A 57,671-nucleotide genomic window follows, 5' to 3' on the forward strand; every position below is an offset into this window, starting at 1 on the left:
AAAAATTGAAAGTAAAACAAATGGAAGTTATGAATTTGAAACAACAGATCCAGTAGGGAACAAACATTTGTTAAGAGGAGTTATTCATGAAATTATTCCTCAGAACAAAATTGTTAGAACTTTTGAAATGGTAAGCATGTCTTTCGGTGTACAATTAGAAACGTTGGTGTTTGAAAAGTTAACAAACAATAGTAGTAAGTTAACTAAGAAAGTAGTTTATCAATCTGTTAAAGATAGAGATGAAAACCTAAAACTTCCGTTTAAACAAGGTATTAACTGGGCACATCAACGATTAGAAGAAGTTGTAATTAAATTATTAAAAGTATGAAAGTAAAAACTACCATATATTGGATACTGACAATATTTCTCTCGATAGGTATGCTTGCAGGAGGTATTCAGCAGATGTTGCAAATTGGTGGATATAATGACATCATTAAAGCATTAGGATATCCGTTATATGTACTAAGTATTTTAGGCGTATGGAAAATACTAGGGGTGATTGTTATTCTAGCTCCAAAATTAACCTTGTTAAAAGAATGGGCATATGCAGGCTTTTTCTTTGCTATGTCAGGAGCTGTAATTTCTCATATCTCGGTAGGACAAAATTTTATTGAAGCAATGCCTGCTTCAATATTATTAGTGATTGTCGCTTTATCTTGGTATTTAAGACCAGATAGTAGAAAAATTAAAAGAATTATAAAGTAAGTTTGAAATGGAAAAAGTAGATAAGTATATAGAAAATATAAAAAATTGGAAAGAAGAAACAAAACTGTTACGACAAATTTGTTTGGATTGTGGTCTAGAGGAAGACTTTAAATGGATGCACCCTTGTTATACTTTTCAAGGAAAAAATATTGTGTTAATTCATGGTTTTAAAGATTATTGTGCATTACTTTTCTATAAAGGAGCTTTGTTAAAAGATACAGAAAGGGTTTTAATTCAACAGACAGAAAATGTACAATCTGCTCGTCAAATTAGGTTTAATAAACCTGAAGAGGTTTTAGATTTTACACCAACAATCAAAAGATATATTTTCGAAGCAATAGAAGTTGAAAAAGCAGGCTTAAAAGTAAAAACTAAGAAAACTTCAGAATTTGAAATGGTAAGTGAATTTAAAGAAGTTTTGGAAGAAAATTCAGATGTAAAAAAAGTTTTCGAAGCACTAACACCAGGAAGACAAAGAAGTTATTTATTGTATTTTTCTCAAGCTAAACAATCAAAAACACGCTTATCAAGAATAGAAAAATCGATACCTAAAATGATTGAAGGTAAAGGACATAATGAAAGATAATAAAGCTACCTAAATTTAGGTAGCTTTATAGAAACTTAGATGAAAACTAGATAAATTAATATTATTACATATTAATAAATCTTGGAAGTAGTGTGAAACATTTGTGTAGAAACCGCAATACGATTCCAAATATTAATTTCTCCTATTTGCATAATAATTTGTGCTATTTCGTTATCGGTAAAGTACTCCTTAAGTTTCTGAAAGGTACCTTCTGTTAATCCATTATCACTTATCAGTGTTATTTCATCAGTAGCGGCCAATAAGGCTTTTTCTTTTTCGGAAAATAAAGGAGATTCCTTCCATGCACTCAAAGCAAAAATTCTGTTTTGTTCTTCTCCATTTTTTAGAGCCTCTGCGGTATGCATCTCGATACAATAAGCGCATATGTTAATTTGAGAAGCTCTTATTTTTATAAGATTTTTACTTTTTTTTGAAAGAGTTGATGTTTCAAGATATTTAAAAATTCCTAAGATAGCATTATAAGCGTTGGGTTCTAGTTCTTGAATGTTTAGTCTTTGTTTCATAATTTTAAATTTTATAAACCAAAGGTATTACTCCTCGTAAAGTTAAAACTTAAGCCAGTTTAAGAAAGGTTAAGCAGTATTAAGAATCAGAAAAAAGATTAGTTAAATATAAACCGCCTTACGATATTTGTTAGCGTATTCAGAAGGAGTCATATTGGTAACCTTTTTAAAAACCTCTCTAAAACCTTTTGGGTCATTATAACCAACTTCGTACATTATTTCATTAATTGTTTTATTTCCTCTCTCAAATTCTTTTTTAGCAGCTTCTATTTTAACACGTTGTACATATTCAATCACGGTGTTGGCTGTAGCCTTTTTAAAACGTCTTTCAAAAGTTCTACGGCTTACAGCTATTTTTTCAGAAAGCTCATCAACACTTATTTTATGCTGATAATTTTGCTCAATATATTCTTGAATTTTTAAAATTTCTTTATCGTTATGAGATTTCTGACCTTTAAAAATAATGAAAGGAGATTGACTGTTACGACTGATATCTATTTCAAAAATTTTAGAAGAAAGCACAGCGATTTCACGACCTGCAAACTTTTCTACCAAATAAAGGTTTAAATTTAAAGAAGAATAAGCTCCACCACTTGTATATAAGCCATTTTCATCAGTAATAATCCTATCATCAACAAGATTAACATCAGGAAACATTTTTCTAAATTCATCAGCAGCCAACCAATGTGTAGCACAATCTTGATCGTTAAGCAAACCTGTACTAGCTAATAAAAAAGCACCTATACAAAGACTCGCAACTTCTGCACCGTTTGCATGTTGTTTCTTTATCCAAGGAATAAAAGCACTGTTTTTTGAAATTACTTGGTCATAATCACCGTGAATAGCAGGAATGATAATCAAATCTGTTTTTTGTACATCAACAATTGTGGTGTTAGGAATAATACTAAATAGTCCATTGCTTAATCTGGCTTTTTTATGTGTACCAACAAGATGTGTTGTAAACATTGGTTGTTTGCCTGCTTTTAATAAGGCGTCATTAGCCATGGTAAACATCTTATAAGTTGCCTCTAAGTTACTTAAACTAGAGTCTCCTTCTGGTACAAGAATAGAAATATGTTTCATGAGTTGTTTTTCAAGAGGTTAGACCATTTCAAATATAAGATAAGCAATTGTCGCAATCAACCCTTTGGATTGTCGGAAATGTACCTTTGAAGTATGGATTAGACTCTTTAACTTTGGTTATCAAATAATTAGGTTATGGAAATATGGGCAAACTTAGGAGTAGAGGATATAGAACGCACACAAAAATTCTATCAAACATTAGGTTTTAAACTTAATGGAGTTCCAACGGATGAAATAGTAAGTTTTTTATTTGGTGAAGATAAGTTTGTAATCCACTTTTTTAAAAAGGGAAAGTTAAAAGAAAGCTTTGAAGGAGAAATAGCAAATCTGAATAACAGTAATGAAATAATGTTTACACTTTCAGCAAAAAGTAAAGAGGAAATTAATGTGCTAATAGAAAGAATAGTAAAAGCAGGAGGATATATCCGTTTTGACCCTAGAAAAGACAAGAAAAAGTTTTATGATGATAATGGCTATTATGTTTGTGTGTTTGAAGACTTAGATGGGCATTTGTTTAATCTGTTTTGTAATTTGAATAAATAATCAAAAAAATAAAAGAAAATGAAAACTATTTGGCTAAACCTTCCTGTAAAGAATATGAAAAAATCAAAAGTTTTTTTTAAAACAATTGGTTTTGAGGAAAATCCAATGCATAAAAATGCAGAGTATATTGGTAGTTTCTTTATTGGAGAAAACAATTTTGTACTCATGCTTTTTCCTGAAAAAGAGTTTAAAGGCTTCACAAAAAATGAAGTTAGCAATACTCAAAAAGGAACAGAAATGCTTATCAATGTTGATGCACAGAGTAGAGAAGAAGTAGATAAAATGGCTATGACTGTTAGTAAAGCTGGTGGTGTAATATTTTCGGAGCCTAGTGAGTCTCAAGGTTGGATGTATGGCTTTGGGTTTACAGATTTAGACGGACATCGCTGGAGTATGTTGTATATGGATATGGAAAAAATACCACAATAAAAACTTTAAAAATGGAACAGCAAAAATTTACAAAAGTTATAAATGCTAGCAATGAAAAGGTATGGAAGGTTCTTTGGGATGATGAAACGTATCCTCAGTGGACAGCAATTTTTTCAAAAGGGTCTTATGCAAAAACAGATTGGAAAGAAGGGAGTAAAGTATTATTTCTTACACCAGATGGTAGAGGGATGGTAAGTAAAATAAAAAAGAAGATACCTAATGAGTATATGCTCTTTGAACATTTGGGAATAATTGAAAATGAGATAGAGAACCATGAAAGTAAAGAAGCTAAAGAATGGGCTGGAGCTACAGAGGCATATATGTTAGAGTCTGTTAAGAACAATAAAACGCAATTAACAGTTAAAATGGATGTAGTTGAAGAGTATAAAGACTTCTTTTTAAATACATGGCCCAAGGCAATGAGTAAAATAAAAGATTTAGCAGAAAAGAAAAATTAGAATAAAAATAACCTTAAAAACAAGAAAAATGAAAGTAAATCCTTATTTAAATTTTGATGGAGATGCAGAACAAGCATTCAATTTTTACAAATCAGTATTTGGTGGTGAATTCATTGCAAATATGAAAATGAGTGACGCTCCTGATGTAGAAAAATTACCTGAAAATGAGAGAAACCGTACAATGCATATTTCGCTACCATTATCAAAAGATACTATTTTAATGGCGTCAGATACCGTGCCATCAATGGGACATAAGCTTAACAAAGGGAACAATAATTACATTTCAATTCACCCTAATAGTCGTGAAGAAGCAGATCGTTTATTTAATGGGCTTTCTGTAGATGGAAAAATTGAAATGCCCATGGAAGATCAGTTTTGGGGAGATTATTATGGAAGTTTTGTAGATAAGTTTGGAGTTCATTGGATGATTAATTATAACGAGCAATACAGTTAATATTAATGCTGTTATTTAATGGTAGAAGTTTTTAAAACGTCAGTAGCATTAATTGAAGATGAAGAATATCTTTTAAGAGAACTTCAAAAGAAGTTCCCAGATTATCTAATTAATTTTGATCTGGAGGATTGTGATAATATTCTTCGAATAGAAATTGCTAACGAAAAAATTGACGTTGCTAGAATTATCAAATTAGTGAGGTCTTATAATTTTGATATAGAAGTATTGGAAGATGTAGTAGGTTAAATATAACTTCAACTATTTAAAAATAAAACCCTGTTAGAAAACTAACAGGGTTTTTTGTGACCTCGGCAGGATTCAAACCTGCAACCTCTTGAGCCGTAATCAAGTGCACTATTCAGTTATGCTACGAGGCCTTTTTGCGGGTGCAAATATAAGAATGTTTTTTAAAAACTAAAGCAAAAAAATAATTTTTTTTTAAGCTTTTTCAATTATTTATCAGCTTCTATTTCTTGTTTAAAATCGTCAATAGTGCGTTGAGCTTTTTCAAGATCTGATTCATAGATAAATACGTCAATAGAGTTACCTAAAGTTCCAAAACCAGCAACCCTTCCAGCTTCTTTATTATCTTTTACTAAATACGGAACTTCAATTTCATTAAGTAACTGACTTAATCTGTTCACAAAGATTTGAGAACCTGAGAAAACTTTAATATGCTTGTTCATAATGGTAAATTTTAATCCAACGAATTTATTGTAATATAAGCACGCCATCCAATAATAGCCAATTGAAATTTTGATGCTTTCGATATATCCAATTCCTTTTTAGTAAAGGAAGGTAGTAGAGCCTTGTTTAGTTTGGCTAAAAACTTAAAAAAACTTTTTTTCATTAGTAGTTGATTCTACTATCAAAAATAACGAAAAATAATTTGTTATAATAAGAAAGTATAAACTTTACTTGACTTAAAATGAAAAGTATAGGTTTTAACAAGCCAACTTCTTAAAATATCAATTCCAGTAATAAATAAGCAATTTTAATGGTTATTAGAATTAGTTTTAAAGCAAGTATAATCATGTTTGATTTATGTGTTTTTAGTTAGTAAATAATGATGAATTCCGGAATTGTTTTTTAAATATATGAGAAAGGAAATATTACAACCAAATTTTAAAACATCAATTAATCAAATTGAGTTTTAATTCAAGGTTAAAAAAGTGGTTTTAGTTTTAAAATAAAACTAAACTATCTATAATTTTGTTTTAATTATAAACAAAAAGAGGTTGTTTTTGTTTGTTTTATTAAGGTTTTAAAGGGCTTTTTTTGAGTAGATTTTAAAAGTAAAGGAAAAAGAGTTTTAAAAACAGGTGTTTTTAAGGAGTTCCATTTCTTCTGAGATAAAAAAATAAGTTTTTCTTAATAAATGTTTGGTACTAATTTGAGAGGAGATATATTTGCAATTTAAAATAAATCTAAATAAATATAATGAAATTTTACGTAATAGTAGCAGCTTTATTTTTAACCTTCGGAGTATCAGCTCAGTCTAGTTTAAAAGGAAAAATAAAGGATGAAAAAGGTCTACCAATTTATGGGGTTAATATTCATGTCTCTGAACTTCAAAAAGGTACTACCACTGATGAAAATGGAAGCTTTGTATTAAAAAATATAAGAGAAGGTATTTTCAAGGTGACTTTTAGTATGGTAGGGTTTCAAACCATAACAAAAGAAATAACATTTACTCAAAATAGTACAGTTGAGATAGTACAAGTACTAAAAGAAAATGAAGAGAGTTTAAAAGAAGTTGTTGTTTCAGCTAGTAGACGTTCAGAATATCTTTCAGAGATACCAGCATCAATAACTGTTGTCAACCAAAAACAATTAGCAGATTTATCAAACTCAACAACTAATATTAATGAAATATTAGAATTTACAGTTCCTGGTTTGGCAGTATCTACAGGAACTTTTTCTAACTGGGGGCAAACATTACGTGGTCGTTCTTTATTGGTGATGATTGATGGTGTTCCGCAATCTACTCCTTTACGTAACGGTCAATTAGGAATAAAATCGGTAAGCCCTAACGATATTAGTCGAGTAGAGGTTATTAAAGGAGCAACTTCTATTTTTGGAAATGGAGGAAATGGAGGTTTTATTAATTATATTACCAAAAAGCCAAATAGTAGTGAAAAAATTGAAGGGACTACCAATATTTGGGGAACTTCTAATTTGACAAAAACCAAAGATGCTCTTGGATTTGGAGCTTATCAATCACTGCGTGGAAAAATAGATAAATTAAACTATTATCTAAGTGGAAGTTATGAGGAAACAGGAAATAAGTATGATGCAGATGGTAAAGTTATACTTCCTACTTATGGGTTGGATAATACAAGAATCTATACTGCTTTAGCTAAATTAGAGTATGAAATATCTGATAAACAAAAAATAAGTATTGGAGGAAATTTATATAATTCTTTACAAGACACACCTTTTATACCTGTTCCAGGATCTTTTGAAGTGTATAATGAAGAAGGAGATTACACCTTAACACCTGGTTATGGTATTGAAGGATCTATTGAAGGACAAGAACCTACAGGATCTAAACTGTATAATGGAAACTTGAAATATGACTTAAATAATATTTTTGATGGTACAACAGATTTTACAGCTGATGTGTATTATCAAAAAACAAAAAATATATTCTTTTATTCAGACAAATTTGAAAACGGAGGTCAATCAGTAATTAATGCAGAAAAGTATGGCTTAAGACCAAACTTTAACACTACACTTACTCCAAATGAATCAACAGAAATCTCATTAACATATGGTTTGGATTTGTTAAAAGATAAAACTAATCAAGGGTTGTTAGATGGTAGATTATGGGTGCCAAATATTGAAATGTTTAGTTGGGCACAATACATACAATCTACAGTAAAGTTTAATGATGAGTGGGTTTTAAAAGCAGGGTTAAGATATGATGATATGAACCTTACCATAGATGATTATAATACCTTACCATATTCACCTTTAGGTGATGGTAATTTTAATCCTTCAGTAGCGGTAGAAGGAGGTAAACTTGGATTTGATAATTTAGCGTTTAATGCAGGTGTAAGATATATTAAACACCAAGAGTTTATTCCTTATGTAAGTTACTCACAAGGTTTTTCAATCGCTGATTTAGGCTCTGTTTTACGCTCAGCAAAAGCAGATAGTGTTGAGGATATTCAATTAGAACCAGCAGTAACCAAAAATTATGAGTTCGGATTTTTATCAAAGTTCAATAATTTTAGGTTAGAAGCCGTAGGGTATTACAGTGTTTCTAATTTAGGTACAGGAGTTGCATTTGATGAAAATATCAATTCTTTTGTGCCTTCTAAAAAACCGCAAAATATTTATGGAGGAGAAATAGCCATAGATTATACTGCTTTTGATGATAAATTACAAGTAGGAACATCATATTCTTACGTTGAAGGTGTTACTCATAATGTGGGGGATGAAAACAACTTAACTTATTTAGGAGGAGATGTTATTTCAGCACCTAAGTTAACGGCTTATGTAACATGGTTACCAACAAACAAAATAAGTACCTCTTTACGAATGACTAATTTAGGAAATAGAAGTCGTTTTAATCCGTATTTAGATGCAAACGATAATTATACGTTTAGACATACACAATTTCCAGTAGAAGGATACGCTTTACTTAATTGGTCTATGAACTATAAACTGCAAGAAAATATATCAGTTTCATTAGCGGTAAATAACTTGTTAAATGAATATTATTTACCAGCAAGGTCACAATGGGCAGCACCTTTAAGAACTTTTACTGGTACAGGTGAAGGAACAAACGCTAAATTAAGTGTATTGTATAACTTCTAAGAGAGTTAATAAGATCTTACATTTGCAAAAACTATAAACCCAGTGTCTATTTTATTTTAGGCTCTGGGTTTTAAAAATAAAAGATATCAATTGCAGCAGATACATAAAATAATTTGGAAAATACACCTATGGCTGGGTCTTAGCTGTGGGATTATTGCATCATTTTCAGGCTTAACGGGATCATTGTATGTTTGGCAGCCAGAAATAACTTCATTACTGAATTCCAAATTATTAAAGGTTGAAGATTTTTCTAAAATAAAAGAAAAAACAATTTTAAACTCTGCGTATTTTTTAGCTACGCAGAATGAAGGAGAAGTAAATAAAGTTTTTTTACCTTACAGAGAGCAGCAAACAATTTCAATAAATTATAAAAACGGAAAAACATTGTATTATCACCCGAAAACAAGAGTTTTTTTAGGTGAAAAAAAGGTGTCTATACAGTTTTTTGAAACACTTCTGAAGTTACACCGTACATTAGGAATACCTACAATAGGTAAGTATATTATAGGTACAAGTGCTTTGTTATTCTGTTTCTTCTTGTTAACAACAGGGTTTTATATGTGGTGGAAAGCATATAAAAATAACCTATCAAAAGGATTTACGATGAAGTGGAAACCTAAAAAGAAACGTTTTCATTTCAATTTACATAAAGTATTCGGAATTTATTTTTTGCTGCCATTAATGATAATTGCATTTACAGGAGGTTACTTTACGTATCATAAAACCTATAAATCAGCTTTGTCTATTTTTAATGGTTCAGATAAAATAACCTTGGATAATGAAGCAAAACAGGCTAAGGTTTTTTCCTTGGAAGAGGCAGTATTACAAACCGATGGAAAATATGTATTAAGAGCTATTTATTATCCGAAAGACAGTTTAGGAGTTTATAAACTAAGATATATAAAAGATCGATTTATCAAATCAGGATTTAGAAGAACAAAAGAAATGGAGCTAAATCAACAAGGTAAGTTGCGAACGTTATCAAGTTTTGATTTTGATTCAAATAATAATAGGATAGCAGCTCAGTTTTATCCAATACATATAGGAGAAATAGTTGGGGTATTAGGTAGGGTCTTAGTGTTCATATCAGGTTTGGTGCCTTTAATTTTATTAATCACAGGGTATAAGGTTTATAGTTCAAAAACTAAACGATTAAAAAAGACTATTAATTAACATTTTTCTTAGAGGTAGTAGCTGAATTTGTTTTCATATTTGCTTGCTAAAAATCTTATCTTCGCCCAAAAAATATTTTATGAGCATTCTATACATTATTATTGGTTTAACATTGTTGGTTTTAGGAGGGAATTGGCTGTTGAAAGCAGCGGTAGGTTTGTCGCTAAAACTAAATATACCAAAAATTGTAATAGGTATGACGGTAGTGTCTTTTGCTACTTCAGCACCAGAATTAATAGTAAGTATAAAGTCAGCTTTAGATGGAGCTACAGGATTAGCTGTAGGAAATGTAATTGGGTCTAATATAGCTAACCTAGGTTTAGTATTAGGTATAACAGTAATACTATCATCAATTGATGTAGAAAAAAGTTTTTACAAGACTGATTGGCCAGTAATGATGATTGCTTCTGTAATGTTGTATTTTTTTATAGTGAATGATAAAACCATCCAGTTTTACGAAGGAGCTATATTATTTGGAATGTTGGTGGTGTTTTTAATCTATTTATTACGTTTTCAAAAACAAGCTGTGGTTGATGAAATGCCTGAAGATGATGAAGAGCTACCATTATACAAAATAGCACTATTCTTAGCAGTTGGAGGAGTTGGTTTATGGGGAGGTTCAGAATTATTAATTAACGGCTCAGTAAGTTTAGCGAAGAATTTAGGTGTTAGTGACGCTATAATTGGAGTAACAGTAGTATCGGTAGGAACAAGTGTTCCTGAGTTAGCAGCATCAATTATTGCGGTGTTAAAGAAAGAAAAAGCCATTTCATTAGGAAACCTTGTAGGTTCTAATGTGTTTAATATTTTAGCAGTTTTAGGAATTACAGCAATGATTACTCCTGTTGAGGTGAAACCAGATGCATATAGTTTAATAAATAATGATATTTATTGGATGTTAGGAGTTTCGTTTGCTATACTACCCTTGGTGTTTATTCCAAAAGGTATGCGATTAGGATGGAGAGATGGAATCGTTTTACTAGGAACGTACGCAACTTTTATATATTTAACTATTTCATAAAAATAATTAGTCATAAATCAAAAAAAAGCCGCTATTAGCGGCTTTTTTAGTTGTGTTGTTGTGTTTGTTAACTATATGTCTGTACCTTTTACAGTTTCTATAATTCTACCAGCTACTTTGTAAGGATCAGCGTTTGAAGCAGGTCTTCTGTCTTCTAACCAACCTTTCCATCCTTTTTCTACAGTAATAATAGGAATACGGATTGAAGCACCTCTATCAGAAACTCCATAACTAAAGTCTGATACATGAGCAGTTTCGTGTAAACCAGTTAAGCGCTCATCATTGTTAGCTCCATATACATCCATGTGCTCTTCAGTAACAGGTCTGAATGCTTCACAAATTTTCTCGTAAGTTTCCTTAGAACCACAAGTTCTTAATGTAGTGTTAGAGAAGTTAGCATGCATACCAGAACCATTCCAGTCTCCTTTTATAGGTTTTGGATGATACTCAATATAGTAACCGTACTTTTCAGTTAAACGATCTAATAAATAACGAGCAACCCAAATTTCATCACCAGCTTTTTTAGCACCTTTAGCAAATAATTGGAATTCCCATTGTCCTGGAGCAACTTCTTGGTTAATTCCTTCAAAGTTTAAACCAGCTTCAATACATAAATCAGCGTGCTCTTCAACAAAATCTCTTCCCCAAGTGTATCTTCCACCTACAGAACAGTAGTATTTTCCTTGAGGTCCAGGAAATCCACCACGTGGGAATCCTAAAGGTAAATCAGTTTTAGTATCCATTAAGAAATACTCTTGCTCAAAACCAAACCAAAAATCATTATCGTTATCATCAATTTTAGCACGTGCATTAGATGCGTGCGGAGTACCGTCAGCATTTAAAACTTCAGACATTACTAAGAATCCATTTTTTCTAGTTGGGTCAGGATAAATAGCAACAGGCTTAAGTAAACAGTCAGAAGCACCTCCAGAAGCTTGTTCTGTTGAACTTCCATCAAAAGACCAAATAGCACAATCTTCTAATTTACCGCTAAAGTTTTCTTCAACTTTAGTTTTACTACGCATGTTTTGAGTTGGTTCATGACCATCTAACCAAATGTATTCTAATTTTGATTTACTCATGATTTTTGTTTTTGTGTTGTTTTCGAGTTAATTATGGGGCAAAATTGAGTATTTTTTATCAAAGGTCAAAATTTTTTGGGGTGTTTTTATTTAGAATTAACTTTAAATTAATTTAACCCCTATTTTTTTAGGGGTGTTTGTTTTAAAAATGTATTTTTGATTGTCTAATTTAATACTTTATTATATGTCAACTTTAAGATTAAATGCTTTACAAGAGGTTTTACATAGAGAAACTGTTGTAGTAGAAGAAAACGAACGTCGTTCAGAATTGTTTGGTAAAAACGTGTTTAATGAACAAGCAATGCGTCAATATATGACCAAAGAGGCATACCAAAGTGTAATGGATGCTATTGAATTTGGAACTAAGATTGATAGAAAAACTGCTGATCAGATTGCTGTGAGCATGAAAGATTGGGCATTATCTAAAGGAGCAACACATTATACACACTGGTTTCAACCTTTAACGGGGTCTACAGCAGAAAAGCACGATGCGTTTTTTGAAACTGTTGAAGGAGGAGGAGCAATGGAGAAGTTTGATGGAGGTCAGTTGGTGCAACAAGAGCCAGATGCGTCGAGTTTTCCTAACGGCGGAATTCGAAATACTTTTGAAGCACGTGGTTATACGGCATGGGATCCAACATCACCTGCGTTTATTTATGGTACCACCTTATGTATTCCAACAGTTTTTGTAGCATATACAGGTGAAGCGTTAGATAATAAAGCACCATTGCTAAGAGCATTACAAGCGGTTGATACAGCAGCTACAGCAGTTTGTAAGTATTTTGATAAGAATGTAAGTAAAGTAAATGCAACCTTAGGTTGGGAGCAAGAGTATTTTTTAATTGATACGGCATTAGCAGCGGCACGTCCTGATATTATGATGACAGGAAGAGCATTGTTAGGACATGCTCCAGCAAAAGGCCAACAATTAGATGATCATTACTTTGGATCAATACCTACAAGAGTATTGAACTTTATGCGTGATTTGGAGCATGAATGTATGCTGTTGGGAGTGCCAGTTAAAACACGTCATAATGAAGTAGCACCGAATCAGTTTGAATTAGCACCAATTTTTGAAGAAGCCAATTTAGCGGTAGACCATAATTCATTATTAATGGATGTGATGGAAAAAGTATCGCAACGTCATAAGTTTAAAGTGTTATTCCACGAAAAGCCATTTGCAGGAATTAATGGTTCAGGAAAGCATAACAACTGGAGTTTATCTACCAATACAGGAGTTAATTTATTAAGCCCGGGAAAAACTCCAATGAAGAATTTACAATTCTTAACCTTTTTTGTAAATACCATTAAAGCGGTTCATGATTATGAAGAATTAATAAGGGCGTCTATAGCAAGTGCAAGTAACGATCATCGTTTAGGGGCAAATGAAGCGCCACCAGCAATCATATCAGTTTTCATAGGTTCACAATTATCATCGGTATTAGATGAGCTAGAAAATGTAACGAAAGGAAAACTATCACCTGAAGAAAAAACAGATCTAAAACTAAATATTGTAGGTAAGATTCCTGAAATCTTATTAGATAATACAGATAGAAATAGAACTTCACCTTTTGCCTTTACAGGAAACAAGTTTGAGTTACGTGCTGTAGGTTCATGGTCTAACTGTGCAGGGCCTATGACAGTATTGAATACCATTATAGCCAGACAATTAAATGAATTTAAAGAAGAAGTAGATAAATTAATTGATAGCAAAAAACTTAAAAAAGATGAGGCAATATTTAATGTGTTAAGAGAGTATATTAAAGCATCAAAAAGTATTCGATTTGAGGGAGATGGGTATGGAGAAGCTTGGGAGAAAGAAGCAAAGAAAAGAGGTTTATCAAATAATAAAACAACCCCAGAAGCTTTAAAAGCAAAGATTTCAAAAAAAGCAATTTCTCTTTTCGAAGAAATGGGTGTAATGAATAAGGTAGAGGTAGAAGCACGCCATGAAATCGAGTTGGAAGAATATTCAAAGAAAATTCAAATTGAAAGTAGGGTGTTGGGCGATATTGCAAGAAATCATATTATACCAATCGCTATTCAATACCAAAACACCTTAATAGAAAATGTAAGAGGACTGAAAGAAATTTTTGGAAATAATTTTGAGAAGTATGCTAACGAACAAATTGATTTAATTCAAAAAATATCAAATCATATTGCTGAAATAAATTCAAAAGTTGAAGATATGATTGAAGAACGTAAAAAAGCCAATAAACTGGAAGGGCAGAAAAATGCAGATGCATATTGTAATAAAGTAAAACCTTATTTTGATGAAATTCGTTATCACTGTGATAAGTTAGAGTTAATGGTTGATGATAACCTTTGGCCTTTAACTAAGTATAGAGAGTTATTGTTTACTAGGTAATGAATGATAAAATAAGTTTAGAAAGATTAAATTCCACTCACGAGAGTTTTATTCGTCTAGTAAAAGAACTGGACGAATATCTCTCAGGAATTAACGGCGATCAAGATGCTTTTTTTAAGGGATTTAACACCATAGATAAACTACAGTATGTAGTGGTGTGTTACATAAACAAGGTAGCGGCAGGTTGTGGTGCTTTTAAACGAATTAACGACACAACTGTTGAGGTTAAACGTATGTACGTTAAACCAATATACCGAGGAAAAAATATAGCAACCTTGATTCTAAAAGAACTGGAAGAGTGGGCAAGAGAAGAGCGGTTTAGTTCTGTAGTTTTAGAAACGAGTAAAACCATGCAACCAGCGGTATATTTGTATAAGAAAAATGAATATGGTGTTATATCGAACTATGGTCCTTATAAAGGTGTAGAATCAAGTATATGCTTTAAAAAAACATTGAACTAAATAGTTTTAAGGTAAATAATATGATAGAGGTAGTTAAACTTACTCAAAATCATTGGAAAGAAGTAGCTGAAATTTATAAAGAAGGTATCGCTACAAAAAACGCTACGTTTAGAACAAAAGTTCCTAGTTGGGAGGAATGGAATACTTCACACCATCAACATACTCGATTTATAGCTATTGAGGATAATAAAATATTAGGTTGGTGTGCTATAGCCCCAGTATCAACAAGATTTGAATATAGAGGAGTAGCAGAAGTAAGTGTTTATGTGAAGGTAGGAGTATTAGGAAAAGGTGTAGGAAGCTTATTGATGAATGCTGTTGTAAAATCTTCAGAAGAGAATGGTATTTGGACGTTGTATTCAAGTTTATTTCCCGAAAACGAAGCAAGTGTTAAACTACATCTTAAATATGGCTTTCGAAAGATAGGTTATCGAGAAAAAATAGCTGAATTAGATGGGGTATGGAGAGATACCGTATTGTATGAAAGACGAAGTAAAAAACAATAATTACTTTGATAGTTTCCTGTTTTTAAAGTAATTTCGCGGCAACAACAACACAACACATGAGTAACGAAGTATCTAAACGCTACGCACAACGCGGAGTATCGGCATCTAAAGAGGATGTACACAACGCAATCAAGAATATTGATAAAGGATTGTTTCCAAAAGCTTTTTGTAAAATAGTTCCAGATTACTTAACAAATGATGAAGAGTACTGTTTAATCATGCATGCTGATGGTGCAGGAACAAAATCATCTTTAGCATACATGTACTGGAAAGAGACAGGAGATATTTCTGTATGGAAAGGTATTGCTCAAGATGCTTTAATCATGAATATTGATGATTTATTATGTGTAGGTGCTACAGATAACATTATGTTGTCTTCTACTATCGGACGTAATAAAAGTAATATTCCAGGAGAAGTTTTATCGGCAATTATTAACGGAACAGAAGAGTTAATTAATGAGTTGAAAGAATTTGGGGTTACCATTCATTCAACAGGAGGAGAAACTGCAGATGTAGGAGATTTAGTACGTACAATAATTGTTGATTCTACAGTAACTGCCCGTATGAAACGTGCTGATGTAATTGATAATGCAAATATCAAAGAAGGAGACGTAATTGTTGGTTTAGAGTCATTCGGACAAGCTACTTACGAGAAAGAATATAATGGAGGTATGGGAAGTAATGGATTAACTTCTGCACGTCATGATGTGTTCCATAAATATTTAGCAGAGAAATACCCAGAAAGTTTTGATGCTTCAGTACCGTCAGATTTAGTGTACTCAGGAAATACAAAATTAACAGATGAGGTAGCAGATTCACCAATTGATGCGGGTAAGTTAGTGTTGTCTCCAACAAGAACATATGCGCCTATTATTAAAGAAATCTTATCAAAATATACATCTAATGATGTACACGGAATGATTCACTGTTCTGGAGGGGCACAAACAAAAATTTTACACTTTGTAGATAACTTACATATTGTAAAAGATAATATGTTCCCAATTCCACCATTATTCAAACTAATACAAGAACAATCAAAAACTGACTGGAAAGAAATGTATCAAGTTTTTAATTGTGGTCACAGAATGGAATTATATGTATCTCCAGAAGTAGCAGAAGATATCATTGCTATTTCAAAATCATTCAATGTAAACGCACAAGTTGTTGGTAGAGTAGAGGCGTCTGATAAAAAGCAATTAACTATCAAAAGTGAATATGGAACTTTTGAATATTAGTTCAACAAAGTAAAAGTAATATAGAATCCTCAGAGAAATCTGAGGATTTTTTTTATTTCATTTTATCAAAAACAAAATCAATAGCTAACTCATCGTTAGCTACTGTAGCTTTTAGTTGACCGTTCTCTTTCCAGTAATGAATAGAAGTAGGGAATTCATTCAGTTTGTTTTCCGCAGTAAAAGAAGTATCTGTTTGTTGTGTAAAGGCAAATAAAGTAGGATTTTCATTTACACCGGTTACTTGTAAAAACAACGAATCGTTTTTAGTAATAATGTGTAAGATCTCTTTAAATACAGTATCGTTTTTTTGTAAGGAAAAACCAATTCCAGAAAAATCATTTTCCCAAAACTCGAAAGTCTTTTTATCAGTTTCGTTATAAACACGTTCCCATTTACCAAACAACCAAGTAGGTTTTGCGATTTTCTTTTCTTGCTGACAAGAAAAAAGTAGAGTACAAGTAAAAAATAAGATTAAAATTCGCATAACAAAAGCCTTAATGAACTAAAGATATGAATAAAATTCGATAAAAAATCGTAAATTCGCACCCCAAGAAAAGATACTATGCTAGATAAATTACAGATAGTTAAACAACGTTACGATGAGGTTTCAGACTTAATCATCCAACCAGATGTTATTTCTGATCAGAAACGTTATGTACAATTAAACAAAGAATATAAAGATTTAGGAAAGGTTGTAAAAAAAGCAGACGAGTACAAAACTTTATTAAATAATATAGAAGAAGCTAAGGAAATCATTGCTGACGGATCGGATGCAGAAATGGTTGAAATGGCGAAAATGGAAATGGACGAAGCAAAAACTCGTATTCCTGAATTGGAAGAAGAGATTAAGTTTTTGCTAATTCCAAAAGACCCTGAAGATGCTAAAAATGCGGTTGTTGAATTACGTGCAGGAACAGGAGGGGATGAAGCAAGTATTTTTGCAGGAGACTTATACCGTATGTATACCAAATATTGCGAAAGCAAAGGATGGAAAGTATCCACAGTAGATTTTTCTGAAGGAACTAACGGTGGATTTAAAGAAATTCAGTTTGAAGTAACTGGAGAGGATGTATACGGAACGTTAAAGTTTGAAGCGGGTGTACACCGTGTACAGCGTGTACCACAAACAGAAACACAAGGACGTGTACATACATCAGCAGCAACTTGTATGGTATTCCCAGAAGCAGAAGAATTTGATGTAGAGATTAATCCAAAAGATGTACGTATTGATTATTTCTGTTCATCAGGACCAGGAGGGCAGTCGGTAAACACTACGTATTCAGCAGTACGTTTAACGCATATTCCTACAGGATTAGTAGCACAATGTCAAGATCAAAAATCACAGCATAAAAACAAAGAGAAGGCATTTAAAGTATTACGTTCTCGTTTATACGATTTAGAATTGGCTAAAAAACAAGAAGCTGATGCAGCAAAACGTGGTTCAATGGTAACCTCAGGAGACCGTTCTGCAAAGATTAGAACGTATAACTATCCACAAGGACGTGTAACAGACCACAGAATTGGATTAACCTTATACGATTTATCAAACATTGTAAACGGAGATATTCAAAAAATTATAGACGAGTTAATGCTCGCAGAAAATACTTCTAAGCTAAAAGAACTAGGAGAAACTATTTAATTAAAAGGCGTTACTATTTTAGTAGCGCCTTTTTTAATGTCTCAAATCCTTGTAGAGCCGATAAATAAAACATACCTTTGCGCCGTATTAATGTTCTGTCCTTTTAGGAGAAAATCTACAAGTCTTTATACTATTTTCTGTTACCATCAGATTCCATAGTCTTCAGTTGCTTTACAAAGCGTTTTCAATAGAATTTTTAATCTAAAATAAATATCATTTAAATCATAGCATAGTTTATACTATGTTTAGTATTGTGCTGTAATTTATATGACTTTAAAGTATGTCAAACAATAAAACCTTATAGTATGTTAAGAATAGTTGTAAAAGAAGGTGAAAATATCGATAGAGCCTTAAAGCGTTACAAGCGTAAATTTAGAAACGTAAAAGTTTTACAAGAGTTAAGAGAAAGAAAGCAATACACTAAGCCTTCAGTAACAAGAAGAGCACAAGTTCAAAAAGCAGCTTATAAAGAGCAGTTATTTAAAGAAGAATAGTAGTATAGCTATATAAAATACAAAAGCGCAACCAATTTGGTTGCGCTTTTTGTTTGTGTAAGGTTAATAGTTATCTCGTCTTTTTTTTAAAAAGTTAGTTATGCTGATTGCTATAGCAAAAGCAGTTAATGTTATTATGATGGATTTTAACTCAGTCATAGGGCTATATAAATGGATAGCTATTCACTATAGTAGAGACCAAATAAAATATAGCAAAGATTATAGGATTGAAACGAAATAAAGGAGTTTCATTCGTTCGGATGGAGCGCTTTTTAGTTGGTGTACCTCTAATATTGTCTTTTCAAATCTAAAAAAAAATGTATTATGGAACAAACGCCTAAAAGTTCACTTGAAGCTTCACAATTGGCGCATTCGAGTAATGAATTATCAGCTTACGGATACTATGTTTTGGTAGAAGGGTTATTTTATACTATAGAATCATATACAATTAAAATGGAATTCGGATTTAATAAGTTGGGAAGCCTAAAGTATGCTCCAGCAGATAAAGAATTCAAAATTGTTGTATTTCGACCAGATTGGTACTATGAGCATACATCGTTTTTTGCTCAAGACCTTGATATAGTTAACCATGATTATACAAACCGTATAGAGCCAAGAATAACAAAGGTAGCAGAGCAAGTATATGAACTGGAGTTTCCAGTATTAAAAAGAGGGCAGTTATTAATTATAAGAGATTATAATAATTTATATGGTATAGGAATAGGAAGTGTTTCAGAAGCTTTGGTAGAGCTTTTCAATACAACTAAAGCACCAGCTTATGCTGTGATTGATAATATTAAAAAAGCTTTAAAATCTTTTCCAGATAATTTAGTTATTCAAGCCTTAAAAGGAGTTTGGGAACATAAAGAACTAGAAGAAAAAACGGAAAAAACGTGGAATACTGTTCGGGAAAAATTAGATAACTATAATCAACGTGATGATAGAGGAGGAAAATTAGTTCTAGCCGATGAAGCACTTCACGAAATTGCCTATTACCTTTCTTTAGATGATAACACTCCAAGAAAGGACGAAGCAAAAGCTTTAATTAAAGAAATAGAAGCTTTTAAAAATGAGAAGCCAGAAACAGTAAAAGAAGAACTTCCAGAGATGTCTTTACTGGCAGATAGTGTGAGGAATTATGTAGGAGATATGTTTACACTGACAATGGTTGAGATAGGAGATGACGTGTTACTTCGGTTTAAGGGAATTCCTAATGAATACGATGGAGTTGTGTTAAAGCATAAAAAACAAGTACAAAATGAAGCTACTGGAGCTTTTTTACTACAAACTAATGAAATAAATGGTGAAAACTGGAATACTTTCTGTTATGAAAACGATGGATGGGGCGGATTATATACTTATGTGTATCCTCCACAAATAAACAATAAGGTATATGTAAAAGAAGGAGGAGAAACAGAGGATAGTCCATTGAAACTATACAAAGACTATGCTAAGCAATAAAAATAACAAAATAATATAGGTTATAGTTATTAGTTTAAAATAAACCCTGCAAATACAATATTTGCAGGGTTGTTTTGTGGAGACGCCGAGACTACAATACTTTACTTTATTTAATTCTATCTTATTTTTACAAATCATTAATGCTAGTAAATACGGGACTTTTGATGCTTTTTGTTTGCTTCTTTATTAAATGAGATAAAATAGAATAAATGATTGGCTGACTAAATACTGACTAAATATTGTTATCTTTGTTGAAAAACGATATGGCAAAGATTAAGTTTATTCTACAAGGAAAATCTAGTAATTCTCAAATCTATTTAAGGTTGTCTTTGAGTAAGAGTATTTCTTTTAAGAGAAAGACAGGGTATTTTATTGACTCTAAAGAATGGAGTAAAGCAACAGGGTATCCAAAGACCAACAATCCTTTTAATAAGAACTTAAAAGTAGATCTTAAGAATTTGGAGGTTTATATAGAAAAAGAGCTTAACACGAGTAATACAAAAGGAATAAAGGTAACCTCTTTGTGGTTGCAAGAATCAATCGCTAAATTTTTAGGGAAATCAGAGATAAAGGAATTTGATTATTTAATTGCTTATACCGAGCAATATATTGAGAGGCTTAAATATAATGCTAATAAAGACGGTAAGAAAGGGGTTTCGGAATCTACTATAAAGAAGAGGACTACAATTCTTAATAAGTTGATTAAGTTTCAAGAAAAGAAGAAAATAAAGTTTAGAGTAAAAGATGTTGATTTAAGATTTAGGGAAGAGTTTATAGATTTCTTAGATGAAGAAGAGAAGTTATCGGAGGGAACAATAGGAAGATATTTAAAGGAAGTTAAGACGATTTGTACAGATGCTCAAAAGAATAATATTGAAGTAAGTCCTCAATTAATACATTTTAAAGGTTTTACTTCAAAATCTTACAAAGTAACATTGACCTTTGAAGAAATCGAAGAGATTCAGAAAGTAAAGTTTAAAGAAGATGTTTTATCTGTTACTAGAGATTGGCTAGTTATTGGTTGTTTTACTGGTCAAAGAGTTTCTGATTTAATGAAGATGAGTAAATCTATGATAGAAGAACATCATGGATTCGAATTCATTGTGTTAACACAAAAGAAAACGGGAAAAATTGTTCAGATACCTGTTCATAAAAAAGTGAAAGCTATTTTAGATTCTTACGGTGGTAATTTTCCTCCTGTATTTAGTAATAATGAAAGTAGTAATTCTGCTTTGTTTAATAGATATCTTAAATTAGTTTGCAAAGAAGCTAAATTAACGTTTCTAATAGAAGGGAAACTTAGGAATGAAGAGACTGGAAGATTAGAAGAGGGGAAATTTCCGAAGTACAAATTAGTTTCTTCTCACATTTGTAGGAGGTCATTTGCGACTAATTTCTATGCACAAAAGAAATATCCTACACCTTTATTAATGAATATTACTGCTCATGGAACGGAGAAAATGTTTTTGAGCTATATAGGGAAGAAGCCTATTGATTACGGAGTACAATTAGCCAAAATTTGGTCAGAAGAAGCTTAATGAGGATAATCGTAATCTATTCATTTTTAATTACAGATAGTTTAAACTTATTTTAAAGGCTTTGTTTTGCTTTTTGAGGCAATTTAACACTAAAGCTTTTAAAGTTGCTTAAAAACGCTTAAAATGACTTTTAGGAACAGGTACAGTATAGGTTCTATTTCTATGTATAATTTAACATTAAGTATGTTTGCTGATCAGTTTGGTGTATGGAATAATTATAGGAAATTTCTCAATTTAGGATTAGATAGAATAAGTAAGAACTTATCGTAAGAGTTGTCCCATAAGAGTATGATAACATGGGGTTACTGATTTATGAAGATATTAGAAGTAAAGTCAATAAAGGCTTTTCTTGTGGTGATCGATTTAAAATGATAACGTATTGGTTGTTTAAAAAGCATAGAAGAATCAATCATAATTTAAAAAACTCCAAACAGATTAGAGTTTCTGTTATTACTTATTGGTTGCAACACCACAATATTAGAGAAGTTCAATATATGGTGGGACATCGTTATATATCTTCTACTGAAAGCTATGTTCAAGATGACCTTGAAAATCTACAGGAGGTTATTGAGAGTTTGCATCCGATTTCTTAATACAGGAAAAACACCCTGAAACTTTTATGAAAAATACCTAACGCTAAGTATTTCATAAAGTATAGCTTTAAAGTAATTTTAAACTAACCAAAACTTAACCCCTATGAAAGCAATATACTTATTTGTTTTAGTATTGATGTTGACTTCTTTATCAATAATGTCCCAATCTTTAAAAAATATAGATAGTGACAAAGTTTATAAATTTAAATTTGGGAAAATAATAACTCGATGTTCAGCTGAAGGAGTAACAGAAAATGATACTGATGGTAAACCCATAAAAATACAAGTAGATAAGAATAGAGAAATAAATGTTGATAGAATTATAAATGATGAAGTGATATTTACTTTTTTATGGTGGAGTGGAGATTCAGAAAATGCAAAAAGTCTGAACGCAAAATACTATGAGAATACAGCTAAAAAGAGGATGTATTTTAAAATGCCAAGGCAAAAATTTTTAGAAAGTGTTAAGGTTGTTGAGCCTCGTGTTTTATTAGAATTTGGAACTGCGACAATACCAATTAAAATAAGACCTGGTGATGGAGAAGAGATTCCTTTAGATTTTTATGGAAACTTTAATGCAGGTATAGGAATGTCTATTAAGTTTAGAAATTTTATCAATTTATATGGAGGGATTAGTCTAACCTCAGTGCCTGTTGATAGTATTACAACAAAAGGAGTAATAACATCACCCACTAACGCTTCTGCTTTAACACCGACCATGGGGATTATAAAAGAAGTAGGAAATGTTCAAATAGGAGGTTTTGTAGGTTGGGATTTCCTTTCTAGAAACCTAGGTAAGAATTGGATTTATCAAGGAAGACCTTGGTATGGAGTTGGTATAGGATTTAATATATTTACTATAAGTAGAGAAAGTAAAGAAGAAGATACACAGTAACTTTGTATAATCATTTTTAGTTTGATAAATAATTTTAAAAAAATAATAGGACTGTTTTTTAAACATTTTGGATGATCAATATAAATGCTCAAGAAAAATGTTCAACAAAAAAGAGAAGAGATCCTTTAAAGGGAATTAAAACATTTAAGAAAAGTTCTTATCCAAAAGTCCAAGTCCCAGTTATATTTCATGTTGTATACAACAAAGATTATCAGAATGTTTCAGAAGAATTAATACATCATACATTAAAAAACTTAAATGAATATTTTTTGATGAAAAATATTGATGTATAGCTTGTTACAGACGAGTTTAAAGTAAGCATTGGAAATCCTAATATTGAGTTTGTATTAGCCAAAAGGCTTCCTGATGAAAGTCCAACAAGTGGAATATTGAGAGTATATACTAAAAAAAGAAAATTCAGGGATCAAAGAAGAAAGCTTTATAGAGTTAGTCTTATAGTTTAACCTAACAAGTATTTAAATGTGTATATCTGTAATTTAAATACAGGAGCATCAACACCTACAGGAGTTAGTTTAGTAAAGAATAGATATGATAATGGTGTTTCTATTGGTTATTCAAAGGTTACAAAGACAGGAAGAACAATTATCCATGAAGTAGGTCATTGGCTAAGTTTATTACACGCTTTTGAAGGAGGCTTTAGAAATAAAGATGGTGTTGAAGATACTCCTGCTCAAAAGAAGAGTTTTAAATGTTATGAAACTAGGATAATTGAGTGTAAAAATTCAATTATGCATACTAATTTCATGGGATATAGTAGTTGTAGATATTTTTTACTAAAGGACAGATTGATAGAATGAGAACGTATACGTCAACGTATAAAAATTTTAAAAAGTAAATTAATGTAATCCTGCATTAGAATTTAACGGAAAAATACATTTAAAATTACGGATATCCCTTTTTTTATTTACTTAAAAGGCTATATGTTTACAGTTATCACGAAAATTAAAACATACAATTCTGAATTAAAAAGATTTTGATTGAATTGTAAAATGACATAACTAAAAGAAAAAGAAAATGTGGTCAGATAATGAAACCTCTGAGGATTTACTCGGTTTTAAGGTACATGCGGATTTACTTATTGATGTTATTAAAGACGATACAGTACTACCAATTACCATTGGTGTTTTCGGAGACTGGGGAAGTGGTAAATCTAGTGTTCTGAAAATAATACAAGAAGAATTTGAAAAGGGAGGTTCAAAAGAGGAAGATACTTTGTGTATCTATTTTAATGGATGGACATTTGAGGGATATGATGATGCTAAGGCAGCTCTGCTTAATTCTATAATAAACGAAATAGAAAACAACAAAAAATTAAGCTCAGAAGTAAAAGAGACTGTAAAAAATAAAGCAAAGAAGTTATGGGAGTCTATTGATTGGATGAGAGGGGCAGGTATGGTTTTGAAAAATATAGCATTGCCTGCTGTTTCAGCTTATTTTACAGGAGGAGTTTCTTTAGCTCCTTTTGCTATGCAAAAGATGAAAGAATGGAGTATAGATACACCAGAGAGATTCATAGAGAAACTAGGTTCAGAAGAGGGTAAAGAACTTTTAAATTCTTTAAAGAAAGAAAATGTAACAAATGATAAAAGAATAAATCCAGTAGCTGAGTTTAGAAAGGATTTTAGTGATTTATTAGATGCAACTAATTACAAAAGATTAGTTGTAATAATTGATGACTTAGACAGATGTAAACCAGATAGAATAATTGAAAATCTAGAAGCTATTAAATTATTTGTTAATGTACCCAAAACTGCTTTTGTAATAGGTGCTGACCCAAGAATTGTTAGGCATGCTATAGAATATAAATATGGAAATACTAATTCTATTCAAGGTGATAATTCTAGAATAATTGATGACTATTTAGAAAAATTAATTCAATTGCCGTATTCTTTACCCAAACTATCGGAACCAGAAGTGGATACTTATATTTCAATGTTAATTTGTAAAAGAGAAATAGAAGTTGATAAATTCAAAGAAGTTTATTCTGATTTTCACGAGTTTAGAGTTAAAGATAAATATTCGAGTTATGGCTTGTTAAATATGCAAAACATACTTTCAATTCAGGAATTTGAAAAAGTTAAATCAAATATAATATCAATTCCTTCTCTTGTACCACTTATAACTCAAAGTTTATATGGAAACCCTAGACAAATAAAAAGATTTCTAAATACTTATATATTAAGAAAAAGACTTTCTGATGTAGCAAAATTGGATGGTTTTGATTCTTCAGTATTAGCTAAACTAATGCTTTTAGAGTACTCTGAAATTAGACTATTTAGACAATTATTTGAATGGCAATTAAATCAAAAAGGTGTTCCTAAAGAAATTCAAAAATTAGAAGAAATATGTAAAGAGGATGAAAAAACTGATAAATCCCATGAGATAGAAAATTTAGGGCTGAGTGAATGGAATAAACCTAAGATTATAAAGTGGCTTCAAATCGAACCTAAATTATCTGAAATTGACTTAAGAGATTATTTCTGGATTTCTAGGGATAAGATTGCTACATCAATATCTGCATCTAGTTTAATACCCCCAATTGTAAAAAGCTTATTTAAAGAATTAAGTTCCGAAATGCCAGCAAGAACTAGAAAAAGTCTCATAGAGTCTAAATTTAGTTCTTTAAACCCACTAGAAAAAGACTCTTTTTTAAGTTTACTATCTCGACATTTAAAGAAGGATCCAAAATTAAAAATAAGTTATGAAATATTTAATCAATTAATAAATAGCAATGTTGATAATTCAGTCGATTATTACATTGATTCATTAAAGGTAATAAGTACAAAAGATATACCTGCTTCAATTGGTGTGAGTCTAAGTCAGTTTAAAGGACATGAGGTGTTAGGAGTTTTTTTAAATAATTTCTTTAAAGATAATACTCGTGTAAGTAAATCATATAAACTAGATAACAATTAAATGGGAACTTCAAAATCATTTTCGGATACTAGAAAAGCAATGATTCCAAACTGGAATAATTTAAGTTCTATAGTAACCTCTTCATGTAGCTCATCAGTATCTACTGATGATAAAAAAAAGATATTAAAGAATTACGTTACAACTCTAGGAGGAGCTTCAAAAGCTGGTCGCGGAGGTTCAAAAATTGGAGGTAAAAGCGGAATAAAAAACGCTATTAAAATAGGTGCTTTTTTAAGTGCTTTTTCTAATTCAGGAAATGATATTAGAGAAGCCTTAAAAGAAGTAGGATTACCAGATTTAACTGGCAAATCTGTATCTGATATAATTAATCATTTAATTGAGTATTGTTCAGGAACAGCTTCAACTATAGACGAAGTTGCAGCAAAAGAAGCAACTAGACAAGTTTTAGAAGATCTTATTTCAGAAGCAAATGATTTTGATGAATTAGAAAAGGTTTTAGCTGCTAGATTTGATTCAGAAACTTATGAAGATATTATTATTAGATATTTTGGATATTATATATATGAGCATCTGGATAAGTGGTTTTATGAAAAATTGATAAAAGATAAAAACCAATCAGATTGCAATAATCTCTTTAAGGAAATAAAAGATTTCATTTTTGAAAAGATGAAAGGTATGCAAAGAAGAAACAATCTTCAGGACTTAGACTGGAGTTCTGAAAATGCAGATGTATTAGTGAAAAATATTCAACAAGATATATTAACCGTATTCGAATAGTTATGAAAATAGGAATTGAATTACATGAAGCAACTAACGGAAACTTCTCTGGTATAAATTTATCGTTTACAGATTTAGACAAAAAGGAACATAAAGTTCCTCTTATACTTAGAAGCTTTGTAAATATTTATGATTTAAAAAAAGCATCAAAATCTATTGAGTTTGATTTGTTTTTAATTTCAACTTTGGTTTATGGTGTTGATAATCTTATCGATAGAGAGTTTTATTCTGTTGATGGTTGGGCTAGAGAATTAGAAGTTGATTTTCCTGTTTATAATATAAAAGAATGGAAAGGTCAGGAAAAAGTTTTAGAAGATGCTTTAAAATTTTTAACTGGAGATTATTGGAAAATTAACTTTATTGAAAATAAAATTAAAAATTACTTTAAAGAAACTAAAAGAAGATGGAATGTAAATAAAAGAAGTTTTGATGTAGGTAAAATCAAAACTACAAGTCTTTTTTCTGGAGGACTTGATTCATTAATTGGAGTAATTGATGAGCTAGAAAAATTAAGTGTTGATGAAGAAATTTTACTAGTTTCCCATTTCGATTTCAAATCACCAGGACCTAATCAAGATCAAAACTCATTGTTCACAAAATTAAAAGCTAAATATCCTAAAAAAATTAAAGATAACTGGATACAAATTAAATTAGCTCTTAATAGGCATGATATTAATGAAGAAGAATTAAAGTTAGAATCAAATTATAGAAGTAGATCTTTCTTTTTTATAGGGTTAGGTTGTTTAGTTTCTCCATCGTCGAATCTTATTATTCCTGAAAACGGAACAATTTCTATTAATTATCCTTTGACTCCTTCAAGGGTTAGCTCTTTAAGTACAAGAACAACACACCCTTTTGTTATTGGTAAATTACAGGAACTTTTAAATAATTTGAATATAAATATCAAATTAGATAATCCATATAAGTTTGATACCAAGGGAGATATGGTCATAAACTGTTCTAATAAAAGCCTTCTTAAAGAAATATTAGAACTTTCAACTTCTTGTGGTAAGCCTGGTCGTAAACAAAATTGGAAAAATAAAAACACCAAGCACTGTGGAACATGTATGCCTTGTGTCTATCGTAGAGCTTCTTTAAATAAAGCAGGGGAAGATAATCAAGTTTATGGAAATGATATTACTTCTCCTTTATCAAGAGATAGTTTTGTAGATTTACCAGCTGTAATTAATTTTTTAACTAAAAATATTTCAGTTGAAAAAATGAAACAAGATATTTTGATTAACGGAAGTGTGCCAATGAGCGATTTAGATAAATATGCAACTTTAGTTTTAAATTCTAAAAAAGAGGTATTAAGTTTATTCAAAAGTAAAGGTAACCAATTTATAAAAGATGAATTAGAAATTTAATGATTATAGATACTCATTGTCATTTTGACCTATATGAAAACCCTAAAGAAATCATTGATGAATCAGAAAAAAAGGGAATTATAACTATTGGAATGACTAATTTACCAAGTCATTTTAAAATAGGTTATACTCATGTGAAGAATTATAAAAAAGTACGATTAGCTTTAGGAATGCACCCTTTGATGGCTTCAGAACATGAAAAAGAATTCAATCTTTTTAAAAAGTATTTGAACTATACATCTTATATAGGTGAAATTGGATTGGATTTTTCAAATGAAGGTATAACTACCAAACCTATACAATTATTAAGTTTTGAGAAAGTTCTAAAAGAATTAGAAGGAAGGTCTAAAATTTTAAGTATACATTCAAGAAAAGCAGAGAAAGAAGTCCTTGATTTGTTAAAGAAGTATAAAATAAAAAATGCAATTTTTCATTGGTATACAGGGAGTCTAGGAGTAATGGATGAAATAATATCTTCTGGATATTATTTTTCAATTAATCCAGCAATGATTAATTCTGTATCGGGAAGAAAGGTTATAGGTAGAATAGATAAAAATAGAATATTAACAGAAAGTGATGGACCCTTTATAAGGTTAAAAAATAGAGAGATAAAACCAAAAGATATAAAATTAGTAATAGAATATTTATCTAATATTTATTCTGAAACTCCAAATGCTATAGAAAGAATGATAAAAAAGAATTTTGATAGAGTTATTTTTAACTTAAAAAAAGGATAAAAACATTTATGAATAGAATATTCTTTTCAGTAAAAGAAATTTTAAATGAAGTCTTTTTTAATGGAATAGATGAAAGTATAGAGCTACTCAAAGAATATGACTTTTATGATATTATTGAACAACATCTTCTTTTTTTAAAAAATAAAAAAGAAGATGAAGTAAAAAAGAATTTTGAAACAGTAACTTTATTATTCATAGAGACAGTAAACTCAAAACTTTCACAAATAAATGACGATAAACTTAGATTAGATTTAAAATACATACTAACAGAAATTGGAAATTATATTATTGATAGTGTTTCTTTTGAAAATGAAGAATTAAAATCTTTAAGAGATGCTTTAATTAGTTTATCAGAAATAAAAGGCTACGATTATAAGGATATTGAAAGTAGATTACAAATTAGTAGATTAATTAGGAACTCTGAAAAAAACTCAATTAATACTTCAAGAATAGAAAAACAACCTTATTATGAGTGGCTTATAGAGGATTATAAAATGGATGAAATTTCCAATAATTTAAAATCAGAAGGCGTAATAAGATCTGTTAAATCTTTTAAAAAAATATTTACTCCAGAGCCAATACAATTTCAAGCTGATTCTGAGAAAGGAGATTTCTTATTTATTTTATTTGATATTCTTTATGATGAAAAGGTAATTAGACCTAAAGTTAAAAGAGGGAAGTTTTTAGCTTTACAAAGGTTTGGGGTTGACCTTCATAATGAAATTTTATACAAAAAAGAATCAAAATATATAAAACAAGAAATAAAAAAGAATAAGGAGAGACATGAAAAACTAAGGGAAAAGGTAGAGAAATGGATTAGATAAGAAAATGACTTCTAATTGACTTTTGTATAAGTCAATTAAAAAGAGAGCTTTTTCACTCTAAGTTTGTAGTGTAAAAAATTAAAAAAAATTACATGAATATTAATGATTTTGTTTTGAGCAATAATTTACAACCTGCGGATGCGGTTATATTGCATAAAAAGTTTATGGGAATGGTAGATCACTTTGTTATTTATCTTGGTAATGAAGAAAACGAACCTAAATTTGTTGCTAATTTTACTAAAGGGATCAAAGTCCTTCCTAATGAAGAAATTAATAAGCAACTAAAAAAATATGTTCCAAAAAAAATTGAACGATATCCTGGGAATAACTTCCACAGACAAGAAGCTGTAAATAGAGCTCTATCAAGGTTAGGGGAAAAAGCTTATGGTTTTTTCTCTAATAATTGTGAACATTTTAAAAATTGGGTTCACTATGGAAAGCAATATAGCAAGCAAGTAGATATTGCTGGAACAACTTTTACAACAACTGGTGGGTTAATGACTATTGGTGGAGTTTTAAGCTCTCATAAAAAAACACGTAATTGGGGTGCTGCTTTATTGTTGTTAGGTCTTGGTTTAAAATTTTTGGCTGAAAGAAATAATGATTCTGATAAGGTCTAATTTAAATAAAGAGTTTTTTTTCTAATTTAGAACTGATAATATTAAAAATCAATGTTTGCAAAATCATTGATTTTTTGTTTATTCATGAAGCCTGAAAACATACTTAAAAGATTGTTGTCAAGATATATTTTTAAAAAATCATTAATGATAATAACAATCTGTTAAGTTGTTTACAAACAGGTGGTTTGGGTGCTCAAATAAGATGCTAAGAAATCAAACAATTCTCTAAAAGAATGAATTGTTCGTTAAAAACATATTTTATTGATTTCCTACCATTATTTTGAGTGTTTTAAAAATGAATTTAGAAAAAAATATTTATATTTTGAAGAAAGTATTTTTTCAATTTCCTAAGGTCTTATTTATAGATGATTAGCCTTATAAGAAATCGAAAAGTATGTCTAAATTTAAAAAGAAAAATTTTTTAGAAAACTTCAGTTCCTTCCCTTATTTCCATATAAAACTTTTAGAACAAGGAAATGTTGAGTGGTCTTTATTAATAAATAACCCTGATGATTATTATTCTGCAAATAATGGTTCTATTCCTGGCTTAATTTATTATAGTGATACTGTATCTTTTGCAAAAAGATATCATTTATCCATTTTGCAAATTTTAGATGAATTTGAAGTAAATTGTGGGAAGATAAAAAATAAACCTAGCCCACATGATGAAACGCAATATTTTAATTGGCTTTCTTGGTTTGCTTGGGAGAATATGATGGGAGAAATTATATCATTTTCAGAATATTGAACGAGATTCAATGTATTAGAAATAATAAGCACTTACAATAATTGTAGGTGTTTATTTGTTTGCTCATAAGCTAAATAAAAAGACATTTAAATTTCAATATTGAAGAACTCCTTTAGGGGAACTTCCATAGCTATTGCTAATGCTGATATCGTTACTACGTTAGGTGTAACTACAGCTTTCTCTATTTTATATAGGTATTGTCTATCTTTTCCTACTAATTCAGCAAGTTGTGTCTGGGTTAAGCCTTTTTGTTTTCTAATTTCTTTAACACGGTTACCAATTTTTATTGGTATCTCAGACTTTAATACTTCTAACCTTTTCTCTGATAATTCTATCATATTGTAAATGTCCAATATGACAAATGATATTTTGTAACCTTAAATAACTACATTTTTGTATATTTGAGCGAATTAAAAATAAAATCTTATGAAAAAATATTTAGCAAGTATTATGATTGCTTTTCTAGTGTCGTGTGGAACAAGCACAAAAGAAGAAACCCCTAAGGATAACTCTAAAAATGATAACTCAACGGAGAAAGTTATTCAAGCTGAAAAAGAAGAAGAATTAGCAAAGGAAAAGAGAGAGGAAAAGAAGTTGGAAAAGCTTGACTATTACCTGAATAACTCTTTTGTAACAGATGAAAATGGGATTTCTTACAAGCTAAAGGTAGTTAAAACCATTATTGGTCAGGAAAATATGTATACTTCTAAAAAAATGTATGTTACTAAAGGGGATATAGGTTTTGATAAGTATGTTGTAGTAAGTTCTTATCGTATTAAAACTCTTTTTAAACTTAAATCTAATGGAAAAATTATTGAAAACATTGAACTAGAAGGTTTTTTAGTTAAATCTCAACTCAATGGAGATACTAAATACAATTTTTGGGATTCAAAATTGAATAAATGGGTTGTTAAAACTAAACAAGATGTAATAATGTTACGTAATATGAGCTGTAATGATAGTTTTATATATTACCCTCAACTCGATTCAAAAAAACACAGAAAAAATAGAATTACCGAATTTACAAGTGTTTGGTGTAATTTTGGTATTGGAGATGATGTAAAGAATGCAAAAATAGAAGCAATAAATAAATGCGGAATGCTTGAAGATAATCTTAAAAATATTCAATATACAACTGATAATCTTTTGGATATTAATAATGTTTTTAAAAGTAATTAGTTTAGATGAGTCTAATGAATAAGCTAAAGCAAAATCATTTAAATTAACAGTTGAGAATGTAAGTTTTAAGCTCTCTAATTATTTGCAAAAGTTGTCACTCTGTATTTTTATTATTATAAGTAAAAGAACACTATGACAACTTTTGTAATAAAAAAATTAACCTTTAAAAATCTTAAAATGATCTGAAAAGGGTCATTTTTTTATTTAGTGAGTTAATTCTAATTCTTTAAAAAGTTTTGCAAAAGTTGTCACTCTGTATTTTTATTATTATAAGTAAAAGAACACTATGACAACTTTTGCAATCAAAAAATTAACCTTTGAAACCTTAAAATGATCCGTTTGAGGTCTGATAATGTTTTTATATATTTAAGGTCATAAAAAATTGCACTACACAAAAAAACATCTATGAATATAAAAGCCAAACTCTTTGTATGTGGAGAGGAAAGAGAATTAATTTCTACCAGTTTAAATTATATCCGACTCACTGATTGGAATGGTAAACCAACCTCAGCTTTAATGGGAGGAACTTTTACAGTTACTTACGAATCTCAAATGTATGATGATACCTTTATCGAATGGGGTATTGCCGACAGAGCAGAAAATAAAAAAATAGATTACCCTGCTAACTTATATTTATTAAGAGATGGGAAAGTGGTTTTTTACGAAGACGATTTTGATGGAGTAGAATTATTCCAATATAATTTTCAAGATGGTACACTTATAAACTATCATGAGGTCTTTAATAATCAAGAAGGCATGTATGTTACGTTAACCATATCGCCTGCGATGCAAGATTATCGTTTTTTTAAAAACAGTACCGATTGGAGAAGAAAAAGCCGTACTCGTTATATAAAACCTTGGCAAGAGAGTTTTATACCTCCTATAAAAGATACTCCTTATAAAGCGAAAGAAGATGTTATGCCAAGATTTAAAAGGTATTTTTTTGAGAATAAGAACGGAGAACGAATACAACAGGATGATATTGAGATAAATGAAAAAGTTATCTTAGTTATAGAAACAGAAAATGCAGAGGGAGAAACAGTAACCATTGATTTAAAAGACGATAGCCTAAATTATAAATACCAAGATAAAGTATTAGAAAACGATATTTTGAAAAGAGTTTCAATCACAGGAAAACAAACAAAATTAGAATTAATAGCTACTGAAGAAAAGTAAATAAAAATGACTAAAGAAAAGGAAAGAACGTATAAAGGAATAGCTTCTTTTGATAGTGGTAAAGGAAATACAATGGAAATTACTTTTCCAAAAGTAAGACCAGCATTAAAGTTCACAGCAAATTTAAGAAGGTTAGACAATTACAAAGGAGAATTTGGTTTTGATTGGATGAGAGATGATTATCAAACTATATGTAAAGATTACGAAAAGTTAAAAAAAGAATATACTCCAACTAAAATTCATGATAAAGATTACTTTGTAACTTGGTTAAGTATGTTTCCTCTGCAAGAAAATGTAAAACTTAAATTAGAAGTTGAGATATTAGAAGGAGAGGCAATAGATGTTGATATAATTAAACTCCCATCAAAAGATGGTATACGTTTTGAACCTGAACAAATAAAAGTAAATGAAGCTGAGAGTAAGCAAATAAAAATTATTTGTAATTCGCCTTTAAGTAGTGATGTAATGATTGACCTGTTAGATAAGAATGATGAAAAGGTAGGTGCTATCAATGTAGTTAAGAATGATGAAGTATTGAGTTTACTGATAAATATTGTTTTAGTTTCTGAAAGCAGACATATTGAAAAGTTAAAAGAATTGTTTGGTAATAGAATAAATAGTCTTGAAGAATTTCTTCAAAAGAGGTCTTTTAATCAGGCTTTTATTAAGCCAGTTTTAACGAATAATTTAAATAATGCTCCTATTATTTCTTTAGATGATTTTGACGAAGATGATTATAGTGGAACAAATTTGTCTAAAAAAGGAAAAGACAGAATAATAAAAAGATTTGAAGATAATATAAATTTCGAAAAAGGTATTTCTGTTTTTCTAATAGCAAAAAATCATGAAAGGAATCAAGCAGGTGATTCAAGAGTAATACCTCTTGATTGGAGTTATGTGTTTATGTATGTTAATGCAGGTAATATTTCTGATTTCACACATGAGATTGGTCATGCATTAGGGCTTACACATTCTTTTATTGAAGATAAAAAATATGATAGAACAGAGAGCAAGGTAAATAAAGTTAAAAGTTACAAGGAACAATTAAAGAAGCAAGAGGAATATTTAAATAAAAAATTAAGTGAAGAGGGTAGAAAAACGGTAAACAACAATATACGTATATTAACAAAGAATATTAAAATTCTTGAAGATAATTTTTCAATAGGAGATAACAATCCTTATAAATTTACGCAAAGTAAGACAGATAATTTTATGGATTATTATAATGATGCAAAAAGTTTTTATAAGTGGCAATGGAATGTTATGTTTAAAGAAGTAAAAAAATATTATTCTAATTAAATGAAAAGGTATATATATATTATTTTATTCTTATTTTCTTGCTCTAATAAAGTAGCTCCAACCAAGGTTATATCAACTACAGAGAAACAACAAAACAGCAAGATAAAATTATTATCAGGTAAGATACTTCCTGTTCCACAACCAAAGGAGTATACTTCAGCAATTTTATTGTTGTATTATAATGATTCTACCAAAATTTACGCAGGTTCTGATTTTGATGGAAATTTTACTTTTTACGATTTTAAACCTAATAAAGTTGATGAAAAATCATACATATATGCTGTAAATAAAGGATGCATCTCTAAAAAAATAATGTTCGATAGTTTAAAGATACCTATACTTATTAAATTGAAGCAGGATTCTATAAATGGACTTTCGTATGATGAATATATTAAATTATTAAATAAAAGTAGACCTATTGATTAATCATGATTCAAATTCAAAAATAAATAGTAATGTAATACTTTGTTATAGGTCTAAAAAGTGTATTTATAAAGACTTTAGAGGGAAAGAATAATTATAATGTACTCTAGCTTATTACTAGTTGTGCTTATTGCTTGAAGAAAACATAGTTAATGAAAAAGAATATAGATAGATGAGTGGAGAAGCTTATCAATCCATCCGTAGTTTTGAGAATAGATGGTTTAAGTAAATCAAATCTATAATTTATACTTTATTACTTTGCGTTTTTTTTACTTAAAAGTCTCTTCAATCACCTTCTTAAAGTTGTTTTTTAGATGTTTTAAGAGGTTTTGATAAGTGATTCATTATATCTTGTTAGAAGGCTTTAAAACAGCTTAGAAGGCGTAAAAACACCTTCTATAAAAGACTGCAAAATCTGTCACTCTGTATTTTTATTATTATAAGTAAAAGAACACTATGACAATTTTTGCAATCAAAAAATAACCTTTGAAACCTTAAAATGATCTGAAAAGGGTCATTTTAATTTTTGAATACATTTCTTTTATACTAAAACTAACCACAGTGTTTAGATATAGAGATAGAAAAATTATAATTTTTCAAACTCTTTTAATTTTCCTTTTTGAAAAGCGTAGAAAATTTTCTTTAAATTTGATTCAAAAGATTGTAGATTAGTTATATTCATAGAACTACTTTTATGTGGGGTAATTTTAAATTTTAAGCTTAATCTTCCATCTGGTTCAGGTTTGTTTTTAAGTGCCCCTGAGAAATTAATTTCGACCTCCATTTTACCACTGACCTCTAATTGTTTATGATTAAAAGTATATAAAACTTTTATTTTCTCTAAAAGGATATATTTCCTAATGTTCTCATCTTTTAACTCATTGATTTCATGTAGCTTTTTTCCTCTTATTGAAGTTACTATGTTTTTACCAGCTTTGTCATTTAATTCTTCAGGTATACTCATAGTTTCATCTAGGGCATAGCTAGAAGCTACTAAATCGACATTTTGAAATACAACATGATTGGTGATATCCGTAAAACTCAATAAAAAGAGAACTCTTTCTTCATTTGAAGTAAAGTCTTTAAACATTATTTCATTAGTGATTTTTTTAATGATTTTTCTTTCTTTGAGATTGTTTTCAATAAAAGTTAGAGAAGATTTCGTTAATTGTCCTCCTAATGTAGTTTGAAAAAGCTGAATAGGTTCAATGCTGTTTCCCTTATTTGTAAATACTACTTTTTCTACACTTTGTATTTTACTTAGCATAGCTTGTTTGTTAGGGTCGTATTCTTCAATAAAAATTTCTAGTATCACATTATCACTTTGAGTTTTAGTTTGGACATCAATTAGTTTTGCGTCTTTAGATTTTAATTTTTCATTAATATTATGTTTAATGTCAGGAATTGATTTTTTTATAACACTTTCTAAAGCTTTTGTTTCTATTATTTCTAATGTAACATAAGGTCGTTTAGGAACTTCCTTAGAATATACTCTCTTTGAAAGGACAAGTTTAGTTAAGTTTTCAACATCTGAAGGGCTAAACAAAATTTTAGTCATTGTTCCAATGATTTTTGTTTTGTCAGAACTTCTGAAATGAATTCCTTTTTCTTTAGCAAGAAAATCCCTTAGATCATCGGACTTAATCCTATCAGAATTTAAAAAAGGTTTGATAAGGCTACCGTATGGTAAGTAATTATTTAAAAAATCACTATTAGGTTTATAATTAACTTGTTTTAGTTGCGATTCATCAACCAATTCATTAATTGAAGAATCGTTATTAGCATAAAGAGGTTGATCTTTAACAAAATTAGAATCTATTTCACTTAATCTATGAACACTAACTTTATCTAATAACAAATTATCATTAAATGTTCTTAATATATCTCTAACTTCATTTTTTGTTTCATTGTTTTCAATATATTCAGGAAAGTATATTAAGTATTCATTTGCAAAACCAGAAGTAATTGAAATAGTAAGCCAGACAATTTTTTTTAAATTGACAGGAGAATAAGTATCATTGCAGAAAATTAAAACACTAATCTTATCTTTATTTTCTTTCACGATAGGTAAAACAGAAGAGGTTAAAAATTGTGGAGGAAGATATTGAGCTCTTTTTCCTATTTTCCCTTCCGATACAATATCTTCGGTTTGTGGATATAAAAACTTTATAGACGTCTCTGGACGATAAGTTTTAGCAGTAATTATTGAACGATATAAAAAATACAACTGTTTATTATCTATGGTATAATAGATATAATCTTTTAAAGTGTGTTTTTTACTATCAAAACTCCTTACCTTATGTCTAAAAGTTTCTTTGTCTTCGTTTATTTCTTTTGATAAAAGAAAATGTATTACGTTCTTTGAATATGTTTTTTCTTCAGAATCAGTATGCTTTTTTTCAAACCCTTCGGAAACCTTACCTAATGCTTGATATAATTGGACAATTTTTTTCTTATCTATATCTGCATAGGAGTTAACGACTAAAGACTGTATATATATGTAGTTTAAGTTATTGTCTTTTAGCTTGTCTTCGTCAAGACTACAGAAATCAATTATAAATTCATCATCTTTTCCAGTTCTATCATTATATTCGGAATACATTTGTTTGTAATTAAAATTATCCCATCCTATCAGACTCAAAAAATTAGCAATAACTAGGTGTTCTGTGTCGAAAGACTCAGTATAATTATTTGCTTCTTTTTTAAGATAACTATAAAGATGCTTTTCTGCCTGTTTTTTTATATCTAAAATAACATTTATTAAAGCTTCTTCTAATTCCTTTTTTGAAAACTCTTTCCCTTTTAGTGAATTTTCAATAAATATATTTTTAAGTGCAGTTGACATTATTTTTCTAACATTAATGTCAATGTTTTCCTTATTTCTTTTATGTAAAAAAGAATCAATTTTTTCTACTATAAGAGCGTTTAAACTGTCGTATTCTAAGGCTCTTACTTTTACAGTTGCGCCATTTATAATATTGTTACTTTGTTTAAGTTCGGTTTTTAACTTGTTTTGAAGAGAACCTACTAGGTACAATTGATATTCACTAGCACTTGGCATATCTTTTTTGAGTTCTTCAATCCATTTTGAAGCGTTAGAAAATTCTATATTATTTTTGGAAGACTTTACTTGTACAGCAATATTTTTATTATTTGCATAATTCCATAAAATATCAACCTTTTCGAGTTTTTCATTTGGCTCTAATGTAACTTTTTCCCAGCTTTCTCTGTCGTCTAAAGATTCGATTACTGCAACAATAGTTTGGATTATATAACCCCTAAGACCTTCTTGTCCTCCCATATTAAATAGCTTTAATTTTTTTGTACTAAAATATTAAATTTTATTATAAATATTCCATTAAAGAAGTCTCTATTTTTAGCTTCTTAAAAGTTAGTATTTCAATTTCTTTAGCAAGATAGTACTTTGATAGAACTAGTTTTTATGGGAAGCCATAGAGGTTTCTTTTGAAAATTCTTTTAGGATTTATTCTTTTTATTAAAAGAATTATTATAAAATGTATGTCATTTTAATTTATTTTTGTGACGGAAAATAGGCTTCTTTTTAGAGAATTATAAGTTCGAAAGAAGCAAGTAACTTTATCGGAGAACCGTTTCGTATAACTCAGATTAATAAGATATGTATGTTTTGCATTTGTATAAAGCAAATAAAAGTATTCTGTTATCAGTTGTTGGGGCTTGGAGGAATAACCTTGAAGTTATTAAATGTATTAAAGTTTAGTAGATTCTAGTACAGTGAGGTGAGAGAGTTAAAGAGAAAAAGTTTTTAACTTATTTCTACTCTTGTATATACTTGATAAACGAGAGGGAAAAAAACTTAAAACCTTTGAATAAAAATTGCAAAATCTGTCACTCTGTATTTTTATTATTATAAGTAAAAGAACACTATGACAACTTTTGTAATAAAAAAATTAACCTTTGAAACCTTAAAATGATTCTTTTGTGATAGAATTTACAAATAAGAAAACAACAATATTCTAAACTATAGAAAACAATTATTTTGATTTTTTATGAACTGCTTCTGAGTTTTGAAATTCTTTGCGTTTCATTTTGTATAGAAGTTTTGCTTACCTTTTTAGGTCTAATTAGTTTAGGAAAGACCTTATTTGTAAGTTAATAATATATCACCAAATATGAATGAAGAAAAAAATAAAGCAAGTGCAGTTATTGCAATGGTTAGTGCGTCTGGAGCATCAGTTGGATTCAGTTTAGCTGTTGCGGTAGGAATACCTTTAACAGTTCCTATGGCAATAGGAGCAGGAATTAGTTGTTTAGCTTTTAGTATAATAAAGGTTTATAGAAAAAATTAAAGTAGTTGAATATTCAACTACTTTAATTTAAATTTTTATTAGTTCTCTTATAAGTAAAAAATAGTGAGTTAGAGTGCTTGAAAAATGCTTTACTTTTGTTTGTATATATACAAAAACAGATGAAGTCTAATAGAAGTAATATTAAATCAATAAACAGTATAATTTTTAAAGAAAATAAGTTTTCTTCTGAAGAGGAAGAAGGGTGGAGTAGAGTTTATGTTGATTTAAATGAGTATAAGAATTCGAAAACTATATATACGGTATATTTTAGTCATGTATATTGTGAGTTGTTATACGAAATCTGTAAGGCTTTAGATATGCTATATCTTTTTTCTTTTGTCCCTCATGATTCAGTAATTGATGGGGTCATATTCTATGAAGAGAAAACAAAAAAAGTTAAGAATAAAGAAGTAATAATTAGACAAAGTGCATATTTACAACACATAGTAAGGACTTATGAAAATAATGATTATAATATCTTTCATTCTAGATCAATTCATGCGATTTTTGCTTATGATGATATTAAAATTATTGAAATAGTTAGGAATGTTATTGTAGAGTTCTTGATAAAGGGTTCAAGTTCTGGGATTTCAGAAAATGCTAGGGCTTTTATAGAGAATACAGCAGAAGCACTAAAAGTAAAGAAAGAGAATGATTTTTTAATACAAGATAAACCTTCAAGTAAAGAAGTGGTTGAGGTTACAAAATACATTCAGCCAGTTATGGGTGAAGAGTTGTTAACTCGAAATGAAGCAAAAAACTTTCTTAAAATAAGCTTCCCAACATTGAGAGATTGGACGAAGAAAGGTAAGATTAAATCGTACGGAATGGAAGGTAGGGTATATTATAAGAAAAATGAAATATTAGACCTACTTGAAGAGTTGAAGTAGTATTTATTTGATAAAGCTGACTAAATGCTAGCTAAAAAATAAACAAAAAAACCTTAACTATCTTGTTTTTAGATCGTTAAGGTTTTTAGTTGTGGAGACGCCGAGTATTGAACTTTCTTTTTTCTATTATAACTTAAAAAAACATTTAGCTTTAAATGTGTTGATTTTGTGGGAATTGTTATATTTGTTTAAACTTAAAAGTTATGTTTAAGTATAACATTTTAGACACCAAAAACGACACCTATTTGTTTTTAGCGCTATGAAATATTCTTTCAGATTAAAATATCCAAATCAGGATAAAGAGACTCTTATATTCTTTAGAACTTCCTTTAAAAATGAAGGTAAAACATTTGTATACTCTACAGGAGAGAAGATAGAACCTAAATATTGGGATTTTAAAAACAAAATGCCTTTGACCAGGGGAAAGACTTCCAAGTTCTCAAAAAGCATCAAAATGCAACTTGATAGACATTCTAATTTGTTTATGGAAACAGTTAGTTTGTATAAAAAAATGAAGGAAGAATTAACTTCTAAAACATTAAAAAAAGTATTTGATGAAGAGTTCAAGAAAACTTCTGGTGTAGCAAATAATTTTTTTGAAGCATATAACAATTTTACTACTGAAAAAATCAAAAAAAAGGAATGGTCAGCTTCAACGATAAAGCGTTACAAAAACATTAAAAATATCTTAGAAAACTTTCAAAAAGCAAAGAACTATAAATTGACATTCAGTAATATAAATGACAAGTTTTATAGCGAGTTTACTTCATACTGTCTTGATGATTTAGAACATATTAATAATACATTTTCTAGAAATGTAGGCTTGTTCAAAACATTTATGTATTGGGCTTTAAATAATAAATATACTTATAACAATAGCTTTGTTGGTTTTAAAAAATTAGATAAAGTAATTACACAACAGGTAGCTTTAACTTTAGAAGATTTAGAGAGTCTACTTGTATATGATTTGAAGTCTGAAAGACTTGAAAAAGTTAGAGATGTATTTGTTTTTGCCTGTGTAACAGGAATGAGATTTGGAGAGCTCTCATTGATAAAAAAAAGTAATGTTACTGATAATTATATCATTTTAAAAGAAGATAAGGACAGTTCTAAAATAGCAAGAGAAATTCCTTTGAGTAATATTTCAAAGTATCTTTTGAAAAAATATGATTACAAACTTCCATTGATAGCTAATCAAAAACAAAATAAGTATATAAAAGAAGTGTTCGAAAAAATGGGCTACACTAATCTTGTAGAGAAAGTTACAACAAAAGGGAAAGAAAATATAAAAGAAGAAATGGCTTTTTATGATAGAATAAGTACTCATACAGCTAGAAGAACTTTTATTACAATGATGAAGAGGCAAGGAAAGAGTGATAAGCTTATAGCATCAATTACCGGGCATAAAGATATGAAAACGCTGAACCAATATTATCAGGTTAGTGATTCAGAGAAAAAAGAAGCAGTTGACCAGGTGTTTAATATAGGATTTGAGAATAAAAAATAATTTAAAGCATGAAAAAGATAGCTCTATTTCTTAATACATTTTTTGATTTATTTGGTATACTAGTATACAAGATTATGGATTTACAAAAAGGAATAAAAAAACAGTTTCTTAAGAAGCAATTATATATTGTATTAATTCCTTTCATCTTAATACTAATGTTAGTTTTTGGTGAAGCCTTCAAAAAAGTTTTTTTGGTAAATAATATTTTTTTAATATTAATATGGGGTGTAATAGAGGTTTTAGCTTTGCTATTAATCTTAATATTATTAAAAATATTACTAGAAGAGATTTTTCCTAACTATTTTACAGAATCTAAGTTTAAGAAACAGCTTTCAAGGCTTGAAGATAAGCATTATCCTAAGACGGAAAGAGAGAAAGAAGAGGAAGTAAATGAATTTAAAGATCTTTTCAAAGAAGGTTTGTATGAAGAGTTTGTAGATAAAATTAATAAGACAGATCTCGTTAATAGAAATGGTAAATGGAAGGGAGCTAAGTATGGGATTGCTGTTTTGTATTTTAAATTAAAAAATAACGATTACTTAATAAACAATTTCAAAAACAAAAAAAGGTTCCATAACTTAACAATAGAGTTTTTTAAACATGATAGGGACGTATATTCTTTTTTTTCTAAAAAAGAGTATATAATTAACAGTATAAATGATATTAATGAGAAACAGATGCTTCAAAGTAATGCTGAAAAATTCTACCTTAATGAGCTTGGGTTTATAGGGGATAAATAATGTTAATTTCAAGTTCAATTTCATTCAATTGAATTAATTGAATTGAAAAAAGCGTTAAAAACAACGATTTAGCTTCAAGTTTGCAATGAATCAAAAACGTTGCAATAATGGATAATCCGTTCGAAAAAATTAATTTACAACTAGAGAAAATTTGTATTTCATTAGAAGAATTAAAAGAAGTAAATAAAATTGATAATAACGATAAAATTTACTCAGTTACTGAAGCTTCTTTGATATCTAAATGTTCCAAACAGACAATAAGGAATCTTGTTAAAAAAGGTAAGATAAAAGCAACTCGTATGGGGAGAAAAATACTTATTCCTCATAGCGAGCTATTTAATCCTATGAATGATGTTAAATCATTAAAATACAAAAGATAGTTTGTTATGGAGCTGCGTAATAAATACTTGAATCAAGCTAACTTTTTTACTAGAAGTGTGTTTAAATTAGATAAGGAAATTCATAAGGATATTGTCTATTTAATTCAAAGTAAAATAGATTTTTTTGGAACACCAAAGGATAATATTAGTATCTCATTTAACGATTATTTAGAGGCTAAAAGTATATCAAAGAATGATACTTATTCTTTTTCTGAGTTTCACAAATTCGCAGACGAAATTAAAAAAGTTGGAGGAGCATTTTATAATAATATAAATAATTCATTTATATCATTCAATATAGTGGATAATGTACAAGTCGATTCAGAGAACTCTGAAACATTAAAAATTGAACTTGGTAAATTTGGTAAAATCTTCTTTTTCAAAGAAAATTTAGTTAATTACATTAAAGATATTACGCCTAAAGGAAAAAGATTAAAGTATATAGGTCACACTCAAATTGAAAACTCCTCATTTAGAATTAAAGGTATTCGACGAAAGAAATTTTTTGAGATAATTTCTCAATTTAAAAATACTGGATTTTGTAAGATTTCTTTTAAGGAACTTAAGATGTATTTAGGTTATATTGAATTAGTCGATAAATCAACGTTAAAACCTTTAAAAGAGCAAGATCAGCTAAAATTTATATTCATTTCTCAGGATAAATTTGAATTCAAAGATAATTGTCCAAGATATAGTCATTTTGAAAGAGATTTTTTGCGTCCTGCAATAAACTCAATTAATGGTGATATAAGTAATGATATTAATAATTTGAAAATTTCTAAGAAAACAAAGACGGGAAGAAAGATAACTCATTTAGAGTTTAGGTTTAATGCCTTAGGTAAAGATCTAACTGATGATGAGCTGAAATGTTTAGAGTTTTTTATAGAATGTAATTTGGATAAAGAGCAAGTAATCTTTTTGATTAAAAGAATTGGATATCAAGAGATGTATGGTCGCTGGATGAGGAATGTTGATAGAAAGGTTTACGATAATGACAAACTAGCTAAGTTTTATGAGCGAAAATCTCAAAAAGAGATTAAGAATATCTCGGGGTATTTATACCAAGTTTTATTTCCTGAATTAAAAAAGGGCTAGAAAACATCTATTTTAAATATAAAATTTAAGGACAAAGCCTCACAGTTTAAGGATATAACCTCACAGGTTAAGGATACAACCTCATACTTCAAGGATATAACCTCACATATTAAGGATGCAGCCTCATAGTTTAATAGAATTAATTCATGTCTTAGCAAATGATTAAGGATATCGACTCATACTTTAAGGATATAAACTCACATATTCAGGATGTAACCTCATAGTTTGTTAAGGATGTACTCTCACAAAAGATAAAGGACTTACCCTCACACTTATCCTAAGTTTGACCTTTAATAGTAAGGTGTTCAGAGTGCTGAAAATACTACTGTTAAATAATTAAAAAGAAAAATAACTACAGTAGTTTATAATGTCAAATTTTTAAAAAAATTACTAATGAAAAAAGAAAAATTTAACTGTCAAAAAGCAAAAAAGATGAATGTGTTGAGTATTGCTAGAAAATTAAATTTAAAACAGAGCAAACAGAAGGGAAGTGAAGTTTGGTTTTTTTATGGAAATGAAAAAACAGCATCTTTAAAAGTGGATATTCGTAAGAATGTATGGTATAATTTTTCTCAGGGTATAGGAGGGAATACGCTTGATTTAGTGGTTCATATTTTAAACTGTTCTGTTTCTGAAGCTCTTGGTCATTTAAATATTTTAAATGGATCTTTTTCCTTTCATCAGCAAGTTAATGATAGAGAGACTAGAAAAGAAGAGGTGAATTATATTATTAAAAGAGTACTACCTCTTAATCATGTGGCATTATTGGATTATTTATCTTCAAGAAAGGTTGATTTTGATATAGCAAAGAAATACTGTAAAGAGATTTATTATTCTCTAAATGATAAAAATTATTTTGCTATAGCTTTTGTAAATGATTCTAAAGGGTATGCTATTAGGAATAAATTTTTCAAGGGGTGTTTACTTAAACAAGATATTTCAACCATTAAAAATGCAAGTTCTCGAGTTTGTTTATTTGAAGGCTTCATTAATTTTCTTTCTTATTTAACTATTTATAAAAACGAAACTTTAAATGATGATTTTATTGTTTTAAACTCAACTTCCTTAGTAGATAAAGCAATAGGAGAATTGAAAGAGTATAGTGATGTTTACTGCTACTTTGATAATGATAACTCAGGAAAAAAGGCTATGGAGTTAATTTCAAAGGTTCATGAAAAAGTTATGGATTGTAGTGAGTTTTATAAAGGGTTTAATGATCTAAACGAATATTTAACTTCAATAAACAATGAAAGGCATTAAAAAGCTTTTAGCTGTGTGTTTCAACATAAATTCTTTTCATTTTCTGTAATCACAGAAAAAAAGATACACCTGATTATATAGTGCGATACAAAAACAATTCAAAAGAAATATAAATATGAGTTATGCAGTAATGCGTTGCATGAAGATAAAAAGCAACATGAATGGTATTGGGAAACATATTGATCGCTCATACAATGGCGAGACAATTTCACCACAAAATGCAAATCCAAAAGAAGTAAGTAAAAATGTTCATTGGGACGATAAAGGAAATGCTTATAGTCAAAAAGAATGGACAGCCTATACAAAAGATAATCCTCTACAAAAAAGAGTAAATGATAAGATAAGAGAACGATATAAGCTTGATAAGAAAATCAGAAAAGATGCTGTGAAAGCTATTGAATATATTTTTTCTTCAGATCATGAAAAGATGAATGAGATATTCAAGGATGAAAATTTATATAAATCATGGATGGCGGATAATAAGAAGTTTGTTTCTGATATCTACGGAGAAGATAATATAGTTTCTATGCATCTACATTCTGATGAAAAAACATATCACTGTGAGGTTGTGGTAACACCAATAACTGAAGATGGTAGATTAAGTGCAAAAGAATTTATAGATGGGAAAAAAGACTTGTCAAATCAACAAACAGCGTACGCTGAAATGATGAAAAAATACGGAATGGAAAGAGGAGAGTTAGGTTCGACAGCAAAACATAGAAAACCAAATCAATATAATAAAACACAGAACTATGAAAGGAATCATTAGTATAATTATTATTCTAATAATAGTTTATAGAATAATTAAGAGTAGGAATTTAAAGCTTTTGGATATTGTAAAAGGGAAATTTGAAAATACTGATTTTTATCTTAAAGGTCGTTCGAAAAAATATTACATAAATAACCTGAATAAAGGAGCTATAGCTATAGGAGGGGCAGGGAGTGGTAAGACATACTCATTCATAATTCCATTAATAGCTTACATGATTAAATATAGAGGGTGTTTGATCTTAGATCCAAAAGGAGAGCTTACTCCTTTGATTAATAAAGAAAGTAAAAAATGGGGAAAGCCGGTTTTAAACTTTTCATTAGATGAGAATTATGATAAACTAAATCCTCTAACTTTATGTAATGATAAAAATGATATAATTGATTTTTCTAATTATTTTTTATCAGGTATTGTGGGTATTCCTAAAGATGATAATGCAAAATACTTTTTCAATTCAGCAAAAAGTGTTCTAACAGGAGTTATTATTTTTCTTAGAAATAGAGATGAGAGATTTTCAACTATACCTCATATCGTAGCGCTTTTTTTAACCGTTAGTGCTGAAGAGTTAATTATGTTGTTGTCTTCAGATCAAGAAGCATCAAGAAGCGCAACAATCTTAAAAACTGTAAAAAAAGATCCTAAGTTATTAGGGAGTATTCTTTCCACATTTACAGCTTTTTTCAGTTCATTGGACACTCCAAAAATCTTTAGAAACCTAGTAACTGATGAAAGTATAAAGTTACCTAATGATCTTGAATCTCCAAATGTCATAAACCTTGTGTTTAATCTACAAAAGAGAGATTTATATAGTCCGATCTATAGTAGTATTGTTGGTTTAATCATAAAAAAAATGAATAAACCAGAACAACATGAAAGCGCTGTTATTTTAGATGAGTTCCCAGTGCTGAGTATTCCTAATTATGTTGATATTCCTGAAACTTCAAGGTCTAATAAAATAGCCAATATTTTAGCTATTCAAGATTTATCACAATTAATCACCAGATACGATGAGAATGTTGCTTCATCAATTATTTCAAACATGGGAAGTCAGTTTTTGTTTAGAACAACAAACCCTAAGACGTTGGCACATTTTGAAAAACTGTTAGGAGTAAGATTGGTTAAAGATATATCTAAAAACAAGTCGACAGATTTATCATTCAAAACATCTAAAACAACTAGTTATAAGGAGAGAAATATTTTGAGAAATGAAAAGATTATCAAGTTTAAGCCAGGGGAATGTTTTGGGCTTATTTCTGAAGGGAATCATTCGTTTGTGGAAAACGATAGAGTGAACGGGAATCATTATTTAAAAAAGGATAAAGAACCTTTTAAATTGAAGCCAGGAGATGATGATAGAAATATGTATGAAACCATATATCAAGATATAAAATACTTAGTAAGAGGAATCGGAGCTAAGGTAGAAGCACCACAAAAATTTAAACTATAAAAAATAAATAACATGTCAGGAGTAAGTCTAATTTTAAAATTTGCAAAATATATAGTATTGATTATTGCTTTAATAATACTGTACTATTCAGTAGAGTTTTCAATAATAGCATTGAAAAAGAATGAGTATCAAAGTACCTTGGATTATGTATTCACATCATCATTAGTCTTTTACTTTTTAGGACTAGTAGTGCTTTATTTATACAGAAAGATAATAATTGATGATACTGTGATACAGGCTATTTTATGGACGATATTAATCAATGGAGTGTTAACAGTCGTTTTCTATCTAATAATAGCTTATATGGTCTTCCCAATGGCTGCATTGCCTTTTGAGATACCAGTAGAATATTTAAAAGGTTTTTCTCCTTCTTATGAGCAAGTCAACTTTCAAGACGGAACAGTAACAACAATTAATCTAGATGTTCAAAAAGTAGTTTTTTCTTTTTGCATAGTAATGTTGTTTGTAACTGGTAGTATGTCATTCATGATCTACAAATTATATAGGTATCGAGATTTATTAACTTTTAAAAACGTGTTTAGAAATGACTTAGAAGTACATTAAAGAGCAGGCAATCTATAAGATAGATTACCTACTACATTAAGAAATGATATAAGCACAACCGCGAATTGTGTCTTATATGAAACAAAATTAGTATTAAATTAAAACATTAAGAAATGATAAAAACAAACAAAGTGTTATTGGGGTTGTTGCTCATATTTTATATCCCAGTAAACGCGCAAAACAATAAAATTACTTTAGAAGAAAAAACAAGTTCACAATTTTATGTTTCGGCAAGTGGAGGATATTCTTTTTCAAGTGCTGGAGTTAGGTTCGGAACAGAGACTACAAGAACAAGAGTAGAAAATACTTATGGTAGTTATGGAGAAGGATTGAATACTCAATTACGAGGAGGTTACCTTTTTGATGAAAACTTTGGTGTTGAAATTGGTTTTGGATATTTAAATGGAGCAGATCAAAAAAATCTATTAATTGATTTACCTGATCAATCGCAATACATTAATATTGAATCAAGAGGGAGAGCTTACGGAGCTTCGGCTTCTTTAGTTTATAATTTTACAAATAATATTTATGGGCGTTTTGGAGCTTTAATTAAATTAGGAGGTAGAACAGAATCTAAAGGAAAGATAAATATTGCTTTATCGCAGACAGAAAAGCTTGATGTAAAATATACACAAGATTATAAAGGAAGGCTTCCTTTAGGTTTTATAGGAGCAGTAGGGTATAAGTATGGCTTAAATAATAATCTTTTTCTTTTTGCAGAGTTGGAGTATATGGGGGTTAGTGTTACAAGAGATTCATCTAAGATGGTTAATTTTTCAGCAAATGTTAATGGTGAAACTAGATCTATCGATGAAGTAAGGAGTATACTTTTTAATCATTCAAGTTACTCAGATTTAGCACCTATTTTTAATAAAAATGTTGAGTATGTTGATGAATTGCCTTTAGGAGCTAATCCTGTTGCAGAAAAGCAGTTGTCACAGAAAGTTCCTTATTCATCTTTTGGAATTAACTTAGGAATAACCTATTATTTGGGTAAATAATCTAAAAAGAATAGTCTATCAAACCGAGTACTTTTGAGTTATGGCTAAAGAAACCTAAAACAAAATACTTAGAGTTATTGATAGTATTAAAAAAATATAGTTACCTCGTTCAAACTTCGCAAAATCATCGTTAAGTCACATTCGCTCCTTACCTCAAATCTTTGCTTGTTTCACTTCGGTAACTATATTTTGAAGTCACCGACTATATGTCCTAACTTTTAAAAAGAATAAAAATGAAGAAATATTTAATAATATCACTAGTTCTGTTGATGAGTCATTGTGTGATGGCACAAAATAAGCCAAGTCTTGATAAATATAGCTTAGTTGAAAAACTTGTAGTTCAAATAAGAGAGAATAACATAGCTAAGAGAGCTATCTATAATAAATTAATCAAAGCTAGGAATGAGAAAGTGTTTGAAATTCATAGATTAAGCATTGAAACTTTAGAGCATCAAAATAGGCTTTTAAAAGCAAAATTAGAAGAAATCGAAAAGATTATAAGACATTCAAAAACTAATAGAAATAGTGCTGCCGACAATTTGTCCTAACTTTGAAAATAGTAACTAGTTTGTTATCTTAGAGCAAATAATACGTAACTTAATTTGGTGATTAATTTATGTTAACCCGTTAGATTTTAGTCTGATGGGTTTTTTGTGGTAAATAAGTTTAAAATGAACAAAAAGTATTTTTCAAAACTAGAAGTGAAAATTTTTGAATGGGTTTTTGAAAGGAAGTTAAAATCTTATGTGACAGATGATTATAAATATTTTAATAACTTAGAAGAGATTTCTACCTGGGCTTTTGACTCTACTAACTACTTTGATAAATTAAAGGAAGTAAGTCAAAAAACGTTTTATGTAGGTGAAAATCAAGAATTGAAAGAGGTAGATGTTTTAGATAGATATTGTGGCTGGGGTTATTTAAGAATTAATGATTACCTAAGGGGAAATGAAATTCGTATCGTTTTTGAAAACTCTATAGAATATCTAGAAAAAGATATTTGTTTACTTGAAAACGTGTTAAATAAATTCAAGTTAAAAGAAAGTTTAATATGTGTTCGTCGTACTGGACGTTGTTTTGTTGAGAATTATAAACCTGGAGACTTTTTTGTAGAAAAAGGTTTTTTAAGTACATCTTTAAATGCTTTTAATAGATTGGATAAAAACGGAGAGCATAGGGACTTAAAAAGAGAAGCTTTAATAATTTTTAGAGTTCAAAAGGGAGTTTCGGCGTTATATGTAGAAGAGATTCAACCTGAGGATAACCGAAAAAATGAATACGAGCTACTGGTAAATAGGGAAGCAAAAATTAGAATTGTTTCTAACACAAAAATTTTAAGTAATAGGATTTTGTTAGCGGAGATAATTAATGATTAACATTAATTTTTTATTAAACAATAAAAACCCGCTTTATAAACAAAGCGGGAAAATTGCTATGAAAAAGAAAGTGTAAGAAGCTTCTTACACAGAATCAAATATACATATAAAACTCTGTTTTTAAAATAAAAGATAACATAAAGTCTTGTGAGATATTTGTTAAAAAGATACTATTTAAATAGTGTTATATTTGAGACAATTGAAATATTAAAAATTGATGAAAGAAAATAACTACCCTGTTTTTTTACCAGGGAAAGCTATAGGACAAGACGCTTTTGAAGGGGGAGCTCATGAAAGAGTGTCAAAAGTGATAAAAGAAATAATAATCAATAATAAGCTAGAAAAAAAGGTTATAGGACTGGAAGGAGATTGGGGGGCAGGAAAATCTAATGTAGTTAAGCTGGTAGAAAAAGAATTAGGGGATGATTATGTTACTTTTATTTTTGATGCTTGGGGAAATCAAGAAGACTTAACGAGAAGGTCTTTTTTAGAGCAATTAATATCGACACTTGTTTATGATAAACTTTTGTTAGAAGAGAGTAAATGGAGGAATATAAAAAAAAGCTTACTTTCCAAAGTCTCTGAAGTTTCTATTAATAAAAAAAGCTCAATAAAAGGTTACTGGTTGTTTTTAGGGTTGTCTTTTCTGTTATTTACTGTCCTTTCTAGTTTTTATAACAATATCCTTCTAGAGGTTGATTTTTTAAAAGATTTTGAAATGGCAAGCCCTTGGAGGGCATTGACTGTTATTTATCTAATACCTTCTATACTTTTAGTTATCTCTTTTATAAAAGCACTTTATAGCTTTTCAAGAAGAAGAGAAGAAGTGATAGAGAAAGGAATCAATGAAACTGAAAGGGAGACTTTAAATAATATGATTCAGGTTTTTCAAGGAAAGAGTATTGAAGAGGAAAATATAGAAAGGATATGGGAAGATGAACCTTCGGTTGTTAGTTTTAGAAAGTATTACTCAGAGATCGAGTCTAGTCTTAATGATAAAGGGAAGAAAATTCTAATAGTATTTGATAATATAGATAGAATAGAAGACGATAAGATAAAAGCTCTTTGGTCGTCTATCCATACTTTTTTTGCTGATGATACCTCGTCTTTCACTTCATGGGTTATCATACCTTATGATAAAAAAAAGTTATCAAAGTGCTTTGAAGATAATGAAGGGTTTATTGAAAAGACATTTTCAATAAACTTCAAGATAACTCCGCCATTAGTAATAGCATGGGAAAGCTTTATGAAGGAAAAGCTTTTAACTGCTTTTGGAGAAGAGCTTATAAATAAAGACGAAATTGAAAGAATAATAAAGATTTTTGATTTATGTTCTAATGAAAAAGTAGTACGTCCTAGGTCGATTATAAATTATATTAATGAAGTAGTAACTTTATATAAAGTCTGGGAGGAAGAGGTACTAAAAAATGAAATTAAGATAGAACACCTGGCGTTGTTTTACAAGGTAAAGGATAAGATTGAAGAGAACCCAATAGAAAATATAATTAGTAGGACATACTTAGAAAAAGCTAAGTTATTATATGATGATGTAGACTTAGAAACTATTATTTCTATGTTGTTTTATGGAGTTAAAAAGGACTTAGCAGACGAGGTTTTGTTGAGTAGAAAGTTAGATGAAGTTATAAGAGAAGGTAAATATAAAGATATAGAGTTACTTTCTAAACACGGAGCTTTTGTGTCTTATTTTATAGCGAGGTATAATAAGATTCCAATAAACCAAAAACATAGAGGTGTTTTAGAGTTGTTTAATAAGATAGAAAAGGTTATGCCACCTCATTTGATGAAAGATTTATGGAGTGAGTTGTCTAAGGAAATATTGAGTGTTCAAATCGTTTTTGAGGAGTTTAGAGAGATACATAAGGTGTTATTGGTTAGAGGATCTAACAATTTCAATATAATTAAGAAACTAGTAAGTGACTTATCTTATAATGTAAATAATGAAGAAAAAAAACAAATTATTTACAGAGACTCAATAATGGAACTGGAAAGGTTTGTAGAGGATCAAGGAATTGATATAAATATATTTAATTTCATTGAAGGCAAGAAACACATGGTTAGTCCTGAAGTTTTATTAAGCTTTGTTACTAAAAAAGGAGAAGATTATCATAAGTATAGAGTTTTTGTAGAGGAAGAAGAAATTGATTCATATTTTCTTCATGTACCTACATTAGACATAAAAGAAATAGAAGAGGGAGGAATTTTAAATTATAAAGAGATTAATCACTACATGACTGAATTAAAGATGTTGAGTAAAGATTATTCTTTTGAGGAAATAAAGAATAGATTATTAAGAGATATAAAAAAATATTATACAGATTTGGTAAGTGCAAGAGAAGGGATAGGTGTTTTAAGAAAACTATTTCCTTCAGTTGGATTTATAAAGGTTGAAAGAAATGAGTTTTATAGTATGATGAATAGCCCTAAGGATAGTGGAGGTAAAGAATATATAGACCTTTTTTGTATTGCATTGTCAAATTTTATTATGAATAAGGAACTTAGAATAAATAAGTCTTGGTTTTTTCGAGAATTTCAGAAATTTTCAGAATTAGAAGTAGCAGATAGTATTGAATATTATTTAGATTATGGAGATTTTTTAGAGCAGTTGTTAGAAGACTCTAAGTTGGCAAGTAATGAATTTTTAATGAATGTATTTGAACTTGTAACTAATAAAAATGAAAGGGAGGGAAGTATTGATGTTAATTGGGTGTTAAAGCATTTTAAACAGATTAAGGAGAGAATTTTCAATAATAACGAAGTGCATTTTAGGGCTTTTTTAGATAAAGTAGGGGCTTTAAATTATACTGGAGATTTAGAGTTGGATTCGGTTCCAATGGAATTTTGTAATTATTTAGATTTAGGAAATTCTTTAGTAAGAACTGTAGCAAGAAAGTCTGTAAGGTATATAGATAATATGACGAAAGAAAGGGTGTTTAAAATGCTAATGTCAAGAAATAGTGATTATATTGTATTTGAAAAATTAATAGAAAATAAATGGTTAGACAAAAGTCTTTCTGATAGTTTTTATGAAGGTTACGAGGAGTATTTATATTCTATAGCGAAAGGAGTGAATCATTCTTATAACATAGAAGGTATAGTTGAAAACCGGATTCATTCCTTAGCAAATAAATCTAATCTTAGAAGAATTTTTATGAATGTTAAGGAGTTATTGTATGAGTGTGAAGTTAATGACTTTAAATTGAGATGCTTATTTAATGGTGTTTTTTCTTACGGAAGTTTAGACAATGATGTAAATGAGTCGATGAAGAAAATAATTATACCTTTAATGTTGTCTGACAAAACATTTGACATCTTTTTAAGATACTCTAAAGATCTTATGCTTTTATTTGAAAGATCTGAATCATACACAGGTATGTTGTTTGAAAGATTGAGAGAGAAGAAAGATAGTACTGAATTTTCTGATAATGAAAAAATGAAACTTTTGTTAAAGCGATTTAACCTGAATGAATTAAAAGCTTAAAATAATATTTTTTGATTATTTAGAAGCTCATTAATAGTAGAGAATTTTCATGTCTAATGATGTTTTGTAGAGAGGTTTCTTTAGCTATGCTTCAAAGTATATCAAAACGAAGTGTAGTACTCACTACACTTTCTTCGAAAGCTGCGTTCGCTTTTTTCATTGAAAAAAGGGATTATTTTTTTGGCTAGAGCCAGCAAAAATAATTTGGAATGCTTTGACTTTGTCAAAGCATAGATTTTTTTCATTTTCAGTTATAACAGAAAAACTAATTGTATCGTACGAAACAAAATTAACTCTCAACTAACAAAAAATAAGTTTCAAGATAGTTAGTTTTTAAGAAGTAATTAAAGAAAATAGATAAGTTGATAGCTTTTTTTATTAAATTTATAGGGAGGTATATGTTGTGTTTATTATGTAGTAATATAATTGAATATGCTTTTTAAGTGCAGAAAAGAGGAAAATGAATTATCAAATTAGTGTTTCTTTTTTATGAAAAAAATACAGTAGTTTTGTAGCCTTACTAGCCCCAAAAGAACATAGAAAAAATGACCATTTCTCAAACTTCCTACTCTTCATTTCTTAAAACTATATCACCAGTTTTAAGTAATTCTATTTTTAATAAAATAGTTAAAGGAGAAGAAGAAGTGGTAAAGAAAAGGGCTTTAAAATACTTGTCGTATAATAGTACGGTTGAGTTGAGTACCTACAAAGATTTTTTTGAGCATTTATACGAGTCGATGTTAAAAAATTATAGAAGCGAATTTATTTACAAAAATGAAATTGTAAATAAAATCCTACTAGGGAGATATAGTCTCAATACAGCAACCGTTTTAAATGAGTTCAGAGTTGGGAAATCTATAGCTGATTTAGTAATGTTAAATGGAACATCCATTGTTTATGAGATTAAAACAGAATATGATTCTCCAGAAAGATTATTATCTCAAATAAATGAATATAGAAAGTCATTTTTAAATATTGTTATAGTTACTCATTATACAGTTGCTCGTAAATATGAGGCATTTTTACTTGAACATAGATTAGATAATATAGGGCTTATAGTTTTTTCAAATAGAAGTACATTAAAAGAAAAAATAAAACCAATTGAAGACTCAAGTTTTTTAGATGTTACATATATGTTTAAATGCTTGAGAAAAGATGAATATACTCGTTTAATAAAAAAATATTATGGGTATCTACCAAACGTTCCAAATACAAAATTATTTAAGGAATGTTTAGAGTTGGCAAAAAAGATAGAAGAAAAGGATTTTCATGACCTAATGTTTAATTATCTTAAGAAGAGGACTGTAAAAGAAAAAAAAATAGTATCTTCCCAGGAAATTCCGGTTTTTTTAAAGCATATATCAATATGTTTAAACTTTAAAAAAAAGGAGCTAGAAAAAATTCATCTATTTTTAAATAAAAACTTATAATATGTACTTTCCTTTTTTGAGAGGAAAGCAGTTTGAATTAATTGCTTTACGAGAAATATCTGGAATAAATGGTGGTTATAACTATATAAGCCCAATTATTGAACCAGTGAAAAAGAAAACAGCTACTTATGATAAGACCATTAAAGTTTTACAAGGGGCTAATGCAAATTTTACAATTATTGTAAATCCACATCATGGTGATATCAAAAATGATATTGATTATGTATGTTTAAACCTGTTACCTCCTTTAGCTTATGATAATTTTCAGTTAGGAATAATTGTACATAGTAAAACAAATCTAAGTTATATTGCTGAAAAACTGAATAATAATGGTTTGTCTAATAATCCAATTGTAATTATTTTAGCCTCGGTTAATGATGAAGGGATGGATGATTTAGAAAATTTTATTAATACTTTTAATATAAAGCACATAGTCTTAGGATCTCATGTTAGAGAAAGAAGAACAATAATCAGAGTTGTAAAAAGGTTATGTGATAGTTTAGTCACTTTATCCGATCCTTATAATAAGCTTTCACGTAATAAGGATTATGCGATTGATACAGATGAGTTTTTTAGCGAAGAACATTTATACTTTTCAGAAGAAGGGTATATTGGTTATTCAGATTTTTTGACTATTGGACAAGAGTACACAGATAAAGGTTACTCACCTTACGCTGTAGCAATTCATTTAACATACTCTAGTAATGGTGATGTATTTAGAGTTCATCATTTTGTTTCAGATTCTAATGATGATACTTCTGATGTCGCTGGTAAATTTGGAGAAGCTCTAGATAAGTTAATTCCATTTATTAATGAGATAGAACTTCATACTCTTGCAAGTAATGAATTTCGTGATTTAAATGAAGAAGGTAAGTATCCTGGTTTAGGAACTGTAAAAAAATTATCAATATTAAATCATCTTGAGTTAGTCAATAACTACTTTTCTTAATATGAACTGTTGTACAGATTGTTTTTTAGATAAGGAGTTAAAAGGATTTGTTTACTCTAATTCAAATATAGTAAGTATATGTGATTTTTGTGGAAAACAAGAGACTGAGACAATTAATACACAAGAATTGCAAGAGCAGTTTATTTCACTATTGAATATTTATGTTGTTGATGAAAATGGTCAAGATATAGTTTCAACTTTACAGAGTGATTGGGGGATATTTAAAATTGATGATCCAAAAATAATAAAGAAGTTACTAGAAGCTATATTGGATGGACTTGAAGAAGACTATTCTAGGTTTTTAAACTCGAAAATTAGACTTTCAATTCCTTCAGAAACGATTGAACTCATAAATAGTTGGAATTCTTTTAAAAATGAAATAAAAAAAGAAAATAGGTTTTTTATTAAAAATCCAGCTGATTTAGAATCAATAGCAGAGACATTCCCAGTTAGAGAATATTCAAAAGGAAAGATGTTTTATCGTTCTAGAATTTCTAATGATGAGAATGGGTATCCTCCTGAAAAAATGGGGAAACCTCCTCATAAATTATCAAAATCAGGAAGGGCTAACCCGCAAGGAATACCTTATTTGTATGTGGCTCAGTCAATTGATACTACATTATACGAGGCACGCGTAACATTTTTAGATTATGTTTCTATTGGAGAATTTAAGTTGATAGATAATATTAAAGTTATAACTTTAAGAGACTCATTCCAAGTTAGTCCTTTTATTGAAGATTTTTCTATTGAAAAATATATAAAGAATAAGGAGTTTATAGATTTATTAGAAAGTGAGTTAGCTAAACCTCTAAGAAGACAAGATAATGAGTTAGATTATTTGCCAACACAATATTTATGTGAATACATAAAGCATTTTGGGTATGATGGGGTGGAATACGGAAGCTCATTACATAAAGGAGGAATCAATCTAGTTATTTTTGATGAAACTAAGTTAGAATGTAAGTCAACAAGAGTTTTAGAAGTGTCTAAAATAGATATAGAATACAAAGAATTGTAAGTTGTACTTGATAAGGTTTAAAAAACACCTAAAACGACACCTAAAAACAAAAACCCTTATAAACATTGAGTTTATAAGGGTTTTTTGTGGAGACGCCGAGAATCGAACTCGGGTCCAAACAAGTAGCTCAAAAGCTTTCTACATACTTAGTTTTTGTTTAATTTTCGATTAAGACCTGACCAAAAACTGCCCAATCTTAACTTATCTTCTTTAGTTTCGAAAACCTATCGAAGCTCTAAGTTCTCTATGTTTACTTTTACGATGCCCAAAAATGAAACGCCGTAAACCAAGGCTTTT

Annotated in this window: 59 protein-coding genes, 1 tRNA gene, 1 other RNA gene and 1 pseudogene (2 of these 62 only partly in view); 52 read left to right on the forward strand and 10 right to left on the reverse strand. The window is 29.3% G+C overall.

What is annotated here, in order from left to right; genetic code table 11:
* The 3 genes in view from LCI24_RS04160 to LCI24_RS04170 are tightly spaced (at most 7 nt apart) and all read left to right on the forward strand, a layout consistent with a single transcriptional unit that may run on beyond the window.
* Positions 1-328, forward strand: partial view of an SRPBCC domain-containing protein gene (locus LCI24_RS04160; RefSeq protein WP_274639307.1) — the 3' portion only. It extends 143 nt beyond the left edge of the window; 328 of the gene's 471 nt are visible here — the last part of the coding sequence; the start codon falls outside the window, past its left edge; its stop codon occupies positions 326-328.
* Positions 325-705, forward strand: coding sequence for a DoxX family protein (locus LCI24_RS04165; RefSeq protein ID WP_274639308.1), 381 nt, complete (start codon positions 325-327; stop codon positions 703-705). Before LCI24_RS04160 ends, LCI24_RS04165 begins: the two co-directional genes overlap by 4 nt.
* A gap of 7 nt (positions 706-712) precedes the next feature.
* The gene (locus tag LCI24_RS04170) at positions 713-1,291 is read left to right on the forward strand and encodes a YdeI/OmpD-associated family protein (RefSeq protein ID WP_274639309.1); all 579 of its coding nucleotides are present in this window, start codon (positions 713-715) and stop codon (positions 1,289-1,291) included.
* A 71-nt stretch (positions 1,292-1,362) separates the two neighbouring features.
* Here LCI24_RS04170 and LCI24_RS04175 read toward each other — a convergent pair whose 3' ends face one another.
* Entirely contained in the window at positions 1,363-1,815 is a 453-nt protein-coding gene (locus LCI24_RS04175) for a carboxymuconolactone decarboxylase family protein (protein ID WP_274639310.1), read from the reverse strand.
* 102 nt (positions 1,816-1,917) lie between these two features.
* Positions 1,918-2,898, reverse strand: a complete 981-nt coding sequence (locus LCI24_RS04180) for a GlxA family transcriptional regulator (RefSeq protein ID WP_274639311.1) — start codon at positions 2,896-2,898, stop codon at positions 1,918-1,920.
* Positions 2,899-3,033: 135 nt separating this feature from the next.
* Between LCI24_RS04180 and LCI24_RS04185 the strand changes: the two genes are divergently transcribed.
* The 5 genes from LCI24_RS04185 to LCI24_RS04205 are packed head-to-tail and all read left to right on the forward strand — an operon-like array spanning position 3,034 to position 5,028.
* Positions 3,034-3,441, forward strand: coding sequence for a VOC family protein (locus LCI24_RS04185; protein WP_274639312.1), 408 nt, complete (start codon positions 3,034-3,036; stop codon positions 3,439-3,441).
* An 18-nt stretch (positions 3,442-3,459) separates the two neighbouring features.
* Positions 3,460-3,870 (forward strand): VOC family protein, encoded by a 411-nt coding sequence (locus tag LCI24_RS04190; protein WP_274639313.1) that lies wholly within the window; start codon positions 3,460-3,462, stop codon positions 3,868-3,870.
* A gap of 11 nt (positions 3,871-3,881) precedes the next feature.
* On the forward strand, positions 3,882-4,328 hold the full coding sequence (locus LCI24_RS04195; protein ID WP_274639314.1) for an SRPBCC domain-containing protein: 447 nt from the start codon (positions 3,882-3,884) through the stop codon (positions 4,326-4,328).
* A gap of 28 nt (positions 4,329-4,356) precedes the next feature.
* Positions 4,357-4,782 (forward strand): VOC family protein, encoded by a 426-nt coding sequence (locus LCI24_RS04200; protein WP_274639315.1) that lies wholly within the window; start codon positions 4,357-4,359, stop codon positions 4,780-4,782.
* Between the two features lie 18 nt (positions 4,783-4,800).
* Positions 4,801-5,028, forward strand: coding sequence for a hypothetical protein (locus tag LCI24_RS04205; protein WP_274639316.1), 228 nt, complete (start codon positions 4,801-4,803; stop codon positions 5,026-5,028).
* Between the two features lie 57 nt (positions 5,029-5,085).
* Here the strand turns inward: LCI24_RS04205 and LCI24_RS04210 are convergent.
* From LCI24_RS04210 to LCI24_RS04220, 3 genes are all read right to left on the reverse strand, one after another.
* Positions 5,086-5,159 (reverse strand) — tRNA-Arg (locus tag LCI24_RS04210).
* Positions 5,160-5,234: 75 nt separating this feature from the next.
* Entirely contained in the window at positions 5,235-5,468 is a 234-nt protein-coding gene (locus LCI24_RS04215; RefSeq protein WP_274639317.1) for a putative signal transducing protein, read from the reverse strand.
* A gap of 11 nt (positions 5,469-5,479) precedes the next feature.
* Positions 5,480-5,632 (reverse strand): SsrA-binding protein, encoded by a 153-nt coding sequence (locus tag LCI24_RS04220; protein ID WP_274639318.1) that lies wholly within the window; start codon positions 5,630-5,632, stop codon positions 5,480-5,482.
* A gap of 590 nt (positions 5,633-6,222) precedes the next feature.
* Between LCI24_RS04220 and LCI24_RS04225 the strand changes: the two genes are divergently transcribed.
* The 3 genes from LCI24_RS04225 (at position 6,223) to LCI24_RS04235 (ending at position 10,801) form a co-directional block, all read left to right on the forward strand.
* The gene (locus tag LCI24_RS04225) at positions 6,223-8,607 is read left to right on the forward strand and encodes a TonB-dependent receptor (protein ID WP_274639319.1); all 2,385 of its coding nucleotides are present in this window, start codon (positions 6,223-6,225) and stop codon (positions 8,605-8,607) included.
* Between the two features lie 90 nt (positions 8,608-8,697).
* The gene (locus LCI24_RS04230; protein WP_274639320.1) at positions 8,698-9,780 is read left to right on the forward strand and encodes a PepSY-associated TM helix domain-containing protein; all 1,083 of its coding nucleotides are present in this window, start codon (positions 8,698-8,700) and stop codon (positions 9,778-9,780) included.
* Positions 9,781-9,859: 79 nt separating this feature from the next.
* Positions 9,860-10,801, forward strand: a complete 942-nt coding sequence (locus LCI24_RS04235) for a calcium/sodium antiporter (RefSeq protein ID WP_274639321.1) — start codon at positions 9,860-9,862, stop codon at positions 10,799-10,801.
* A gap of 71 nt (positions 10,802-10,872) precedes the next feature.
* Here the strand turns inward: LCI24_RS04235 and LCI24_RS04240 are convergent, their stop codons facing one another.
* A complete protein-coding gene (locus tag LCI24_RS04240) occupies positions 10,873-11,883 on the reverse strand; it encodes a glutamine synthetase beta-grasp domain-containing protein (protein ID WP_274639322.1) in 1,011 nt (336 codons plus the stop codon).
* 184 nt (positions 11,884-12,067) lie between these two features.
* On the opposite strand from LCI24_RS04240, the gene LCI24_RS04245 reads away from it, so the two are divergent.
* From LCI24_RS04245 to LCI24_RS04260, 4 genes are read left to right on the forward strand one after another with little or no spacing between them, the layout of a single operon-like run.
* Entirely contained in the window at positions 12,068-14,251 is a 2,184-nt protein-coding gene (locus LCI24_RS04245) for a glutamine synthetase III family protein (protein WP_099215253.1), read from the forward strand.
* The gene (locus tag LCI24_RS04250) at positions 14,251-14,712 is read left to right on the forward strand and encodes a GNAT family N-acetyltransferase (protein WP_274639323.1); all 462 of its coding nucleotides are present in this window, start codon (positions 14,251-14,253) and stop codon (positions 14,710-14,712) included. The genes LCI24_RS04245 and LCI24_RS04250 overlap by 1 nt, the downstream gene beginning before the upstream one ends.
* A 20-nt stretch (positions 14,713-14,732) precedes the next feature.
* Positions 14,733-15,218: a GNAT family N-acetyltransferase gene (locus tag LCI24_RS04255; RefSeq protein ID WP_274639324.1), complete on the forward strand. Its 486-nt coding sequence runs from the start codon at positions 14,733-14,735 to the stop codon at positions 15,216-15,218.
* A gap of 56 nt (positions 15,219-15,274) precedes the next feature.
* Positions 15,275-16,453 (forward strand): AIR synthase related protein, encoded by a 1,179-nt coding sequence (locus LCI24_RS04260; protein WP_274639325.1) that lies wholly within the window; start codon positions 15,275-15,277, stop codon positions 16,451-16,453.
* Between the two features lie 52 nt (positions 16,454-16,505).
* On the opposite strand, the gene LCI24_RS04265 is transcribed toward LCI24_RS04260, so the two are convergent.
* Positions 16,506-16,937, reverse strand: coding sequence for a hypothetical protein (locus LCI24_RS04265; RefSeq protein ID WP_274639326.1), 432 nt, complete (start codon positions 16,935-16,937; stop codon positions 16,506-16,508).
* Positions 16,938-17,015: 78 nt separating this feature from the next.
* Here LCI24_RS04265 and prfA point away from each other — a divergent pair, with 78 nt between their 5' ends.
* The 16 genes and pseudogenes from prfA to LCI24_RS04345 all read left to right on the forward strand — a co-directional run bounded on the left by prfA (position 17,016) and on the right by LCI24_RS04345 (position 31,044).
* Positions 17,016-18,092 carry a peptide chain release factor 1 gene (prfA, locus tag LCI24_RS04270; protein WP_274639327.1) on the forward strand — a complete coding sequence of 359 codons (1,077 nt, stop codon included), beginning with the start codon at positions 17,016-17,018 and terminating at the stop codon, positions 18,090-18,092.
* A 305-nt stretch (positions 18,093-18,397) separates the two neighbouring features.
* Entirely contained in the window at positions 18,398-18,586 is a 189-nt protein-coding gene (gene rpsU, locus LCI24_RS04275) for a 30S ribosomal protein S21 (RefSeq protein ID WP_115900369.1), read from the forward strand.
* A 324-nt stretch (positions 18,587-18,910) separates the two neighbouring features.
* A complete protein-coding gene (locus tag LCI24_RS04280) occupies positions 18,911-20,047 on the forward strand; it encodes a hypothetical protein (protein WP_274639328.1) in 1,137 nt (378 codons plus the stop codon).
* 263 nt (positions 20,048-20,310) lie between these two features.
* A complete protein-coding gene (locus tag LCI24_RS04285; RefSeq protein ID WP_274639329.1) occupies positions 20,311-21,585 on the forward strand; it encodes a phage integrase SAM-like domain-containing protein in 1,275 nt (424 codons plus the stop codon).
* 123 nt (positions 21,586-21,708) lie between these two features.
* On the forward strand, positions 21,709-21,855 hold the full coding sequence (locus tag LCI24_RS04290; RefSeq protein ID WP_274639330.1) for a hypothetical protein: 147 nt from the start codon (positions 21,709-21,711) through the stop codon (positions 21,853-21,855).
* A 26-nt stretch (positions 21,856-21,881) separates the two neighbouring features.
* A complete protein-coding gene (locus LCI24_RS04295) occupies positions 21,882-22,178 on the forward strand; it encodes a hypothetical protein (protein ID WP_274639331.1) in 297 nt (98 codons plus the stop codon).
* Positions 22,179-22,281: 103 nt separating this feature from the next.
* Positions 22,282-23,073 carry a hypothetical protein gene (locus tag LCI24_RS04300; RefSeq protein ID WP_274639332.1) on the forward strand — a complete coding sequence of 264 codons (792 nt, stop codon included), beginning with the start codon at positions 22,282-22,284 and terminating at the stop codon, positions 23,071-23,073.
* A 71-nt stretch (positions 23,074-23,144) separates the two neighbouring features.
* Complete coding sequence (locus LCI24_RS04305) at positions 23,145-23,366, forward strand: hypothetical protein (protein WP_274639333.1); 222 nt, start codon at positions 23,145-23,147, stop codon at positions 23,364-23,366.
* A 186-nt stretch (positions 23,367-23,552) separates the two neighbouring features.
* Positions 23,553-23,891: pseudogene (locus LCI24_RS04310) on the forward strand (M43 family zinc metalloprotease); the annotation flags it as partial.
* A 217-nt stretch (positions 23,892-24,108) separates the two neighbouring features.
* Complete coding sequence (locus LCI24_RS04315; RefSeq protein ID WP_274639335.1) at positions 24,109-26,010, forward strand: KAP family P-loop NTPase fold protein; 1,902 nt, start codon at positions 24,109-24,111, stop codon at positions 26,008-26,010.
* Positions 26,011-26,748, forward strand: coding sequence for a hypothetical protein (locus tag LCI24_RS04320; protein WP_274639336.1), 738 nt, complete (start codon positions 26,011-26,013; stop codon positions 26,746-26,748).
* A gap of 2 nt (positions 26,749-26,750) precedes the next feature.
* Positions 26,751-28,115 carry a Qat anti-phage system QueC-like protein QatC gene (gene qatC / locus LCI24_RS04325; protein ID WP_274639337.1) on the forward strand — a complete coding sequence of 455 codons (1,365 nt, stop codon included), beginning with the start codon at positions 26,751-26,753 and terminating at the stop codon, positions 28,113-28,115.
* Positions 28,115-28,852, forward strand: a complete 738-nt coding sequence (gene qatD / locus LCI24_RS04330) for a Qat anti-phage system TatD family nuclease QatD (protein ID WP_274639338.1) — start codon at positions 28,115-28,117, stop codon at positions 28,850-28,852. The genes qatC and qatD overlap by 1 nt, the downstream gene beginning before the upstream one ends.
* An 8-nt stretch (positions 28,853-28,860) precedes the next feature.
* Positions 28,861-29,676 carry a hypothetical protein gene (locus LCI24_RS04335; RefSeq protein WP_274639339.1) on the forward strand — a complete coding sequence of 272 codons (816 nt, stop codon included), beginning with the start codon at positions 28,861-28,863 and terminating at the stop codon, positions 29,674-29,676.
* A 92-nt stretch (positions 29,677-29,768) separates the two neighbouring features.
* Positions 29,769-30,296: a lecithin retinol acyltransferase family protein gene (locus LCI24_RS04340; protein ID WP_274639340.1), complete on the forward strand. Its 528-nt coding sequence runs from the start codon at positions 29,769-29,771 to the stop codon at positions 30,294-30,296.
* 394 nt (positions 30,297-30,690) lie between these two features.
* Complete coding sequence (locus tag LCI24_RS04345) at positions 30,691-31,044, forward strand: DUF7222 domain-containing protein (RefSeq protein ID WP_274639341.1); 354 nt, start codon at positions 30,691-30,693, stop codon at positions 31,042-31,044.
* A gap of 86 nt (positions 31,045-31,130) precedes the next feature.
* On the opposite strand, the gene LCI24_RS04350 is transcribed toward LCI24_RS04345, so the two are convergent.
* Positions 31,131-31,382, reverse strand: a complete 252-nt coding sequence (locus LCI24_RS04350) for a helix-turn-helix domain-containing protein (RefSeq protein ID WP_274639342.1) — start codon at positions 31,380-31,382, stop codon at positions 31,131-31,133.
* 88 nt (positions 31,383-31,470) lie between these two features.
* On the opposite strand from LCI24_RS04350, the gene LCI24_RS04355 reads away from it, so the two are divergent.
* The 4 genes from LCI24_RS04355 to LCI24_RS04370 all read left to right on the forward strand — a co-directional run bounded on the left by LCI24_RS04355 (position 31,471) and on the right by LCI24_RS04370 (position 35,124).
* Positions 31,471-32,223: a hypothetical protein gene (locus tag LCI24_RS04355; RefSeq protein ID WP_274639343.1), complete on the forward strand. Its 753-nt coding sequence runs from the start codon at positions 31,471-31,473 to the stop codon at positions 32,221-32,223.
* A gap of 405 nt (positions 32,224-32,628) precedes the next feature.
* Positions 32,629-33,399, forward strand: a complete 771-nt coding sequence (gene tssD / locus LCI24_RS04360) for a type VI secretion system tube protein TssD (protein WP_274639344.1) — start codon at positions 32,629-32,631, stop codon at positions 33,397-33,399.
* A 6-nt stretch (positions 33,400-33,405) separates the two neighbouring features.
* Positions 33,406-34,698: a hypothetical protein gene (locus tag LCI24_RS04365; protein WP_274639345.1), complete on the forward strand. Its 1,293-nt coding sequence runs from the start codon at positions 33,406-33,408 to the stop codon at positions 34,696-34,698.
* Positions 34,699-35,124 (forward strand): hypothetical protein, encoded by a 426-nt coding sequence (locus LCI24_RS04370; protein ID WP_274639346.1) that lies wholly within the window; start codon positions 34,699-34,701, stop codon positions 35,122-35,124. It abuts the gene before it with no gap.
* Positions 35,125-35,707: 583 nt separating this feature from the next.
* Here LCI24_RS04370 and LCI24_RS04375 read toward each other — a convergent pair.
* On the reverse strand, positions 35,708-38,422 hold the full coding sequence (locus LCI24_RS04375) for a hypothetical protein (protein WP_274639347.1): 2,715 nt from the start codon (positions 38,420-38,422) through the stop codon (positions 35,708-35,710).
* An 850-nt stretch (positions 38,423-39,272) separates the two neighbouring features.
* Between LCI24_RS04375 and LCI24_RS04380 the strand changes: the two genes are divergently transcribed.
* From LCI24_RS04380 to LCI24_RS04460, 17 genes are all read left to right on the forward strand, one after another.
* A complete protein-coding gene (locus tag LCI24_RS04380; RefSeq protein ID WP_274639348.1) occupies positions 39,273-39,449 on the forward strand; it encodes a hypothetical protein in 177 nt (58 codons plus the stop codon).
* A 119-nt stretch (positions 39,450-39,568) separates the two neighbouring features.
* The gene (locus LCI24_RS04385; RefSeq protein WP_274639349.1) at positions 39,569-40,339 is read left to right on the forward strand and encodes a helix-turn-helix domain-containing protein; all 771 of its coding nucleotides are present in this window, start codon (positions 39,569-39,571) and stop codon (positions 40,337-40,339) included.
* A 454-nt stretch (positions 40,340-40,793) separates the two neighbouring features.
* Entirely contained in the window at positions 40,794-41,846 is a 1,053-nt protein-coding gene (locus tag LCI24_RS04390) for a tyrosine-type recombinase/integrase (RefSeq protein WP_274639350.1), read from the forward strand.
* Between the two features lie 8 nt (positions 41,847-41,854).
* Positions 41,855-42,586, forward strand: a complete 732-nt coding sequence (locus LCI24_RS04395) for a hypothetical protein (protein WP_274639351.1) — start codon at positions 41,855-41,857, stop codon at positions 42,584-42,586.
* A 107-nt stretch (positions 42,587-42,693) separates the two neighbouring features.
* Positions 42,694-42,966 carry a helix-turn-helix domain-containing protein gene (locus tag LCI24_RS04400; protein WP_121145931.1) on the forward strand — a complete coding sequence of 91 codons (273 nt, stop codon included), beginning with the start codon at positions 42,694-42,696 and terminating at the stop codon, positions 42,964-42,966.
* Between the two features lie 6 nt (positions 42,967-42,972).
* Positions 42,973-44,061 carry a replication initiation protein gene (locus tag LCI24_RS04405; RefSeq protein ID WP_121145929.1) on the forward strand — a complete coding sequence of 363 codons (1,089 nt, stop codon included), beginning with the start codon at positions 42,973-42,975 and terminating at the stop codon, positions 44,059-44,061.
* Between the two features lie 393 nt (positions 44,062-44,454).
* Entirely contained in the window at positions 44,455-45,321 is an 867-nt protein-coding gene (locus tag LCI24_RS04410) for a toprim domain-containing protein (protein ID WP_274639352.1), read from the forward strand.
* A gap of 115 nt (positions 45,322-45,436) precedes the next feature.
* Entirely contained in the window at positions 45,437-46,090 is a 654-nt protein-coding gene (gene mobV / locus LCI24_RS04415; protein ID WP_274639353.1) for a MobV family relaxase, read from the forward strand.
* Entirely contained in the window at positions 46,074-47,537 is a 1,464-nt protein-coding gene (locus LCI24_RS04420) for a type IV secretory system conjugative DNA transfer family protein (RefSeq protein WP_274639354.1), read from the forward strand. Before mobV ends, LCI24_RS04420 begins: the two co-directional genes overlap by 17 nt.
* Before the next feature lie 12 nt (positions 47,538-47,549).
* A complete protein-coding gene (locus LCI24_RS04425) occupies positions 47,550-48,101 on the forward strand; it encodes a hypothetical protein (protein WP_274639355.1) in 552 nt (183 codons plus the stop codon).
* 113 nt (positions 48,102-48,214) lie between these two features.
* The gene (locus tag LCI24_RS04430; protein ID WP_121145919.1) at positions 48,215-49,102 is read left to right on the forward strand and encodes an outer membrane beta-barrel protein; all 888 of its coding nucleotides are present in this window, start codon (positions 48,215-48,217) and stop codon (positions 49,100-49,102) included.
* A gap of 233 nt (positions 49,103-49,335) precedes the next feature.
* A complete protein-coding gene (locus tag LCI24_RS04435; RefSeq protein WP_274639356.1) occupies positions 49,336-49,650 on the forward strand; it encodes a hypothetical protein in 315 nt (104 codons plus the stop codon).
* Positions 49,651-49,773: 123 nt separating this feature from the next.
* Positions 49,774-50,478, forward strand: a complete 705-nt coding sequence (locus LCI24_RS04440; RefSeq protein ID WP_274639357.1) for an ADP-ribosyltransferase — start codon at positions 49,774-49,776, stop codon at positions 50,476-50,478.
* Between the two features lie 217 nt (positions 50,479-50,695).
* Positions 50,696-53,977 carry a P-loop NTPase fold protein gene (locus tag LCI24_RS04445; protein WP_274639358.1) on the forward strand — a complete coding sequence of 1,094 codons (3,282 nt, stop codon included), beginning with the start codon at positions 50,696-50,698 and terminating at the stop codon, positions 53,975-53,977.
* A gap of 545 nt (positions 53,978-54,522) precedes the next feature.
* The gene (locus LCI24_RS04450) at positions 54,523-55,407 is read left to right on the forward strand and encodes a sce7726 family protein (protein WP_274639359.1); all 885 of its coding nucleotides are present in this window, start codon (positions 54,523-54,525) and stop codon (positions 55,405-55,407) included.
* A 1-nt stretch (position 55,408) separates the two neighbouring features.
* Positions 55,409-56,356, forward strand: coding sequence for a sce7725 family protein (locus LCI24_RS04455; RefSeq protein WP_274639360.1), 948 nt, complete (start codon positions 55,409-55,411; stop codon positions 56,354-56,356).
* A 1-nt stretch (position 56,357) separates the two neighbouring features.
* The gene (locus tag LCI24_RS04460) at positions 56,358-57,374 is read left to right on the forward strand and encodes an RES family NAD+ phosphorylase (RefSeq protein WP_274639361.1); all 1,017 of its coding nucleotides are present in this window, start codon (positions 56,358-56,360) and stop codon (positions 57,372-57,374) included.
* An 84-nt stretch (positions 57,375-57,458) separates the two neighbouring features.
* On the opposite strand, the gene ssrA is transcribed toward LCI24_RS04460, so the two are convergent.
* Positions 57,459-57,671, reverse strand: a transfer-messenger RNA (tmRNA) gene (gene ssrA, locus LCI24_RS04465) (it continues 182 nt past the right edge of the window).

This window comes from Tenacibaculum larymnensis, assembly GCF_028829235.1.
GTDB lineage: Bacteria > Bacteroidota > Bacteroidia > Flavobacteriales > Flavobacteriaceae > Polaribacter > Polaribacter larymnensis.

Coding starts and splice junctions, on each gene's coding strand:
- LCI24_RS04400 (WP_121145931.1), top strand. CDS start 42,694: ATGGATAATCCGTTCGAAAAAATTAATTTACAACTAGAGAAAATTTGT.
- LCI24_RS04220 (WP_274639318.1), bottom strand. CDS start 5,632: ATGAAAAAAAGTTTTTTTAAGTTTTTAGCCAAACTAAACAAGGCTCTA.
- LCI24_RS04190 (WP_274639313.1), top strand. CDS start 3,460: ATGAAAACTATTTGGCTAAACCTTCCTGTAAAGAATATGAAAAAATCA.
- LCI24_RS04165 (WP_274639308.1), top strand. CDS start 325: ATGAAAGTAAAAACTACCATATATTGGATACTGACAATATTTCTCTCG.
- LCI24_RS04250 (WP_274639323.1), top strand. CDS start 14,251: ATGAATGATAAAATAAGTTTAGAAAGATTAAATTCCACTCACGAGAGT.
- LCI24_RS04315 (WP_274639335.1), top strand. CDS start 24,109: ATGTGGTCAGATAATGAAACCTCTGAGGATTTACTCGGTTTTAAGGTA.
- LCI24_RS04285 (WP_274639329.1), top strand. CDS start 20,311: ATGGCAAAGATTAAGTTTATTCTACAAGGAAAATCTAGTAATTCTCAA.
- LCI24_RS04455 (WP_274639360.1), top strand. CDS start 55,409: ATGTACTTTCCTTTTTTGAGAGGAAAGCAGTTTGAATTAATTGCTTTA.
- prfA (WP_274639327.1), top strand. CDS start 17,016: ATGCTAGATAAATTACAGATAGTTAAACAACGTTACGATGAGGTTTCA.
- LCI24_RS04225 (WP_274639319.1), top strand. CDS start 6,223: ATGAAATTTTACGTAATAGTAGCAGCTTTATTTTTAACCTTCGGAGTA.
- LCI24_RS04350 (WP_274639342.1), bottom strand. CDS start 31,382: ATGATAGAATTATCAGAGAAAAGGTTAGAAGTATTAAAGTCTGAGATA.
- LCI24_RS04440 (WP_274639357.1), top strand. CDS start 49,774: ATGAACAAAAAGTATTTTTCAAAACTAGAAGTGAAAATTTTTGAATGG.
- LCI24_RS04420 (WP_274639354.1), top strand. CDS start 46,074: ATGAAAGGAATCATTAGTATAATTATTATTCTAATAATAGTTTATAGA.
- qatD (WP_274639338.1), top strand. CDS start 28,115: ATGATTATAGATACTCATTGTCATTTTGACCTATATGAAAACCCTAAA.
- LCI24_RS04290 (WP_274639330.1), top strand. CDS start 21,709: ATGACTTTTAGGAACAGGTACAGTATAGGTTCTATTTCTATGTATAAT.
- qatC (WP_274639337.1), top strand. CDS start 26,751: ATGAAAATAGGAATTGAATTACATGAAGCAACTAACGGAAACTTCTCT.
- LCI24_RS04245 (WP_099215253.1), top strand. CDS start 12,068: ATGTCAACTTTAAGATTAAATGCTTTACAAGAGGTTTTACATAGAGAA.
- mobV (WP_274639353.1), top strand. CDS start 45,437: ATGAGTTATGCAGTAATGCGTTGCATGAAGATAAAAAGCAACATGAAT.
- LCI24_RS04345 (WP_274639341.1), top strand. CDS start 30,691: ATGTCTAAATTTAAAAAGAAAAATTTTTTAGAAAACTTCAGTTCCTTC.
- LCI24_RS04355 (WP_274639343.1), top strand. CDS start 31,471: ATGAAAAAATATTTAGCAAGTATTATGATTGCTTTTCTAGTGTCGTGT.
- LCI24_RS04240 (WP_274639322.1), bottom strand. CDS start 11,883: ATGAGTAAATCAAAATTAGAATACATTTGGTTAGATGGTCATGAACCA.
- LCI24_RS04175 (WP_274639310.1), bottom strand. CDS start 1,815: ATGAAACAAAGACTAAACATTCAAGAACTAGAACCCAACGCTTATAAT.
- LCI24_RS04180 (WP_274639311.1), bottom strand. CDS start 2,898: ATGAAACATATTTCTATTCTTGTACCAGAAGGAGACTCTAGTTTAAGT.
- LCI24_RS04215 (WP_274639317.1), bottom strand. CDS start 5,468: ATGAACAAGCATATTAAAGTTTTCTCAGGTTCTCAAATCTTTGTGAAC.
- LCI24_RS04205 (WP_274639316.1), top strand. CDS start 4,801: ATGGTAGAAGTTTTTAAAACGTCAGTAGCATTAATTGAAGATGAAGAA.
- LCI24_RS04305 (WP_274639333.1), top strand. CDS start 23,145: ATGATCAATATAAATGCTCAAGAAAAATGTTCAACAAAAAAGAGAAGA.
- LCI24_RS04380 (WP_274639348.1), top strand. CDS start 39,273: ATGAATGAAGAAAAAAATAAAGCAAGTGCAGTTATTGCAATGGTTAGT.
- LCI24_RS04255 (WP_274639324.1), top strand. CDS start 14,733: ATGATAGAGGTAGTTAAACTTACTCAAAATCATTGGAAAGAAGTAGCT.
- LCI24_RS04390 (WP_274639350.1), top strand. CDS start 40,794: ATGCAACTTGATAGACATTCTAATTTGTTTATGGAAACAGTTAGTTTG.
- LCI24_RS04235 (WP_274639321.1), top strand. CDS start 9,860: ATGAGCATTCTATACATTATTATTGGTTTAACATTGTTGGTTTTAGGA.
- LCI24_RS04445 (WP_274639358.1), top strand. CDS start 50,696: ATGAAAGAAAATAACTACCCTGTTTTTTTACCAGGGAAAGCTATAGGA.
- LCI24_RS04195 (WP_274639314.1), top strand. CDS start 3,882: ATGGAACAGCAAAAATTTACAAAAGTTATAAATGCTAGCAATGAAAAG.
- LCI24_RS04335 (WP_274639339.1), top strand. CDS start 28,861: ATGAATAGAATATTCTTTTCAGTAAAAGAAATTTTAAATGAAGTCTTT.
- LCI24_RS04200 (WP_274639315.1), top strand. CDS start 4,357: ATGAAAGTAAATCCTTATTTAAATTTTGATGGAGATGCAGAACAAGCA.
- LCI24_RS04375 (WP_274639347.1), bottom strand. CDS start 38,422: ATGGGAGGACAAGAAGGTCTTAGGGGTTATATAATCCAAACTATTGTT.
- LCI24_RS04300 (WP_274639332.1), top strand. CDS start 22,282: ATGAAAGCAATATACTTATTTGTTTTAGTATTGATGTTGACTTCTTTA.
- LCI24_RS04320 (WP_274639336.1), top strand. CDS start 26,011: ATGGGAACTTCAAAATCATTTTCGGATACTAGAAAAGCAATGATTCCA.
- LCI24_RS04265 (WP_274639326.1), bottom strand. CDS start 16,937: ATGCGAATTTTAATCTTATTTTTTACTTGTACTCTACTTTTTTCTTGT.
- LCI24_RS04295 (WP_274639331.1), top strand. CDS start 21,882: ATGGGGTTACTGATTTATGAAGATATTAGAAGTAAAGTCAATAAAGGC.
- LCI24_RS04280 (WP_274639328.1), top strand. CDS start 18,911: ATGGAACAAACGCCTAAAAGTTCACTTGAAGCTTCACAATTGGCGCAT.
- LCI24_RS04460 (WP_274639361.1), top strand. CDS start 56,358: ATGAACTGTTGTACAGATTGTTTTTTAGATAAGGAGTTAAAAGGATTT.
- LCI24_RS04385 (WP_274639349.1), top strand. CDS start 39,569: ATGAAGTCTAATAGAAGTAATATTAAATCAATAAACAGTATAATTTTT.
- LCI24_RS04340 (WP_274639340.1), top strand. CDS start 29,769: ATGAATATTAATGATTTTGTTTTGAGCAATAATTTACAACCTGCGGAT.
- LCI24_RS04430 (WP_121145919.1), top strand. CDS start 48,215: ATGATAAAAACAAACAAAGTGTTATTGGGGTTGTTGCTCATATTTTAT.
- LCI24_RS04450 (WP_274639359.1), top strand. CDS start 54,523: ATGACCATTTCTCAAACTTCCTACTCTTCATTTCTTAAAACTATATCA.
- LCI24_RS04395 (WP_274639351.1), top strand. CDS start 41,855: ATGAAAAAGATAGCTCTATTTCTTAATACATTTTTTGATTTATTTGGT.
- tssD (WP_274639344.1), top strand. CDS start 32,629: ATGAATATAAAAGCCAAACTCTTTGTATGTGGAGAGGAAAGAGAATTA.
- LCI24_RS04405 (WP_121145929.1), top strand. CDS start 42,973: ATGGAGCTGCGTAATAAATACTTGAATCAAGCTAACTTTTTTACTAGA.
- LCI24_RS04365 (WP_274639345.1), top strand. CDS start 33,406: ATGACTAAAGAAAAGGAAAGAACGTATAAAGGAATAGCTTCTTTTGAT.
- rpsU (WP_115900369.1), top strand. CDS start 18,398: ATGTTAAGAATAGTTGTAAAAGAAGGTGAAAATATCGATAGAGCCTTA.
- LCI24_RS04425 (WP_274639355.1), top strand. CDS start 47,550: ATGTCAGGAGTAAGTCTAATTTTAAAATTTGCAAAATATATAGTATTG.
- LCI24_RS04435 (WP_274639356.1), top strand. CDS start 49,336: ATGAAGAAATATTTAATAATATCACTAGTTCTGTTGATGAGTCATTGT.
- LCI24_RS04410 (WP_274639352.1), top strand. CDS start 44,455: ATGAAAAAAGAAAAATTTAACTGTCAAAAAGCAAAAAAGATGAATGTG.
- LCI24_RS04370 (WP_274639346.1), top strand. CDS start 34,699: ATGAAAAGGTATATATATATTATTTTATTCTTATTTTCTTGCTCTAAT.
- LCI24_RS04185 (WP_274639312.1), top strand. CDS start 3,034: ATGGAAATATGGGCAAACTTAGGAGTAGAGGATATAGAACGCACACAA.
- LCI24_RS04260 (WP_274639325.1), top strand. CDS start 15,275: ATGAGTAACGAAGTATCTAAACGCTACGCACAACGCGGAGTATCGGCA.
- LCI24_RS04170 (WP_274639309.1), top strand. CDS start 713: ATGGAAAAAGTAGATAAGTATATAGAAAATATAAAAAATTGGAAAGAA.